The sequence below is a fragment of the Collinsella sp. AF31-11 genome, from assembly GCF_003475605.1.
GTDB lineage: Bacteria > Actinomycetota > Coriobacteriia > Coriobacteriales > Coriobacteriaceae > Collinsella.
In genome coordinates, this window is sequence record NZ_QRQS01000007.1 from 10,250 (window position 1) to 66,880 (window position 56,631).

Genomic DNA, 56,631 nt, shown 5'->3' on the forward strand with positions numbered 1-56,631 from the left:
AGTTCGCCGACTTCGTCGCCCAGGTCGACAAATCGAAATTTAAGTTAGGTATCTGCGGTGGGATGCTTTGACGTTGCGCTGGTCGACCATTGCGTACCTTAATGTGGTGTCTATTTTTTTATGGCCAAGGAGCACCTGGACTTGTTCGATGGGCATTCCTTTGTCGATTGCCTTTGTAGCAAGCGTTCTTCTGAACTTATGAGGGTGGACCCTTCCTAAATCAAGCTCGCGCCCCAGTTTTCTAAGCAGCGCCTCGACGCCGCCAATTTGTAGCCTCTCGTGTGGCGCCTTGCTCGACACGAAGAGTGCTTCCGAGTTGTCCGTTCGTGCTGACAGGTAATTCTCAATATGGACTTTAGTCTTTGCGTCAAAATAGACGATGCGGTCCTTATTTCCCTTGCCATGTACGATGCACTCACGATTGATGGTGTCGATGGAGCTCCTGTCCAACGAGACAAGTTCGCCCACGCGCATGCCCGTGGAGCGCAACAGGTCGATCAGGGCAAGGTTTCGGGGCGACCCGCAGTTATCACAAAGAATTTCAACGACTTCATCGCTATACGTTTCCTTTATGGGCTGCGGAGCCTTGACTCTTTTAATGCGTCTTACCGGGCTCTTGATGATATGGTCCTCGTCTTCGAGCCATGAGTAGAAGCTTGAGATGATTCTCCGGACATTGTCGACGGTGACGCGACTGACGCCGGCTTTTTGCTGATAGTCGGAAAGATAGGACCTAATCTCTTCGGTTCCCAGGTCGCAAGCTGGCGTGTCGAATGATTCAAGCATCTTATTGATGGTGGTTTCGTAGTAGGAGATGGTCCTATCCGAGCAGCCTTCGAGGCGTTTTGCAGACAGAAAAAGATCCAGGAATGATTCACTTTCACCGTCGCCGCCGTTTTCGGCTAATTGGCTTTCATCGAAAAGGCAGTGCGATAAAACCTTTTTAAGCTGGCGGTTCTGCTGCGTGGTCAGGTAGGGGAGCATGAGACGGGTAATTTCTCTAGCCGTTTTCGTGAGATCCATGGTGGCGTCCTTCCTTGCACGGTGGGTGGCGCTATTTCCCTTTGTTTACCCGTGCGTTATGGAAGGGATGCCGGGTGGCACTTCCGCTGGGCCGCGTCAAGGGAACCCGTGAAACCCCGCGCAGACCTCCGCATCACTCCGGTGCGGCTTTGCCTGCAGAGTGAGATGTTCAGAAGCGTTTTATTAACGGGGGATGTCTTTCGGATTCTTTTGATGGGGATGTGGAAACACTGATGAAGTTTACGTATAGCGAGGTTGAGGGGTTCGCCTGTGCCCATCGCCTCTCGTGTGCGGATGGATGGTGCCGGTGGTTGTTTGAGACTGCAGTCGCGCCGACGGGATTGGTTGGGATCGGTACAAGGCGAGCACGCCCCATGCCGTTATGGTAGATGCATCTTTGTCGATAGAGCGCTCGATTAATCTACGCGGGAGCGCTGAGAAGATCTTCCAGCATCGGGTCTACCCCGGCGGCGACCATGCCCTCGATCAGGTGCTGGGCGTGGAACCGACCAACTGTCCATGCGATATATGAAAGCATCTGACAAGCGCGCTCCTTGATATCAAATGCAGCTTTGCTTAGAACGATTGCCTCTGCGATGTCGGCAAATGCGTCGTGATCTCCCCATGTCTTACAGGCTTGTATCATGCCCTGGTCGATAGCATCCATAACAAAGGCACCGGATCCGTCCGCAACGCACACGCCGTCGGCGAAGAGCTTCCAGCTGGACGGCTCGCGCGAATCGTCTCCGAGCAACATGATTTGCAACACATGTGGATTGCCGGCGGCGCAGAGCTCTTCCTCGAGCTTCTGCACGGTAAAGCGCATCTGGTGGGAGAGGCTGCTCTTGGCTATGGCCGAGGCGTAGCTGTCTGGCTTGTCCAGAAGATGCATTCGTTTTGGTTTGACGACCAGATTGTGGAAGTTGCGCTCGCTGCGCACGGAGAAATTGTCCATACGGACTCCTTTCATCGATGTTGGCAGGGCCACCGTGCCTCTTGGCCGGTTGGCGTCGGGATCGTGGAGCCAACTCTCTACCCCGACTCTGGATAAAACGCGCCCGTTCCTTGCGGGCACGATGGAGTCTATCAGCGTACGCGGACAGAAATTAAGCGCCGCCTGCTGTTAAGCTTAAATTCGAAAAAGTGTCGAAAATTCCCATATAAAATTACGGAAAAGTGTCGTAATACACACTTTAAAGTCTCGAAAAAGTGTCGAAATGAGCACCTAATAACTACGGAAAAGTGTATCCTAGTGCTAAAACAGCACGTAATAAGGGGTGCGCTTATGCTGCAGAGAAAAGCGAAAGCACGGTTTGAATCTTGGCTTGCCTCGTCGCCTAACAAGGCTCTTTTGGTCAAGGGTGCCCGACAGGTAGGAAAGTCATATTTGGTCAATGTCTTTGCAAACGAATCGTTCGAAAATATCGTGACGTTCGACCTTATCGCCGACGCGTCCGTGCGCGATTCGTTTTTGGCGGCGAAAAGTGCGGACGACCTGCTTATGCGCATGTCTATCGCTGCGACGCAGCCGATGGTTGCGAACAAGACCGTCGTGGTTATCGACGAGGTGCAGCGATGCCCCAACGTGGTGACGTTTATCAAATACCTGGTCCAGCGCGGCGACTTTCGATACATCCTTACCGGATCGCTCCTTGGCGTTGAGCTCGAGGGCATCGATTCCCTGCCGGTGGGGTATGTCGAGCAGGTCCAGATGTACCCGCTCGACTTTGAGGAGTTTTGCTGGGCAAATGGCGTTGGCGCCAGCGTGTTTGACATGCTCAGGGGCTGTCTAAAGGATGAGGGTGAGCTCCCTGGCTACCTGTATGACCGCTTGCTCGATCTGTTCCATCAGTATGCGGTGGTGGGAGGCATGCCCGACGCGGTCAATTCCTTCTTGGCGACGCGCAATGTCGACGAGGTTCGAAACATCCATCGTGATCTTCACGCCCTGTATCGCGATGACATCGCAAAGTACGCTCCGCCCGAGCTACGCTTGGTTATTCGCGATATCTATGATTTGATTCCCAGCGAGGCCGGCTCCAAAAATAAGCGATTCAAACTGTCATCGATTAACGGTGTCAAACGTTTTTCGCAGGTGACAGATCATTTTCTCTGGTTATCGGAGGCAGGTGTCGCGCTTCCTGTGTATAACGTAACGGCGCCCGTTGCACCCCTTTTATTGGGGGAGCAACGAAATCTGTTCAAGCTGTTTTACCTGGACACCGGAATGCTCATGTCGTCGTATTCCAAAAGGGTCGCCCAAGGCGTTTTTGATGGGGAGGCGGAGGGCCCCTTTGGCATGAACATGGGGGCGGCGTTTGAGGGCTTCGTTGCCCAAGAGCTCAAAGCTCATGGATTTAGATTGCGCTACTTTACGTCCAAAAAGGTCGGTGAGCTCGATTTTGTGGAAGAGACGTTCGATGGGGAAGTGTTTGCCATCGAGGTCAAATCGGGCAAGAGCTTTAAGTCCCACGCGGCGCTCGATAACGCATTGACAACGAAGGGCTACGGAATCGATCGCGCCCTGGTACTTGCGGAATGTAATCTTCACCGCGATGGTGACGTGCTGTATCTGCCCATCTTTATGGCAGGGCTTTTGGAGCCGTAACGTGCCGCCGGCTCTTCCGGCCCTCACTTAACCCTCGCTACTCGTCGTCTCCGTCGTTGGGGTCGCCCTTGAGGGTGTTGATGTCCAGATACTCGTTATCGTCCTCTTTTTGCTGGGTCTCCGACTCCGCTTGGGTGGGGCCGCGGAACAGCTGGAATCCCTCAAACGCAATGACGCCGAGCAGGGCAATGATAATGGCGATAAAGGCAACCTTGACTGCCTGCGGAAATTCCGAGAAACGCAGTGCCTTTTCCTCGGCGTAATAATCGGCGAAGAGCTCTTCGCCCGTGCTTTTGGTATACGCCGGTGCGGACGCGGCCTCCGGGTCATATTCCGGTGCAGGCGCGGCAGCGTACGGATCGTTGAGATAATCGCTCGATGCGGTGCCATAATCCTCGGTCTCGATGCGACCGGTGCCATCATAGCCATCGGAATAATCGGAATATGCCGCACCGCCCTCATAGTCCGCGGCGCTCGTGTTGGCGGCAAAAAGCGGGTTAACTGGAACGTCGAGCGCCGGCATGCCGGTAGAGGTCTCATCCAGATCGGCTGCAGCCCAGGAATCGTAGGCCACCTGATGGGCAGCGGGCTCATCGAGCCTTGTGACCTGAGGCTTGCGTGCCGCAGGAACAGGCAACTGCTGGGCGCTGAACATGACGGTGCTGTCGGCCGATTTGCCCTGCGTCGCTGCAGCGAGAAATGCCGCCGTTTCGGACGGGTCGCTTGCGGGGCGGGGAGCGGGCGTGGGCGCCGAAGTGGGAGCGGGCGTAGGCGCGGGCGTCGAAACAGGCGACTGCGCAGGAGTCGGCGCAGATGCGGGCTTAGGCGCAAGTGCGGGATTGGGACTTGACGGGCGAGCCCCGCCGCCCATGAGTTCGTCGGCGGTCCACGGGCGATCATCCATCACGTCGTCAAGGCTCAGCGAAAACAGGTTGTCTTCACCCTCATCGAACATGCGGTGCACATGTCCACCAATTGCCGGAATCAATCCGCGATCGGTGCATGATGCCTTGCTCAACGCCATTCTGTTCCACCCTTTCGAAATACCAATGACATCGATTATATGGAACTTCCCAAGCGGCTCGGTCTTGGATTCATGCTTTCCAGAACTCGCGCCCAAAAAGGGGAGGGGTGCAGGCGCGCTGACTATTTGTCGCCGGCCGCCGCCTTGGCCTCGTTGAGGTAGCTATAGAAGCTGTATTTGGAGATGCCAAAGAACTCGCAGGCGCGCTCGCTCGACTTTGAAATGAGGAAGGCGCCGCGACGGTCGAGGTAGCCAATGGCACGAATACGCTCGTCTTTGGTCATGAGCGCCGCGGGCTTGCCCACAAACTGCTCGCACTCGTGCAGCAGGTCCTCGAGCAGGTTGCCGATGTTCTTGGTAATGGGCTCGGGCTCGGTGTAGCCCGTGCCGCCGGTGCCGGTAAAGGCGTCGAGCGAACGCTCAAAAGCCTTCATAAGCGTAATGTCAAAGTTGATGCCCAAAATGCCGACGGGCTTGCCCTCGTCGTTGCGGATAAAGATCGTCGACGATTTGAGCAGCTTGCCATCGGTGGTTTTGGTGAGGTATGGCTCGCGGTCGTGCACGTCGGTGGTGCCCTCGTGCATGGACTCAAACACGATATGGCTGGGGCCGTCACCCAGTTTGCGCCCGCTGACGTGGCCGTTTTCGATTACTACGATGGAGTGGTCCACGTCCTCGGTCTCCAGATCGTGGACGACGACTTCGCAGTTGGGGCCAAATTGGAGCGCCAGACCGTGTGCAAGGCGCTTGTAGAACTCAATCTGTGCGGGGGTCATGGGTGCCTTCCTAAAAATTAGTTTGGGCTTACTGTGCCATAAACCCCACTTGTACGCAAATAACGAAAGCGTCGCTGCGTTATAAGACCGCCGACATCTCAGACGCCTCTTGCGAGCACGGCGAGGTCAACGCCGCCCGTTGGTTCCAGGCCTAAAGCCGGGTTGAGGTAAACCATGTAAAGGGGGCACTTTGCCAACCGGCGGGGTGCCCCCTTTTTGCATCGTGGGCGTGCGGGATAAGCGCTTTTAAGGCCAACGGCGGCGTCGCGCCCGTGCGTCTTGCCCTAAACGGTGAACCCGCCTCGCCGGTGCTGTTCCCTGCGAGTCTCTTTCCCGACCTTATGGGGCTTAAGGGCAAGGATGGCGGATCGTCGCTGCTTAGCGGTCGAACCGCTTTTGCTCTGCTCAAACCGTACATGGTCACGCAGATTGACGGCTGCTTGCGCGGCCTTTTGGCCGACGGCGTGCAGGTGACTGAGGGCTTTAAATGCGCCGACGTCGACCCGCGCGGCGATGCCAGCTATATCAACTATATTTCGGACAAGGCGACGTCGGTCGGCGGCGGCAAAATCGAGCTCTTTGCGCTGGACGAGGCTCGCGAGCTGCTGGCCGGGGGTAAATCGCGTCTGGTCCGCTACACCATGGGCGGCGAGAACTCCGATACCGGCATGATCTGCGGCGGAGCCATCTGCCTGTGCTAACTGCACCTGGACGCGACCCAGACGCCGTTGTTCCAGTCGGTTGCCGACGTCTTGGCGTATCGACGTATCGGCGACTTCGTCATCGACTTTGAACCGTTTGTCATCCAAGCCCTCGAGGGTGACGTTGCCGAGTACCATGGCGAGGAATCGCGCCGCACCATTGCGGGCTGCCCCAGGCTTTCGCTGGTGGAGGAGGGGAGTAAGGTCACCTACACCAACGCGGCCTCCGAGATTCCCGCGGCGCACATCGAGACGCTCTGCCCCGAGGAGATCGCCATCTCCATCGCCGCCGAGATGATCCACCTACGCCGCACCAAGCTCGTCCCCCGCAAGCGCTACTCGCATCCCAGGGGTAGCTAATTTGGGACGGGGCTTTTTTAGCTACCTTGTCGCAGGGTAGCTAAAAAAGCCCCGTCCCAAATTAGCTACCCCTGGCACATGCGGGTCATATTTGTGCGGGGGAGTTGTGGAGTTGTGCAGGCAGACGAGGTTTTTCTGGTAATACGCTCCCGATGCGCGTATAGTACCGATTGTTTTGTCGGCTCCTGCTGCGTCGAGTCCAAACCGCGAAATGCCATGAGCGGCGCGGATGCAGCCAGGAGGCACGAGGACAACCCATCGTGGCCACGCCCCGTGCTTAAAACCCCAAGAAGGAGTGAACAATGGCAGAAGAGAAGTATGTGCCGCGTCTGAAGACCAAGTACAACAATGAGGTCAAGCAGCAGCTTCAGGACAAGTTCCAGTACGAGAACGTCATGATGATCCCCAAGTTTGAGAAGATCGTCGTGAACATGGGTGTCGGCGAGGCCGCTACCGATTCCAAGGCCATCGACGGTGCCGTGCGCGACCTGCGCGCCATCACCGGCCAGCAGCCGATGATTACCCGTGCCCGCAAGTCCATCGCTACCTTCCGCCTGCGCGCTGGTATGCCGATCGGCTGCAAGGTTACCCTGCGTGGCGACCGTATGTGGGAGTTCTTCGATCGTCTGACCTCCGTCGCGATCCCCCGTATCCGCGACTTCCGCGGTATCTCCGCCAAGAGCTTTGACGGCCGTGGTAACTTCTCCATGGGCGTCACCGAGCAGCTCATCTTCCCCGAGATTGACTTCGACTCCGTCGATCACCAGCGTGGTATGGACATCACTTTCGTGACCACCGCCAACACCGATGAGGAGGCCAAGGCCCTTCTGGACGCCTTCGGTTTCCCGTTCAAGAAATAGGTTCACCTGCCCTATAAGCGCCGTTCCCACAAGGGGGCGGCGCTTGGGGCGAACAATACTCTATGTGAGGAGGATATAAGTGGCTAAGACATCGATGATCGTCAAGTGCAATCGCAAGCAGAAGTTCTCTACTCGTGAGTACACGCGCTGCCAGCGCTGCGGCCGTCCGCACTCTGTGTACCGCAAGTTCGGCCTGTGCCGTGTCTGCTTCCGCGAGCTTGCACTCAAGGGCGAGCTTCCCGGCGTTAAGAAGGCCAGCTGGTAAGTCACTACCAGCGTTTCAAGCATCAGTTTGGAACAGGGAAAACGCGCTAAAAAGGCTTTGCCGTTAAGGGCGGCGAAGAACCAAGAGCACGTGTTCATCAAGAACGAAGGAGAATCTGTATGAACCTTACAGACCCGATCGCAGATATGCTTACGCGCATCCGTAACGCTAACTCTGTGAACAAGGCCACGGTCTCCATGCCGAGCAGCAAGAAGCTCGTCGAGATCGCTCGTGTTCTGCACGAGGAGGGCTACATCGAGGGCTACGATGTCGAGGACACCGTTCCCCAGAAGACTCTGCACATCACGCTTAAGTATGGTCCCAAGAAGGCTAAGGTCATCAACGGCATCCGCCGCATTTCCAAGCCGGGCCTGCGTAAGTACACCGGCGTTGCCGACATGCCCCGCGTCCGCGGTGGCCTTGGTACCGCCATTATTTCCACCAGCCATGGCGTCATGACCGACCGCGATGCTCGCAAGCACAACGTCGGCGGCGAGATCATCGCTTACGTCTGGTAATTCGCTCGGTAGGTAGAAGGAAAGGAGATCACCGTGTCTCGTATCGGTAATAAGCCTGTCCAGATTCCCGCCGGAGTCGAAGTGGCAGTCAACGGCAACAACGTTGTCGTCAAGGGCCCCAAGGGCCAGCTCGAGCTCGATGTCTTTGAGAAGCTCGCTATCAACGTCGAGGACAACGTCCTCACCGTTTCCCGTCCCGACGACGAGCGTGAGACCCGTGCCCGCCACGGCCTCACCCGCGCCCTCATCCACAACATGGTTGTTGGCGTTTCCGAGGGCTTCGAGAAGAAGCTCGAGCTCGCCGGCGTCGGTTACCGCGTGCAGCAGAAGGGCAAGAACCTCGAGTTCTCCCTGGGCTTCTCGCACCCCGTGATCGTCGAGGCTCCCGAGGGCATCACCTTCGAGGTTCCCGACAACACCCACGTGAACGTCAAGGGTATCAACAAGCAGCAGGTCGGTCAGATCGCCGCTGAGATCCGCGGCCATCGTCCTCCCGAGCCTTACAAGGGCAAGGGTATCCACTACGTTGGCGAGCACATCCGCCGCAAGCTGGGTAAGGCCGCCAAGTAGTCGTAACCGACTCACTCGCATAAGACCAGCACCCCGTCAGGTGCTGGCAAGATCAACCTTTTTAGGAGTTTACGTATGAACAAGCATAAGGCGAAGCTGGAAGGCCTCAAGCGTCGTCAGCGTCGTGTTCGCGGCAAGGTCTCGGGTACCTCCGAGCGTCCGCGTCTTCGCGTGACCCGTACTAACGCCAACATCTATGCCCAGATCATCGACGACAGCAAGGGCTCCAGCCTGACGCTCGTCTCTGCCTCGACCCTCGAGGCCGAGTTCAAGGGCACCCACACCTCGAACAAGGAGGCTGCGGAGAAGGTCGGTCAGCTCGTTGGCAAGCGCGCCATCGAGGCCGGCATCACCAAGGTCGCCTTCGATCGCGGTGGCCGTATCTACCATGGCCGCGTCAAGGCCCTCGCCGACGGTGCTCGTGCCGCCGGTCTCGAGTTCTAGGAGGTATGTAGCACATGGCTCGTAATCAGAAGCAGCAGCGCGAGGCCTCCGAGTTCGAGGAGCGCGTCGTTTACATCAACCGCGTGTCGAAGACCGTCAAGGGCGGTCGTCGCATGAGCCTCGTCGCTCTCGTCGTCGTTGGCGACGGCAAGGGCAACGTCGGCGTTGGCATGGGCAAATCCGCTGAGGTGCCCCTGGCCATCTCCAAGGCGTCTCTCGATGCCAAGAAGAACATGTTCCACGTGCCGGTGACCGAGCAGGGCACCATCCCGCACGAGGTTCTCGGCCACTTTGGTGCCGGCCGCATCATCATCAAGCCCGCTGTCGAGGGTACCGGCGTTATCGCCGGCGGCGCTGTGCGTCCCCTCTTCGAGCTTGCTGGCATCAAGAACGTCCTGTCCAAGTCCCTCGGTACCGACAACGGCCTCAACATCATCAAGGCTGCCGTCGAGGGCCTCAAGGAGCTCTCCAGCCCTGAGGACGTCGCGGCTCGCCGTGGCCTGACGGTCTCCGAGATGTTCGTCGGTAAGGAGAACTAAGCATGGCTGACACCATCAAGATCAAGCAGGTCCGCAGCACCAACGGTTGCAAGCAGGACCAGGTCCGTACTGTCCGTGCCCTCGGTCTCCACAGGATCCGCGAGGTTCGCGAGATTGCTGACAACGAGTCCGTCCGCGGCATGATCTTCAAGGTCAAGCACCTTGTCGAGATTGTAGAGGAGTAGCAAATGCAGCTTCACGATCTTACTCCCGCGCCCGGTTCCACCAAGAACCGCAAGCGCGTCGGCCGTGGCAATTCTTCGGGTCACGGCACCACTTCTGGCCGCGGTCAGAAGGGCCAGGGTTCCCGCTCTGGCGGCACCAAGGGTGCCGGCTTCGAGGGTGGCCAGACTCCGCTGGCTATGCGCCTGCCCAAGCTTCCGGGCTTCCGCAACCCCCGTCGTATCGAGTACACCGCTGTTAACGTTGAGCGTCTCGAGCGTAAGTTCGAGGACGGCGCTGTGATCGACGGTGCCGCTCTTAAGGCCGCTCGCATCACTAAGAGCGAGTTCGAGCCCGTCAAGGTGCTCGGCAATGGTGAGCTCACCAAGAAGTTCACGGTCAAGGTCGACAAGGTCAGCGCTTCTGCGCAGGCCAAGATCGAGGCCGCTGGCGGAAAGGTCGAGCTGCCGTGCTAAATGGTCTTAAGAATGCTTTCCGCATCAAAGAATTGCGTGAAAAGATTCTTTTTACCATAGCTATGCTCGTCGTGTACCGCATTGGTGCGCACGTTCCTGTGCCCGGCATTCCCTTCCAGGGGATGCTGGGCCTTTTCTCGACCGATAACAATTCGGTCGCCGCAGGTGCTATGGCCCTCCTGAATCTTTTCTCTGGCGGCGCGTTGAGCTATGTGTCGGTGTTCTCCCTGGGCATCATGCCTTACATCACCAGCTCGATCATCCTCCAGATGCTCCAGGCCGTTGTGCCTTCCCTGCATGAGCTTGCCCGCGAGGGCGAGGTCGGTCAGACCAAGATTACGCAGTATTCGCGTTACCTCACCCTGGCTCTGGCAATCCTCAACTCCGTGGGTTACCTCTTCCTCTTTAAGAGCTTCGGCATCAGCTTTACTGGCGCCGGCGCCCCCGAGATCATCTTCGACCTCATGATCGTCGGCACGCTCACCGCGGGCGCCATGCTGATCATGTGGATTGGTGAGCTCATCACCCAGCGCGGTATCGGCAATGGCATGTCGCTGATCATCTTTGCGAACATCATGGCCGGTCTGCCGCAGGCGATCTTCTCCAGCACCGAGGGCAATGCCGGTGGCATCATCACCATGGTGATCATCTGCGCCATCATCTTGCTGGTTATCCCGCTGATTGTTTTCCTTGAGCGCGGCCAGCGCCGCATTCCGGTCTCCTACGCTAAGCGCGTTGTGGGTCGTCGCATGATGGGTGGCCAGACCACCTACCTGCCCATCAAGGTCAACACCGCGGGCGTCGTGCCGATCATCTTCGCTTCGGCGCTGCTGTACTTCCCGGCTCAGATTGCCGTGTTCTTCCCCGGCATCGGCTGGATTCAGGCAGTTGCCTCTGCGCTTTCGACCGGTTGGCTCAACTGGGTGCTTAATGTTGTCCTCATCGTGTTCTTCGCATACTTCTACACCTCCATGGTGTTCAACCCCGATGACACGGCAGACAACCTTAAGAAGCAGGGCGGCTTTATTCCGGGCGTGCGTCCTGGTAGAGCTACCGCGGCCTACATCAAGAACGCGCTCAACAAGATCACGCTTCCCAGCGCTGTCTTTTTGGCGCTCATCGCCATCGTGCCTTCGATCATCTTCTCTTTCACGGGTAACCAGCTGATCCAGGCATTTGGCGGCACGTCCATCCTCATCATGGTCGGCGTCGTGCTCGACACGGTCGATAAGCTCGAAGGCCAGATCAAGATGTATGATTACGATGGATTCTTTAAATAGGCTAGAGGAGGATTGCTCATGAACCTCGTATTGCTCGGAGCTCCGGGTGCCGGTAAGGGCACCGTCGCACAGGAGCTCGTCGCCGAGTTTGGCGTCGCTCACATTTCCACGGGCGACCTGCTGCGTGCTGCCGTCAAGGGCGGCACCGAGCTTGGTATTCAGGCTAAGAAGTACATGGACGCTGGCGAGCTCGTTCCCGACCAGCTCGTGATCGATCTTGTCAAGGAGCGTCTTGCCGCCGATGATGCCCAGCAGGGTTTCATCCTCGACGGCTTCCCGCGCAACACCGCCCAGGCCGTGACGCTCGATTCCGAGCTCTCCGCGATGGGTCGCGAGATCGACTGCGCCCTTCTGGTCGACGTGGCCCCCGAGGTCATTATCGATCGTCTGTCTTCGCGTCGCACCTGCCGCGCCTGCGGTTACACCGGCACCGCTGCCGATGCTACCTGCCCCAAGTGCGCCGGCGAGATGTATCAGCGCGACGACGACAAGCCCGAGACCATCAAGAACCGTCTCGACGTCTACGAGAAGTCCACGAGCCCGCTCGTCGACTACTATCGTGGCCAGGGTCTGCTCAAGTCGGTCAACGGTGACCAGGCTCGCGAGACCGTGTACGGGGATGTCAAAGAGGCCCTCGGTCTATGATCAAGATTAAGTCTGCAACGCAAATCGAGCAGATGAAGAAGGCAGGAGCGCTATCTAAGATGGCGCTCCGCCACGTTGGAGCCATGGTGCGCCCCGGCGTTTCGACTTTTGAGCTCGATCAGCTCGCGGAGCAGATTATCCGCATGCATGGCGGCACCCCTGCCTTTAAGGGATACGGCGGGTTCCCGGGGACTATTTGCGCATCGATCAACGATGCTGTGGTCCACGGTATTCCCAACCCCGACATGATCCTGCGCGATGGCGATATCATCTCCATCGATACGGGAGCCGTTGTCGACGGTTGGGTTGGCGATAACGCTTGGACGTTTTTCGTCGGCACCCCTACGCCTGAGGCCAAGGCCCTGTGCGAGGTTACGCGCGATTGCCTTAAGGCTGCCATCGAGCAGGCTGTTCCCGGTAACCATATCGGCGACGTCGGTTATGCCGTTCAGTCCCTCGCTGAGTCTCACGGTTACGGCGTGCTTCGCGACTATGTGGGCCATGGCATTGGCCGTGTGATGCACGAGGACCCCAACGTTCCTAACTATGGAAAGAAGGGGAGGGGCGTGCGCCTCCAGACCGGCATGGTCATTGCCATTGAGCCGATGGTTACGATGGGTTCCAACCATGTGAGCTCGGGCTCCGACGGTTGGATTGTTACGACCAACGATCACCTGCCCGCCGCGCACTACGAGAACACCGTCGCCATTACCAATGACGGTCCGGTGATTCTCACCACGGACGCGCAAGGTGCTTGGTGCTCCCTGCAGGGCGGAGAAATGTAAAAGTCGCCGCCCCCTGATGCCCAACCTCGCCTTTCAATTTCGAAGGCATGACCCCAAGGTCTATTCCTTCTCACTTCAAGGCGATCTTGGGCATCAGGGAACGGCTTTGTTTTACATTTCAAATGTAACAAGTTCCACGTAGTTGTGGAGCCATTACGAAGATATTACGATGCGTGCATACGTATTGTAGAATACTCAATCGCTGTCGTTTTCTAGAGAAAGATGATTGCTTGTGAAGAAGGAAGACGCAATTGAGCTCGAGGGCACGGTAAAGGAACCGCTGCCCAACGCCATGTTTAAGGTCGAGCTCGAGAACGGTCATTCGGTTCTGTGCAACATTTCTGGCAAGATCCGAATGAATTACATCCGTATTCTCCCCGGTGACAGGGTTGTCGTGGAGCTTTCCCCGTACGACCTGACCCGCGGCCGCATCACCTATCGCTACAAATAGCGGCACGCATACACGCACTCCATTTCCGACTGCAGGCTTAGCTCAACCTACGGTCGGATTGTGTGTGAAGACCAGCCATAGTTTTAAACGCCTGCGGCTGGGCGAGTAGATAGTAGGGAAGTAGTTTGAGCGCTACCGAAAGGAAGAACGATGAAGGTACGTCCTTCGGTCAAGAAGATGTGCGATAAGTGCAAAATCATTAGGCGCCATGGCAAGGTCCTCGTCATTTGCGAGAACCCCCGTCATAAGCAGCGTCAGGGTTAAGAGAGGAGACTACGTTGGCCCGTATTAATGGTGTCGACCTCCCGCGTGAGAAGCGCGTTGAGATCGGTTTGACCTACATTTACGGCATCGGCCGCACCACTGCGACGAAGATTTGCGTCGAGTGCAACGTTAACGTGGATACGCGCGTTAAGGACCTCACCGAAGATGAGGTTAACGCCATCCGTGATTATATCGACAAGAACCAGATCATGGTTGAGGGCGACCTCCGCCGTGAGCGCAACCAGAACGTCAAGCGCCTTATGGACATCGGCTGCAACCGCGGCCTTCGTCACCGCAAGGGCCTCCCGGTCCGCGGCCAGCGCACCCACACTAACGCTCGTACCCGCAAGGGCCCGAAGCGTCAGATCGGTGCTAAGAAGAAGAAATAAGGAGCGCTAGATAGATGGCTACTGCTAAGAAGAACGTTCGCGCTGCCCGTCTGAAGCGCGCGGACCGTAAGAACATTTCCGTGGGCCAGGCTCACATTCGTTCTACGTTCAACAACACGATCGTTTCGATCACCGATCCCCAGGGCAACGTCATTTCCTGGAAGTCGGCTGGCCAGGTGGGCTTCAAGGGCTCCCGTAAGTCCACGCCGTTCGCTGCCCAGATGGCTGCCGAGGCTGCTGCCAAGCAGGCCATGGAGCACGGTATGAAGAAGGTTTCCGTCTTCGTCAAGGGCCCCGGCTCCGGTCGTGAGACCGCCATCCGCTCCCTCCAGGCTGCTGGCCTCGAGGTCTCGAGCATCCAGGACAAGACCCCCATTCCGCACAACGGCTGCCGCCCCAAGAAGCGTCGCCGCGTGTAACTGAAAGGATCGTATCAATATGGCAATCGACAGGACTCCTGTTCTTAAGCGCTGCCGTCAGCTCGGGATCGATCCCGCTGAGCTCGGTTACAGCAGCAAGAAGGAATCTATCCGTCAGCCCAAGCGCCGTCGCAAGGAATCTGAGTACGGCATGCAGCTGCGCGAGAAGCAGAAGGTCAAGTTCATCTATGGCGTTCTGGAGAAGCAGTTCCACGGCTACTTCAACAAGGCCCGTAAGATGAACGGCGTCACCGGTGAGAACCTCATGATTATCCTTGAGTCTCGCCTCGACAACGTCGTCTTCCGTCTTGGCTTCGCCCGCACCCGCAAAGAGGCTCGTCAGTCCGTCCGTCACGGTCACTTCACCGTGAACGGCAAGCGCGTGGACATCCCGTCCTACCGCGTCAAGGCCGGCGACGTCGTCGCTGTCGGCGAGAAGTTCCGTGACCTCCTCCCCATCAAGGAGGCCCTGATTTCCTCCGAGCGCTTTGAGGTCCCTGGCTGGCTCGAGGTCGATATCGAGAAGCTGTCTGGTAACGTGCTCGCTCTGCCGACGCGTGAGCAGATCAGCGGTGATATCAACGAGCAGCTCATCGTCGAGCTCTACTCTAAGTAGTCCATCCGGGCTGCTGAGGCTGGAGGTAATACATGTCAGAATTCATTAGGCCTCAGGTTCAGGTCGAAGAGATCAACGAGACGTCTGCTCGTGTCTCCGTCGAGCCGCTCGAGCGTGGCTACGGCGATACGCTGGGTAACTCCCTTCGTCGCGTTCTTCTGTCCTCGCTCGAGGGTGCCGCCGTCGAGGCTATTCAGATCGATGGTGCGCAGCACGAGTTCATGACCATCCCTAACATGGTCGAGGATGTCACCGACATCGTCCTGAATGTCAAGGGTCTTGTCTTCAGGGCTCTCGGCACGACCGACGAGGCGACCGCCACCATCTCGGTTGACGGCCCCTGCGAGGTCACCGGTGCGGACTTCTTTATTCCGTCCGAGTTTGAGCTGGTCAACCCCGAGCAGCACATTGCTACGCTCACCGAGGGTGGCCATCTCACCATGAGCATGCGCATCGGCTATGGCCGCGGCTATGTCTCTGGCGAGGCTAACCAGCGCGACAACGATCCCATCGGTGTGATCCACGTCGACTCGCTGTACTCGCCGGTTTCCCGTTGCGCCAAGCTCGTTGAGGCTTGCCGTGTCGGTCAGCACACCGACTACGACCGCCTTGTCCTCGAGATCGAGACCAACGGTTCCATCGCCCCGCGCGACGCCGTGGTCCAGGCTGCCAATATCATCAACCAGCATATGGCCGCCTTTATGAACCTTGCCGAGACCCCCGAGGTCGAGGAGGAGGCTTCGATCTTCGCTCCCGAGGTCACCAACGACAACGCCGAGCTGGACAAGCAGATCGAGGATCTGGACCTTTCCGTCCGTTCCTACAACTGCCTTAAGCGCGCCAGCATTCACTCGGTCCGTCAGCTCGTTGAGTTCTCGGAGAACGATCTGCTCAACATCCGTAACTTCGGTGTTAAGTCGATCGAGGAAGTGAAGGACAAGCTTGAGTCCATGGGCCTGAGCCTGAAGGCTTAATGCTTCGCATATTTGAGGAGAAACTAGACCATGCGTCACAACGTTAAGAAGGGCCTGAAGCTCGGCACCGATGCGAGCCACACCAAGGCCATGAAGAAGAGCCTTGCTAAGGCCCTCTTCGAGAACGACCGCATCAAGACCACCGAGACCCGCGCTAAGGCGCTGCGTTCGGTCGTCGACCCGATCATCACTTGGGCCAAGAAGGGCGACCTGCACTCTCGTCGTCTGGCTATCGCCAAGCTCGGCGATAAGCAGCTCGTTGCCGAGATCTTCGACAAGGCTGCTCAGGGCATGTGGCAGGACCGCAACGGCGGTTACACCCGCATCATGAAGCTCGGTAACCGCAAGGGCGACAACGCTCCCATCGTTATCATGGAGCTCGTCACCGAGCCTTGCACGCCTAAGGCTAAGAAGGCTGCTCCGGCCCCCAAGAAGGCCGCTGCTCCCAAGAAGGTCGAGGCTGTCGAGGAGACCGCTGCCGAGGAGGCTCCTGCCGAGGAGACCGCTGAGTAGACATTCCGTCTGCATAGGCTATATTCGAGGGGTACGTTCGCGTACCCCTCTTTTTTTGTCGCGATACCGTTGCTTGTTTGTTGGGAGCGCCCATGACTGCGCCGTCTGATTTCAATTCGATTCTCGAGCTTGACGCCACCCTTGTATTCCGCGTCGCCTATGACGGCTCGTCGTATAGCGGGTTTGCCGAGCAGCCGGGACAGACGACGGTTGCGGGTGAGCTGCGTCGAGCCATCGAGACGCTGCTTCGCCGCCCGATCGATCTGACATGCGCGGGGCGTACCGATGCCGGCGTGCATGCCGTGGCTCAGTACATCAGCGTGCCCGTAACGGACGCTGAGCTCGCGTGTACGCGCCGTAGGTGGCTGCGGGCTATGGATGCCCTGCTGCCCAAAGATATCGCTATAAACGAGGTCTACAAGGCCCGTAAAGGCTTTTCTGCACGTTTTGACGCGCGTTCCCGTGCGTATACGTACCGTATTGCCGATCGAGATGCGCGCCCCGTGCTGTCCCGCGGTGCCGTGTGGTGGCATCGCTATCCCTTGGATGTTGAGGCTATGTCTGCTGCCTGCCCCGCGCTGCTGGGCGAGCAGGACTTTAAAAGCTTTTGCAAGGTTGCCTCGGCCGTTGGCAAGCCCACGCATCGCTGCGTGATGCGTGCCGAGTTTGGCCATGAGGTTGCGTTTGGCGAGGACATCCTGACGTTCACCATCGAGGGCAATGCGTTTCTGCATTCGATGGTCCGTACGATCGTGGGCACGCTTGTCGAGATTGGTATGCATCGCCGTGAACCTGGGTGGATGCGTGAGGTCATCGATGCTTGCGACCGTACCGCTGCGGGCCCCACGGCTCCTGCCTGCGGCCTTACGTTTATGGGCGTGGATTACGATCCCGCCGAGCTTGTCGTGCTCGACTAGGGGAGGGCTCGACGCATCGTGCGTCGACACCTGTAATCTGTGGGCTGCGCGTGTGCAACATCTGTTCTTGACGTGCAATACAACCGGTGTCTCATTGCTTTTATTGCCGGGGTGTACCATGAACGACAGTTTGATTCACTGCTGTCGAGAGGACGGATAACTTGGTTCGACGTGGCTCGCATCCGCGACTTTCGGTGATCCTTGTGGTAGAAGGTTCGCCCAGCTATGCGATGCGTGCGCTCGAGAGTATCCAGAGCCAAGATCTCTACGATTTGCAGATTGTCGTTGTCTGCCGCGATGCTGCGCCCGGTGTGCGCCATTCGCTTCAAGTTGCTGCCGACAGGGACATCCATATTGATTTGATTGACGTCGAGGACGCTAAGCGCGGCGCTTGTCTTCGTGCCGGTTTTGATGCCTCGCGCGGCTCTCAAATCATCGCCATGAACGCCGATGAGTGGTTTGCTCCGCACGCCCTTTCCAAGATGGTCGATATCGCGTGCGATACTGCGGCAGACATAGTCTTCCCCACGGTGTCGCTCGACCGCTATGATGCACATCGAGAGCGCCATTCGCGCGTCTTGGATGCTACTCATATTTCCATTGATAGCGAATCTTCGATGGTGGCCGGGCTGCCTCAGTTGATTTTAGGCGGCTTGGTTGCTCAAGTCTCTGGCGTGATGTACACCCGTCCGCTGTTTGAGGCATGCCTTTTGTGCGATAAGACGTTTCGCACAGTTGGGTTTATGGCGTGTGCGCTCTCGCAGGCACAGCGCGTCTCCGGATGCGGCGACGCTTGTTTCCACGCGGCGGCGCCTAATCTTACAGATGCCTTTGATCCCACCATGTATGCCAAGGTATCCGATGACACCCGAGCGCTCGACGAGCTTGCGGACTCACTCTCGGAAGCAGATAGCGGTGGTTGGCTCATGCTGGCAAGCCAGAAATTCTACTTTGCCGGACTGGTCTCCTGCATCGAGAATTTGTGTCTGAGCCCGCATGGGGTGTCATCAATTGAACGCTCCGCCCGTATGCGTGATATGCTCGAGGCACCCCGAACTCGTCAGATGGTTGCGGCGCTTAAGGATGACCACCGCGGACTCGGTTTGTTGTTTGGGCCAATTGCAAGCGCGAAGCCTACGCGTTGCGTGATGTATACGCATTTGGCTGCTTTTCTTAACCGAACTGGTGCCAAAACTGCCTAGGGGCGCTCATTTCGAAACAAACTTGCATGGAATTGTTTCGAAATGCGTTCTTATACACAAAAGCTTTCAAATAGCGTTAAACTATTCAATCATTGATTGATTGTCTCCGCCATCTTTTGGAGTGAGGGTTTGTATGGCTAAAAAACGCAATGGGCGCCAGGATGCCATTAGAGATATTGTGCGCAATAAGGACGTCCGCACGCAGCGCGTGCTGGTCGATGAGCTCCGCGCTATGGGCTTTGATTGCACGCAGGCGACTGTCTCTCGCGATATTGCCGATATGGGGCTGCGTAAGCTCCCTGAGGGCATCTATGTTCTGGCAGAGGACCTGCACCTGCAGCGTATGGTTTCCGAGCTCGTAACGGGCGTTCTGCGCACCGATAATCTGGTTATGATCAAGGCTCAGCCTGGCACGGCTTCCGGCATCGCCGCCGCCGTTGATGCGGCAGAGTTGCCCGATGTGCTTGGCTCGCTTGCCGGCAACGATACGATTTTGGTTATTGCCCAGACGGCCGAGGACGGCGAGCGTCTCGAGGCGCTGATCAATAAGCTGAGCAATTCTCGCAAGTAGGCGTGCGGGTCGTGCGCTTGGCCCTGCGTGCGCTGACATAGTGGCTTGTAAGGGGTATCGACGTTGGTCGGTACCCCCTTTTTTGTTTGCAGGCATAAAGACCGCCCACCAGGTCGCTTTAAACTAAAAGGCCCCCGAGCGGTTTAATAAGCTGCTCGGGGGCCTTGTTGCTTATGGCCGGATGATTTCTAGCCGACCGTATCGTCAGGCGTGGGCGAGGGGTCGGGAGTGGGCGTGGGCGAGGGGTCGGGAGTGGGCGTAGGCGTAGGCGTGCCGCCATCGCCGCCGGTCGAACCACCAGTGGAGCCGCCCGTCGAGCCACCGGTCGTACCGGTGCCGCCGGTGGTGTCGCCGCCTGTGGTCTCGGTGGTCGTGGTCGTTGTGGTCGTCGTGGTGGTGGTTTCCTCTTCGTCCTTGTCTTCGTCCTCGTCGCTTTCCGTCTTCTTGGTGTTGTTGGTGCCGTAGAACTTCCAGACGTTATTGTTCTTGTACGTGGGGGCCGTTCCGGTCGGGAACTCCTCGCGCTCGGTTCCAGCCAAAACAGTGTTCATGAACTTCTTAAAGACGGGCAGGTTGGTGCTGTCGCCCAGCAGGTCCGTACCGTACTTTTGGATGGGAATCTCGCCTGCGGAATAACCGGTCCACAGGGCGCATGCCAGTTGCGGCGTGTAGCCGCAGAACCACAGGTTGGTGGTGTTGTCAGTGGTACCTGTCTTGCCGGCATAGGGCTGGTTGACGCTCAGCGCGCCGGCGGCACCCGTGCCACTGCCCTGCATGACGCCGGATAGAACGTCGGTAACCGCGGCAGCCTCGCCTTCGGTGAGCACCTGCGTGGGATTGTCGGTGTGCTGGTACAGAACCGAGCCGGTACGCGAGTCGATCTCGGTGATGGCGATCGGCTGGCGATAATGGCCGCCGTTGGCAAAAGTGGCGTAGGCCGATGCCATCTCGAGCGGCGAGATGGACCCGGTGCCGAGCGTCATGACGGGAACGTCCTCGATATTGTCCTTGGCGGGGTCGATGCCGAGCTTTTTGACGAGCGACATGATCTTGTTGTTGCCGATGGCTTCTGCCACCTGAATGTAGCCGGTGTTGGATGAGTATGCCGTTGCCTGCTTAAGCGTGATGTTGCCATGGCTCTGGTTGGCATAGTTTTGCACCTTGGTCGTAGTGCCCTTGGCTGTAAGAGGCGAGTTGCAGTTGAGGGTGACGTTGGGGTTCATACCGTTTTGGATGGCAGTTGCCAGCGTAAAGGCCTTAAACGTGGAGCCCACGGGGCGCTTTGCCGTAGCGTGGTTCACGTGATTCTCGTCGGCGTTGTAGTCGTAGCCGCCCACCATGCACTTGATGTAGCCGGTCTTGGGGTCTACGACGACCATGCCCATGTCCAGGCCGTCGAGCGAAAGCGTGTCGAGCTGCGAGCGCACAGCCTCCTCGGCCACCTGTTGCATGGTGGGGTCGATGGTGGTCTTGACGGTCAGGCCGCCCTTAAAGAGCACGTCGGTCGAGAACTCCTGCTCCAGCAGCTGCTTAACATAGGCGACAAAGTAGGGCTGCGAGTATATGTCGACGCCGCTGCCCGAAATCTCGGTCACGTTGAGGGTGATGGGCTCGGCCTGTGCGGCATCGTGCTCCTCCTGCGTGATGTGGCCCAGGCGCAACATGTTGTCAAGGACCTTGTTGCGACGGGACAGCGCCAGGTCGGGGTTGACCGTGGGGTCGTACTGCGAGGGCGAGTTGGGAAGGCCGATGAGCAGCGCGGCCTCGCTGAGGGTGAGGTCGGCGGCGCTCTTGGACAGATAGGTCTCGGCTGCGGCCTCGATGCCGTAGGCGCCGTGGCCGTAATAGATGGTGTTGAGGTACATCATGAGGATCTCGTCTTTGGAGTACATGTCCTCCATCTTGACGGCGATGTAGGCCTCGCGCACCTTACGCTCGATGGTCGAGTCGAACTGCTCCTCCTGCAGGATGGTGTTGCGCACCAGCTGCTGGGTGATAGTCGAGGCGCCTTCGTGCCCGCCGCCGAGGGTTGCCACCGCAGCACGCGCGATACCCCACAGGTCGATACCGCCGTGCTCGTAGAAGCGCTCGTCCTCGACGTCAACGGTGCCCTGCAGCACGTAGGGGGAGACCTCGTCCTTGGTGATGGACTTGCGGTTTTGCGTGTAGAAGCTCGCGATCTTGTTGCCGTTGCAGTCGACGATCTCGGTGGGCTCGCTCACCAGATACGCGTTGGCGTCGGTGTAGTCGGGCAGATCGGACAGCCAGCGGTTGACGTTGCCGACCATGCCGATGCCAAATGCCACGCCCGCGATAAGCAGAAAGCCCAAAAACGAGAGCAGGATTATGGGCAGGGCATGCGTCTTTGAACGGCTGCGTCCCTGTCGTTGGCGAGGACCCATATATTGACCTCCAGGTATGTCGTGCCGGACGGTGGATGTGCCGTCGGGGCAGGATGGACATAAGTTATTACACGATAAACCAAACGGGGCGCGCGAGGCCTCGTGTATGCTGGAAGACGGCATTTTTCAGAGTGAATGCATACCTTGGTAAGGAGTTTGCCGATGGCGATTCGGACGATGGGGCCGAGCGGACAATACGAGACTGGATTGGATGGTGCCGGTGCGGCGCTGCCCGAGCTGCTGGCGCCGGCGGGCGGACTCGACCAGATGCTTGCGGCCATCGCCGCGGGCGCCGATGCCATCTATGCGGGGTTGGGCGACTTTAACGCCCGTGTGAGCGCCCATGGCTTTACGGATGACGAGCTTGCGCGCGGTTGTGCCGTGGCGCATGCCCATGGCGTGCGTGTGTACGTGACGCTCAACGTGTTCGTGTTTGACGATGAGTTGTCCGACGCGGTGGCGTTGGGAGCTCATGCACTGGAGCTGGGCGCCGATGCCCTGATTGTTGCCGATGCCGGATTGGCGTGCGCGCTGCGTGCGGCGATTCCCGGCGTCGAGATTCACCTGTCCACGCAGGCGGGCGTTCATAGCGAAGGCGCCGTGCGGCTTGCCGCCGATGAGCTGGGGGTCGAGCGCGTGACGACGGCACGCGAGCTGACGGTCGACGAGATTGCCTCCTTGTGCGGTACGGGCGTGCCTATCGAGGTGTTCTGCCACGGGGCCATCTGCATTGGCTACTCGGGTGCTTGTGAGTTCTCAGCCCTGAGACGCGGGCGCTCGGCGATGCGCGGGGACTGCACACAGCCGTGCCGCCTGGCGTACGACCTAGTGGACGAGGCGGGGGAGAGCGTCGTCGCCGTTGAGGGGGACCGTCTGCTGTGTCCGCGTGATTACCTGGGCATTGCGCACCTGCCCGAGCTTGTTGCCGCCGGCGTGGCGTCGCTCAAGATCGAGGGTCGCATGAAGAATCCCGACTATGTCTTTAACGTGGTGAGGGCGTGGCGTCACGCGCTCGATATGCTGCGCGACGGCACGTGGGATGCCAATGCGGTGCCGGCGCTTGAACGCGAGCTGGGAAGGTCGTTTAACCGTGGGTTTACCGATGCGTACCTGCGAGGGCGTTCGGGCGCCGAGCTTATGAGCTTTGAGCGTGCAATCAACCAGGGCGTGCGCGTGGGGCGCTTGGTCGCTGTGGGCCACGAAGAGGTGGCCGTTGAGCTCGACGCCGCCGTGGCGGCGGGTGACACGCTCGAGATTCGGTTCTATCCGGGTGTCGACGCGCGTCCCGATGTGCCCAAGCGCTGGCCGCAGGTGCCCTGCCCGGTGAGTGCCGCGGCGGGGGAACGCGTTGTCGTGCATTGCAAGCGTAAGGTGGACACGGGCTGCGAGGTGTACCTGATTCGCAGCGCCGGCGTGTTGGATCAGACGGCGGCGATGTTGGAGCGCATGCGGGCCGAGGCAGATGCGATTGCGCCCGTTGCGCGTGCCGTTGAGGTACTGCCCTTTGAGGACGTTGCGGTGGATGGCGGTGCGTCGACGGAGTTGGTGGAGTGCGCGGTTCCCGCTCGCATGGTTTTTGCTTGGCAGCTGATGGATGCCGACCCGCGCGGAGAACTCGATTTGTCCGACGCCGTTGTGGTGCTCGACGAAGTGTGCCGCACGGGTGACGCTGACCGGACCCGCTCACTGATGCAGCGTGCCGGGCGCGTCGTCTGCCGCAACCTGGGGCAGGTGGTGATCGCTCGAGAGCTGGGCGTGACGTTTGACGTGGCGGCGCCGGTGTTCTGTGCGAACCGGACTACGCTTGCCTGGCTACGTGGGCTCGGCGCGGGTCGGGTGTACTTGCCGGCCGAGTTGCTCGGCAATGATGCGGAACGTATTGCCGAACTGACGGCCGAACCTGGTGTTCTGGGCCCCGTCGATGCCGACCACACCGAGCTCATGGTGTGCGAGCACTGCCTGCTGACCGCCGAGGGGGCTTGCGCCACCGATGCGGCGCAAGCCGGGGCATGTTGTCACGATTGCATGCGTCGTCGGCAGGCGCGCTATCTGGTTGAGCGGGATGGCACGCGTTTGCCAGTTGCCATCGATGCACGCGGCAGGACGAGGATTTTCCTGACATAGGTGCCGCGTCGCGCCGTTTTGGTTATCATAAGTGAGTTTATGAACTTCCAGCACCGCCGTATCCGGTGAGGGTGCTATAGCAAAAGGAGGATACCCAATGCTGTCTGTTGACGAGCAAATGCGTATCATCACCTCGGGCGCTGCGAAGATCGTCCCCGAGGCCGACCTTCGCAAGAAGCTTGAGAAGGGCGAGCCCCTCAACATCAAGCTCGGCGTCGACCCCACCAGCCCCGATCTGCACCTGGGCCATGCCGTGCCGCTGCGCAAGATGCGCCAGTTCCAGGACCTGGGCCACAACGTCACCCTTATCATCGGCAACGGCACCGCGCTGATCGGCGACCCCTCGGGCAAGAACTCCACGCGTCCGCAGCTTTCGCAGGAGCAGATCGAGGCCAACGCCGAGACCTATGTGAGCCAGGCCATGAAGATCCTGGACCCCGAGAAGACCACCATCGTGCACAACGGCGATTGGATCCTTTCGATGGATCTGGCCGGCCTGCTGCAGGTGTGCTCCAAGTTTACCGTCGCCCGCATCCTTGAGCGCGACGACTTTACCAAGCGCTACCAGTCCCAGACGCCGATCGCCCTGCACGAGTTCCTGTACCCCGTGATGCAGGCCTTCGACTCCGTTCAGATTAAGGCCGACGTGGAGATGGGCGGCACCGACCAGCTCTTTAACCTGCTCGCCGGCCGCGAGCTTATGGAGAAGATGGGCATGGAGCCGCAGATCGCGCTTACCATGCCGCTGCTCGAGGGCACCGACGGCGTGCGCAAGATGTCCAAGTCCTATGGCAACTACATCGGCCTGACCGATGCTCCCAAGGATATGTTCGGCAAGACCATGTCCATCCCCGACGAGATGATTGGCAAGTACTATCGTCTGGCCAGTTCGCTCACCCCGGCCGAGGTCGACAAGATCGATGCTGCTCTGGCCGATGGCTCTGCCGACCCCTACGAGCTCAAGCGCGCTCTGGGCCGCGACCTGTGCGACACCTACCACGGCGCCGGTGCCGGCGACGAGGCTCAGACCGAGTTCGACCGCGTGTTCAAGGAGGGGCAGCTTGCCGACTTCCCCGAGAAGCACGTTGAGCTGACCGTCAACGACGAGGGCCAGATCTACCTCGCTGGCCTGCTCAAGGACCTGGGTCTTTCGGCCAGCGCCGGCCAGGCCCGCCGCGATATCGACGGCGGCGGCGTCAAGATCAACGGCGAGGCCGTGGCTCCCAAGAGCTACAACATCGACCCCAGCGCCCTCAAGCTGGGCGACATCCTCTCCGTAGGCAAGCGCAAAGGATTTAAGTTGGTCTAACGAGTAAGTTAACCTCACAGAATGAGAGTGGATAATCTTCCGTTTTTGGCCTGTTTGTGGGCTCAAAGTGGGAGATTATCCGCTCTCGTCATTTGCAGGGGGTGTATTGCTGTCCCATCGTTTGGGCATACAATGGCTATTGGTTTGCTGCGGTGAAGGTCTGTCCGCCCTGCAGCTTTTTTCTACGGTTAAAGGAGTATGTATGTCCGTTGAGGTCATGAGGTCTGTGATCGACGCTGCCGAGGGTCGCGTGCCCGTCGACACGCTGTTTACCAATGCGCAGATTGTCGACGTATATGGCCAGCGCGTGGCACCCGGTAGCGTTGCCGTCAAGGATGGCGTAATCGTCGGCGTGCTCTACGACGGTCGCGACGATGCCGCCGGCACCTACGAGGCGACCGAGGTTATCGACTGCCAGGGCCGCTATCTTGCTCCCGGCTTTATTGACGGGCACCTGCATATCGAGTCTTCGAACATCCGTCCCGCCGAGTATGCTCGCATGGCCGCGACGCGCGGTACTACCACCGCCATTGCCGACAGCCACGAGATTGCCAATGTTGCCGGTCTCGACGGCTTGCGCTTTATGATCGAGGATGGTCGCCGCGCACCCATCTCCATCAAGTACATGATGCCTTCGTGCGTGCCCGCGCTGCCCGATGAGCAGGCCGGTGCCGTTATTTCGGCCGCCGATATGCAGGCGTTTTTTGCCGAGCATCCGGGTGATGTCTTTGGCCTGGGCGAGATGATGAACCTGCCGGGCGTCTTTATGGCCGATCCCGAGACCTGTGCTCGTATCGACGCTGCCAACCAGACGCCGTCCAAGCAGGTCGACGGTCACGCCCCGCTCGTTGCCGGCAAGGATCTCAACGCCTATGCCGCGGCAGGCATCATTGCCGACCACGAGTCGACGATTCCCGAGGAGGCGCTCGACAAGCTGTCCCGCGGCATGTATGTGATGCTGCGTGAAGGCACGTGCAGCCACGACCTGGCCAATTTGTCCCCGATGCTGCTGGAGAACCCTGCCCGCGCCCGCCGCTGCTGCTTTGCGACCGACGACCGCGCTCCCTCCGATGCTCTTTCGACCGGCATGATCGACAATGCCTGCCGCGTGGCCATCGAGGCCGGCATCGACCCGGTGGTCGCTATCTCCATGGCGTCCCTTTCCACGGCTGAGGCATTTGGCCTGGACCACGGCTGTCGTGACCCGCATGAGCTCCGCGGCGCGATCGCCCCGGGCAAGCGCGCCGACCTGCTGGTGCTCAACGACCTGACGTTTGTCGCGGCTCCGCATCGCGTGTATGCCGCCGGTGCGCTCGTGGCACAGGACGGCGCCTTTGTGGGCGAGATTGCACCCGAGATGGCCGAGGTTGCGGCCCTTGCCGATGAGCTGCGCGCCTCCGTTAAGCTGCCGAAGCTTTCGCTTGACGTGTTCGATTATGCCTTTAAGCCGGGCGAGGCGGTTATTGATGTGATCCCGGGCATGGCTATCACGGGCATGGTTCGTCCCGAGACTGACGAGGGCCTGCGCCGCATTATGCTGATCGAACGTCACGGCCGCGGCGTGTCGCTGCAAGCCGAGGGCGCCGACGGTGATGGTCCTGCGGGCCTGGGTCTTGTTGGCAAGCACATCGGTCGCGGCTGGGTGCGCGGCTTTACCATCACGGGCGGCGCTATCGCCTCGACGATCGGCCACGACTCGCATAACGTGTGCGTGGTGGGCGACAATGCGGCCGATATGATGGCTGCCGTCGAGGCTGTTGGCCAGGGCGGCCACGTGCTGGTGCGCAACGGTGAGGTCGTGGCGCGTATTCCGCTGGCGCTCGGTGGTCTGATGAGCGAGGGCACGGCCGAGGATGTCGCCGCGCAGCACGACGACTTTATGGTCAAGGCGCGCGCCATGGGTATTGAGCCGCCGCTTGATCCCATCATGGGCATCATCTTCCTGCCCCTGCCGGTGATCCCGACGCTCCGCATCCGCCCCGAGGGCATGTTCGACGTTACAACCTTCACCTACGCCGACTAGTCATTGGGGACGTTCTTAAACGCCTAGCCGCCTGCGACACTCTTTGACTTGTCGCCTGACGCCGCGACCGTGAGACCTCTGGCGCGCGTGAGCTATTTGCTAGGTCCTTGTAACGTTTATGACTGCGGGGTCTTATTTGAGCTCCCTTTGGGTACGTTGGAATCGGATACACGTCCGATTCCATCAAGCCCGAAGGGAGCTTTTCTATGTTTAAACTGATTGCATCCGATATGGACGGCACATTGCTTGACGAAAGTGGCCAGGTGCCGCCTGAGACCTACGAATTGATCCTGGCGCTACGCGAGCATGGTGTACATTTTGCCGCATCGTCAGGCCGCCGCTACGATCGCCTGTGCGAGTTCTTTGCGCCCGTTCGCGACAAGATGGACTTTGTCGCGGCTAACGGTGCCCAGGTCTACGCCGACGGCAAAATGGTAGACCGCGAGGTGTATTCGCACCTGGCGATTCGAAAGCTCGCCCAGGCCGTCGCGACGTTTCCCAATCTGCATCTTGCGCTCTTTGACCGAACCAAGTCCTTTTTGCTCGATGACGAGAGCAAGTTCGTGCGCGAGGTCGATAAGGACCTTCCCAATGCCGAGCGCATTTGGGAGCTGCCCGATCCCGGCGTAAATATCATCAAAGCGAGTATCTTTTGCGACGACGGTGTCGTTATGGACAGTGCGTACGTGCTACAGCGCGAACTCGGTCAGCTCTTTACCTTTGCGCCTTCAGGCAACGCGTGGATCGATGCCATGCAGCCCGGTGTGTCGAAGGCTTCGGGCATCGCACAGCTCGCGGAGCATTACGGCATTGGGCGCGATGAGGTTATGGCGTTTGGCGACTCTATGAACGACTACGAGATCATTCGCTTTGTCGGCACGGGTTGCGCGATGGAAAACGCGCGCCCCGCGCTCAAAGCGGTTGCCGATCGCGTCGTAGGCTGCAACCGCGACCACGCCGTCCAGCAAGAACTCCGCCGTGTTCTGGAGAGCCTCTCCTAATCCGGCAGATGGGGACGTTCCCGTTCTGCCGGCGGCCGGGGACAGTCCTTGCGGTGCCCCGCTAAGAGTGTCCCCAACGACTACTGTGACTGGGGCAGCCACTCATTGGGGACAGACTTAAATGAGTGCCGCCAGCGACTAGCCATTTAAGAACGTCCCCAATGACTGCCGGGTTGCTGCTGCTAGGCGAGGGCGGCCATGATGGTGCGGGCGACGCCGTCGTGGTCGTTGTCGTATTCGGTGATGGCGTCGGCGGCCTCGCGGTCTTCGGGTTCGCCGTTGATCATGGCCATGCCGTGGCCCGCTGCCTGCAGCATGGGGATGTCGTTGATGTTGTCGCCGAACGCCCAGGCGTCGGCGAGACGCTCGCCCAGGTGCTCGCATAGCCACGTGAGGGCTGTTCCCTTGGTGGCGCCCTCGCCCATGACCTCGATATTCATGGCGTACGAACGCGTGACCTCAATGCCTCCGAGCGTGTCGAGCTCAGCCGCGATGGCGTCGCGATCGGCCGGGTCGTGCCAGTACATGGCGATGCGTTCGAGCACCTCGACCTCGTCGATCTTGCTGTCGACATCCAAGTCGATCGGTGTTCGTGTGCGCTTGAGCGAAGCCGCGATGTGGGGGTCGCCGCCGCAGAATTCGTCCAGGCGCGTGTAGAGCGAGCGGGGGAGGAAGCACTGCCCGTCCGCGAAGATATCGAAGGTCACATCGTGGCCGGCGGCGATGCGGCGGATACGATGGGCAATGCCGCAATCGAGCGGTCGGCTCAAAATGCGCGTAGCACGTGAGGTGTCGGTGGGCGTACCGTCGTCGAGCTGCCAGACGCTGGCACCATTGGCGCAGACCGCGTAGTGCACGGCGGGATGGGCGAGGATGGGCTCAAAGATGCCCGACAGCGGGCGTCCCGTGCAGGGCACAAACTCAATACCGCGGCGCGCAAGCTCGTCGAGCATCGCCCAGGTGGCGTCGCTCATCTGCTTATCACTCGTCAGCAGCGTTCCATCCATATCGGAAAACACAATCATTTGATGAAGCCCTTTCTACTGGCATAAAAAGCGTGGCCGAGGGCGATGATGCCCTGGCCACGCTCGGGTTCTATAACGGTCCGCGTCCTAGCGATCGGCGAGCGGCTTGTACTCCAGCGGCTCGATAACCGGGCGATACGCGGGGCGAATAATACGGTGCGCGCAGAAGAGCTCTTCCATGCGGTGTGCCGACCAGCCGGCCATGCGGGCGACGGCGAATAGCGGCGTAAAAAGCGTCTCGGGCACGCCGAGCATCTTGTAGATAAAGCCTGTGTACAGGTCGATGTTGGCACAGATGGGCTTGGTCATGCCGTGGTCGCGCATGACCTGGGGTGCCAGGCGCTCAATGCGCTCGATGAGCGCGAACTCCTCGCCCAAGTCCTTCTTGGCGGCAAGCGAGCGCGCGTAACGGCGGCAGACCTCGGCGCGCGGGTCGCTGAGCGTATAGACGGCGTGGCCCATGCCGTAGACGAGGCCCGTGCCGTCGAAGGCCTGCTTGTCCAAGATCTTGCCCAGATAGGAAGCGACCTCGTCGTCGTCTTCCCAGTTGGAAACGTGCGCGCGAATGTCCTCGTGCATCGACACGACCTTGGCGTTGGCGCCGCCGTGGCGTGGGCCCTTGAGCGAGCCGATGGCCGCGGCGTAGGCCGAATACGGGTCGGTGGCCGACGACGACAGTACGCGGCAGGCGAACGTGGAATTGTTGCCGCCGCCGTGCTCGGCATGGAGCATAAGCATCACGTCGAGCAGCATCGCCTCGTCGCGGGTGAACGCCATACCGCCGCGGAGCACCTGTAGGATGGTCTCGGCGGTGGAGAGGCCGGGCGTGGGGTGCGGCACGTGAACCTCGGAGCCGCGAAGCTTGGCAATCGAGGCCATGTGTGCGAAGGCGGCGATGCGCGGGAGACGTGCAAGCATGGAAATAGCCACGTCGATCTCATGCTCGGGCGTAATCACGTCGGGCTCGGCATCGAAGGCGTAGAGCAGCAGCACGGCGCGCTGGAGCACGTTCATGATGCTCGACGACACCGTGGTCATGGGGAACTCTTTGACGTATTCGTCGCTCAGATGCCTAAAGGCGCCCAAGCGCTCGCAAAAACCGTCGAGCTCCTCTTTGTTGGGCAGCGAGCCCGTGATAAGCAGATAGGCGACTTCTTCGTAGCCATAGCGATTCTCGGCCTGGGCATTGTTGACCAGATCCTCGATGCTGTAGCCGCGAAGCGTGAGCTTGCCCTGATCGGGCACGACCTTTCCGTCGACCTTGTTGTAGCCGTGCACATCCGAGATACGAGTGAGGCCCGCGACCACGCCCGAGCCGTCGGCATTGCGCAGGCCGCGCTTGACATTGTGCTCGACAAACAGGCCCTCGTCATAAGGGTCGGTCGGCAGGCCGTGGTAGAGGTTTTCGCTCTCAGGCGAAATCTGGCGGCTTGCTTCGTAATCCAGAACCAGGCGGCTCAAGTGGTCATCGAAGCGGTAATAGATTTTCTTGGCGTCGTAGGCCATGCGCGCTCCTCTCCGGGCCGCATCGGGGTGACTTGCATGGGCATGCGCGCGTCAGGCTATCCCCAGCGGCTTGTTCGCTACAGGCGGTACATAAAGTTAAAGACGTCCTCGCGCTGGATAGACACATTGACGCCCGAAAGCTCGCCGGCCTCGGCCAGGGCCTTCTGCAGCTCGGCAAAGTCGAGCTTGGACTCGGCGGTGTCGGCCAGCATGGTCATGGTGAAGATGTCCTCGATAATGGACTGCGTAATGTCGCGGATGTCGACGTTGGCCTCGCCCAGAACGCGGGTGACGCCGGCGACGATGCCGGGGCGGTTCTTGCCAAGGACGGTGATGACGATGCGGGAGGACGAGATCTCGGCCATGGGAAACCCTTTCGCGTGGTTGCGGCGCGCGCGGGGCGCTCCGCTACGGTACAGTGTTCATCATTGTACCTGTCTGGCGCCAAAAGGGGTGCGCTTACAGCGGCGTTACACGTCTGCAACATGAGCGTGAGGGGGCAGGCCGCATGGGGAAGAGCCGTCTGGCGCGCGTCCAGCTCGTGTTGGGTTGATTTCCGAACTCAGCCGAACACATCGAGCGGATAGGCCGTTCCCGCAGTCAGCCGAACGCCTCCGACCGCTGATTCCAAACTGAAAACGGGGGGCATCCCCCACTATTCGGTGGGGGATACCGCTCCGCGGCGCATGCCGCGGGCGGCGCCCCTATCGGACCACCGTGACCTCAGTTGGGATGGGCCCAGCACCGCGGCGTACTCGGTGGGGTAGAGCCGACTGATCGTCTTCACGTCGCGTATGACGATATTTCGGTCGTCCGGCTCGGTGACGCCGTAGCCGAACGCCTGGAGCGTCTCGATGGACTCCTGGATTCTCTGCTGGAACATGGGTCCCGGATCGACCCTCGGCCCGAGGTACCCGCGCCAGAGGCACGGCGAGACACGCAGCATGTTATGGATTTTGGAGATTGGCTCGATGTCGGCGTAGACGTTGAGCGTCGCCATGGCGTCCTTGTGCCCGAGGATCGATTGGAGCGCCTTGATATCGCCGCCCTGGCGGATCCACTGCGTGGCGAACGTGTGGCGCAGGCCGTGGAACGTGATCAGCTCGTCGTTGGTGCCCATGAGGCCGTTGGTCTCCGAGAACGTCTTGAACGCCCTGCGGATATAGCTCGCCGTCGCGAAGGCCGCGCCCGGCTCCGACAGGATGTAGCAGTTCCCGATCTCGACCGCCCCGGTAAGGTTGCGCGAGCGCAGCTTCCCGCGGTCGATCTCGTGGATCTCCTTCAGGAAGGGGAGCAGGCCGACCGGGTCGATGGGGATGCCCCTGGCGTCATGGGTCTTGGTGTCCTTGATGAACGAACCCATCCCCTTCGCGTACGCCACCGAGTGCCTGATCGAGATCAGGCCCGTCTCGAAATCCACATCGCACCACCGAAGGCCGCAGACCTCGCCGATTCGCATCCCCGTGTGCAGGGCGAGTACGACCGCCCCCTAATCCTCGGCGGACCAATCGAGTCCGAACTCCTTTCGGGCATCCTCTTCGCTCATGACTTCGAGAAGGTCTCCGGGTTGGCAACGAAGGGCGAGGCATAGCTGCTCGAGTGTGTTGAAGCGAATGCCGCGAATATGCCCTTTTTTTATACGGGACAGGTTCACGGGCGTGGTTCCAATCCTTTCGGCAAGTTCGTTCGAGGAAATCTTTCGCTCGGCCATGATCTTGTCGAGGCGAACAATTACGGGCATGGCGTTTCCTTACGCAATCTCGTCGGAGTCGAGGTACAGCTCTCGGGCGTACAAGAAGAGCTGGGAAAGCATGAGCAAGACGATGCCGAGAACCAGAGAGGTCCAGTCGAATGATGAAGCGATCTCTTGGGCGCCGACGGCCCCCTCGCCGCCAAACATCGAAACGGAGGTTTCGAGTGAGCCGGCGTAGAAGCTGGTGGCAGCTTGAACAACGAAGAGAATGCCGAGCACCTTCAAGCATGTCGCAGACCCTTTCTTGAAGGGGTCTCCGCTCTTGATCGTCCACACGAGAACGGCGCTGAGGATGGTCGTGGCGATACCGATGACGGCAGGGGCCAATGTCGAGATCGCAAGGGCTGGATACGCGGGGGAGTCTGCAATTACAGGGTTGTCGAGCACTTCGATTGCTGGCTTTAAGGAGAACGCCACTTGTGCGATGGCGGTGACGCAAAGGGCCGCAGAGGCTATCGCACATGCGATGCGGAAGGAATGAAGCCGGGGAGTGCGATTGTCGTAACTCATAATAACCTCCGAAGAATTTAAAAACCTCAGGTTACTTTTTAACAGTTTATGTTAAATTGATTTTGCCGGCAAGTAATCACAGCATGCTGCAACCGAAACCCCTCTAGATTGGAGAGGATTATGTTCAGTACTGTTAAGTCGTGTAAGCTCTTGGTTTTCCTCGGCCTCGCTCTTTGTCTGTTGCTGCCGGGAGCCCCCGCTTTTGCGGATACCCCGATGCCTCCTTCCCAGGAGAGCAGCCAGTGTGCCCTCGTTGAGCCCCTCGGGTATACGGACGACGTCGTCGATACCTACTGGAGCTACAGCTGTCCTCGCGGCGTGAGCGGGCACAGCATCTCGATGTTCAACATCTCTTACAAGACGATCTCCTACCGAAATGGCTATCGCCGATCCGCGCATCATAGGGAATCCCGCCTCGCTGCAATGTGTTCCTGTGGTGTTCTTGGCACAACTGATAAATGGCAATTTGTCTATAGCACCTACTAGATGCGAGGAGGGGCCAAGCATTTTGTTCGGCCCCTCTGTTCCGACTGGATGAGGTTAAGGTTGGCGATGAATATGCTCAAAATCTCGAAGGCAATCTTTAGGTCGCTCCTCTCCTCCAGGTCGCTCTGTGTTGCCGTTGTTGCGTTGATGGTTCTTTGTGCTCTGCCCGTCTTCAGGAGCGCGGCTGGCATCGACGGACGGGTTGAATACCTCGAGTCGGGAATAACCCGTGTTGAGCAGGAATTGTCAGCATCCTATGCGGATGCGCTTGTGAATGCGGGGGAGGAGGGCGTCTATACCTCTTCATCAAGCATGCCCGCGCTTCTGTACCCTCTTGCCGCGGGGCGTCTTGTCTTGGCGCCGCTCTCTCCTCTGCTTCCGTTTCTGCAGGTATCGGATGGAGCGTACTCCTTTTATGACGGATCGAAGGAGTACTTGCTATGGGCCGCAACGGCCGTTGCCGTCTCGTTCCTTGCCGCGCGTCTTAACAAACGTGAAAAACTCATCATCCAGGCACCGATGGGTGAGCTGGGCAGGCTTGTTGCATCGAGCGTATGGGCGAGTGTTTTTGCGATGCTTGCCGTCTTCGCCGTCAATCTTCCAGGGATAATCGCCGCACTTGTGAAGAATGGCCCGGGCTCGCTGTTCTATCCGATAGGCTACGTTCAATATGCGACTCCGGTTATCAAACCGGCTTGGCTGGTGTTCGCACAGACGGCCATCTTGCAATTCTTGGTGGCGGCGTTCATCTCGCTCGTCGTTCACCTTGCCGTGAAGATTGCCAATAACCCTACGCTTGGAATCGTGTTCGTATGTGCCCTGATGGGGGCGACGATGGTTCCCGGGTATTACGGAAGATCCATCGCTTTACGTGAGTTCGCCCTGTTGAATCCCCTTACGTATGCGAACACTGAGTTGACCGTCGGCGCCTATAGCCCGTACCCGACAACGCAGATAGTGAATCTGCCTGGACTTTGCTTCGAGCGTGGCGCGATTACCCTCGTATGCGCAATCGGGATCGAGGTGCTGGCAATTAGCCTGCTTTGCGTTGCTGGAAAGAGCGGCTGCGCGCGCCCGATGTCCCCGATTTGTCTTGAGAGAGGTTCCTTCACCGCATCGAGAACGACAGCCCGTTCGAGCGCTTGTACCTCCGCCGTTGCATACGTAAGAACGATGGGGAAGCTGCTCCTGCATTCTCCTGCCCTCGCCGTATGCGCGATTGCAATGTCGACGGCGATGCTGGCCCCGGCTCTGGTCGAGGTGTTTCCTGACGCTGGTGACGTTTCCGCTGTTCGGTATAGGGATGGGGAGCTCCGTTCAATAGATCGGTATCTAGAGCAGGACGTTGCGAATATGGACGTCGAGGGCAAAGCGGCCCTGGAAGGCATGCGAGATGCTCTTTCGGGTTTCGTGTACGCGCCCACGCCTGCGGAGGGGTTTCGAAGCCTTGCGACGTACGAGCGCGCTCGAGGCGAGCTGGGCGCGGCAGATGCGACCCTCCTGCAATCGATCGGAATCGAGCCGGAGACTCCTTCTCGTGCGGAGGCGCGCGCCCTTCTGCTCGAGTCGATCGCGAGCTTGCCGGACCCCAAGGTTTACGAGTTAAGTACGAAGATGCCCCCATTAATCCTCCTTTCCTATCTCCAGGCAGCGCTTCCTTCCTTGTTTTGGCTGTTGCCCGTGGTTGTCACATCGCTTGCGTGCACCTACCTGCGGTGCCGTTCCCTTCTGGTTTTCCAAGTCCCCGCAACAGCGCATGTGCGTTTTCTGACGGCTGTTGCGCTGTCTCTCCTGCTTGGCTTGGCGCTGCTTTTGGTGTCGATGGTTCCCGCTGCGGTTGTGTCCTTGATTAAGAACGGTGCGGGTGGATCGGAGTATCCCGTCGCTCTCATTCGGGCGGGAGCTTCGACAACGTCCATGGTGGGGGAGGCGGTGTTGTGCAGCATTCCGTTGCTGGTCATGGCATACGGCGTGATTTCCGTCGTCGCTGCGTTGACAGCAGCGATTAGCCGCAACCCCGTTGTCACCGGAGTGGTTTGCGCGGTTCTCTTGGTGTTGGGTTCGTTGAGCGCTCATGTTGAAAGCGCGGGCATGGGCGTCGCGCTGCTGGCTCCATTCGCCTCGTTTGATCCCGCTTCCCAGGTGGGGACGATTGGGTTCCTTGGGCGAGGGACGAACGCGATGCCTTTTGGAGAGGTCGTCGGCGCATCGGTCGCTCTGCTGGTGGTCTTGGGCGCCGTATCTCCGTTGATGGTGCGCCTGAGTGTTCCAAAGATCGAAAGGGGATGATCTCGATGATTGGCCTTCAAACGCTGACGATCTCTTATGGAAAGAAGGTACTCGTAGATTCGGTGGACGCTGAGTTTGCCCCGGGTACGGTCTACGGTCTCGTCGCTCCGAACGGGCATGGAAAGACGACGTTGCTGCGGGCGATGGCAGGTTTGCCGGGTCCTCGCGTGGACGGGAGCATCGTTCTGGATGAGGCGCAGGGCACGGGTACAAGAGAGGTCCGTTCTATGATCTTCTACGCACCTGGTGAGGGGACGCTGCTGTATCCCGGATTGCGTGCGGAAGATCACCTCAAGATGGTTTGCGATATGTGGCCACATGCTCGCGATATCGAAGTGATAGTGGAACAAACGCAGATAGGCGAGTTCGCGAAGATGAGGATCCGTACTCTGAGCCAGGGCATGAAGCAGCAGCTTACCCTGGCGATTGCGTATGCGACGGGTGCGCGGTACCTTCTATTAGATGAGCCCATGAACGCGCTCGACCCCAGCAGGGTGGACTTGCATTCAGAGATCCTCAGGAAGCTGGCCGATTCTGGTACGTGCATCATCATGTCATCCCACATCTTGGATTCGGTCGATAGGCAGTGCGATGAGATTCTGTTTTTGAAGGATGGGAGGCTCATTAGAAGCATCCCGCAAGATGATACTGCGCCGAAGTCTCGTGGATCCCATTTCGCAAAGCCTGCCGGACGCGCCGAGGGTGCGCTAAGCACGTATCGGCGACTCTACGAAAAGGGCGGGTAGAAATGCAAGTTAAAAATCTATGTGGTCAATATGATACCGTTGAACCCGCGTATCAATACCGCTCAGCCATTTGCCTCGCCCCCGTCGCACGTATCTTCATTCGGTCTGTCATTAATTAAACTAACGATGCTTTGAGAAATGTAGGTGCTTCTAAATGTACTGTCGACTTCTTCTCAAACTAATCCTAAGAGACAGGGCCGTATGGATCTCTACGCTCGTTCTTGCCGCAGCCTTCTCCGTCCCCATCGCGTTCAATTCACCCATCTTCGGCCCCTTCTTTATGAAGCAGGGCATGCAGAGCTTTGTCGACGCATTCAATACGCGCGCAACCCAAGCCAACGGCAATATGAACGAGCGAGGAATCATCACGTTATCAGGGGCAATTTTGAGAAAGGAGATGTTTTCTATCCAAGACGTCCGTTAGGAGGACACAATGAAGAAAATCGTCGAAACCGGGATCACCAGGCGAGCCGCTATCGCCGCAGCGGCGGTTGGAGGAATCTCCCTACTGATGCCAAAAGGGGTGTTAGCGGCGGAATTTCAAACACTTGATCAGAATCGAATCGACTACTTCGTTCGCCCCGACCTCACTGAAAACCAGTTTGACGCGATGCTCCGCGAACGCGCGGAGGAAGAAGCTGCGCAAATCATCGAGCAAGCCCTCGCCGGGTACGATGGCGACGCACGAGCCGGGGGACGTCCGACCTACGACACGGTATACGGCAGCGTGGTAAACAAGAGCACTGGATGGCATGACGTCGCCGGACAGCCGGCGGGCGGCGTGCAGATATCGGGAGGTGGCTCTATCTTCGTATCACCTTCCGGCGGCGGATCGGTCGGTGTGTCGGTATCCCTTCCCGGAGGAGTTGGCAGCGTGAGCGTTTCCATCCCGAAGGCAAATCGCTCCCTCAGCGTGACGGGGTACGCGGTCAACATTTCCGGATCGGGCTTCTACAAGGCGACGGCGAACGTGACCCACAAGATTCAACCCTACGTCGTCTATGAGACGACGAACGGGGTACGCAGGGTCTACGCAAAGATGGCCACCAACACGTTCTACAGCATGGCTCTCGGCAAGCGCAAAGTAGGCTGACATGAAGACCGGCTCCGCCAAAATACCCATTGCGCTGGCGTTATTGGTCGCGATAGCCGCAATCGCAGTCTCTGCCGTATCCATAAAAGATGCGAACACCTTGAAACATGGCATTTCCGAAGGGTTCCGCCTAGACGGAGTGTACCGAGACCACGAGACCGGCTTAACCCAGCTCTCCTTCCTTGGGGAAGACGAAAACAGGTGGCAAATCGTCGACAGCAATGGAAATGTGACCGACGGTTCATTTGAGACAACCGGCGATCCGAACATCTTCATGTTGGCCGACCAATCAGGAGATGATTACGGATTTGTCCACCTGGCTTACGCCTCCGCAGACGGAAACCAAGGAAGCCTTTATTTGAACACCGGAACGTCGGTGCTCGAATTTGACAAGGTAACCAGCGGCCCGGCTTTCGTCGTGCCGTAAATGCAAATCGAGTGTCATGAGAGAAGAGGGGACTGGCCTTGCCAGCCCCCTCTTCCTTTTACTGCCCAAGCGGGAATGCTCACCACTGCAGTTCGCGAACGTCAGACGCTTCCTCCGCCCGCGGCACTCGGCCAGGTACATGCTGATGATGACTTGATACGGCACCACTGTACGGGCGGACTCCGCCTTGAAGTAGTCGATGTTCTAGCCGTCGATGTTCATAGTGACGCGGCGGCGCACCTTCCCGATGTAGGGGTTCGGAACGCTGTCGGAGAAGTCGACCTCGGCGGGCATCTCCATAATCTCGTCCTTGCCATTCGTTTCGATAGCTCCAATACTGCCGTCCCTCTGTCCTCGTCGATTTTCTCGCCGAGATTATCCTGATGGTCGAGCCGCCATGCCTCTCGCAATGGCAAACCGTCAGCACCCACGATTCCAGAACGTTGAAATTTGCAACGTTCTACCAGTGCGTGGGTCGTTTTGAAGGTAATTCATGGGACCATTTGTCGGTAATCCGTGGGTCATTTTTCCTCGCGTTGTGCCGAAAAGACCGTGAACCTTTTGTGGGACACGCGGCGCCGTGGTACCATAGCCGAGTTTGTTGTCTTGGTCGGAAACCAAGACGCCTTATGCGCTGATCGGTAACCAGCGCCTGACCAATAAGGAGTCCTACCATGAAGCAGGGTATCCATCCCCAGTATGTCGAGTGCACGGTGACGTGCTCCTGCGGCAACACCTTCAAGACGCACGCTACCGTGTCCGAGATGAAGGTCGAGCTTTGCAACGAGTGCCACCCGTTCTACACCGGCCAGCAGAAGTTCGTCGACACCGGTGGACGCGTCCAGCGCTTCGCCGACAAGTTCGGTGGCGCCGCTGCCGCTCAGCTCAAGAAGGCCGAGGAGGCCAAGGCTGCCAAGGCCGCCAAGGCTGCTGAGGCCGAGGCCGCTCGCAAGGCCGCCGCTGAGGCTAAGGCTGCCGAGAAGGCTAAGCGTGCCGCTAAGTTTGCCGAGGAGGCTGCCAAGCAGGCCGCCGAGGCTCCCGCAGAGGCTCCCGTCGAGGAGGCCGCTGCCGAGGCCGAGACCACCGAGGCTGCTGAGTAAGTAGCTCGCCGCGGAAACACTCGCATTCATGGCATAAGGGCCGCGCATCCGTTTGGGTGCGCGGCCCTTTTCTTTTTATTGGTGCAAGCTAGCCCGTCCCCATTGCGCCAGGTTGGTGCGAAGGGGACGGGCTAGCTTGCACCAAATGGCAGAGAGAGGCAGCGGTTTCCCAGATAAAAGCCGCCAAAATAAACCAGTCCCTTTTTGGCAGGCTGTCGTAGTTATTACGTGGTCGAGCGTGTCGACCGCATAGGCGGCGCCTTGTTTGGCTAAAGTACAAATATCTGTGTTTAACTCGTCCAAGGTTTTATGCCACGGGCGATGGCCAAAAAGGAAAACCACATGGGATTCATGTCAAAGCTGCTGTCCTTTGGATCCGATAAGGACCTCAAGCGCTACTACAAGATCGTCGACCAGATCAACGGTCTTGAGCCCCAGTTTGAGAAGATGACCGAGGAGGAACTCCGCGGCCAGACCGATAAGTTCCGCGAGCGTTACGCCAACGGCGAGTCGCTCGACGACATGCTCCCCGAGGCCTTTGCCACCGTGCGTGAGGCTTCCAAGCGCACCATGGGTATGCGCCACTTTGACGTGCAGCTTATTGGCGCCATGGCACTGCACGAGGGCCACATCGCCGAGATGAAGACCGGCGAAGGTAAGACCCTCGTCTCCACGTTGGCTGGCTATCTCAACGCTATTGCCGGCAAGGGCGTGCACGTCGTTACTGTCAATGATTACCTTGCCAAGCGCGACTCCGAGTGGATGGGCCGCATCTATAAGTACCTGGGCATGACCGTCGGTCTGCTCCAGAACAACATGCCGCTCGAGCTCAAGCGCCCGGCCTATCAGGCCGACATCACCTACGGCACCAACTCCGAGTTCGGCTTTGATTACCTGCGTGACAACATGGTTACCCGTCCCGAGCAGCGCGTGCAACGCGGCCACAACTACGCCATCGTCGACGAGGTTGACTCCATCCTGATCGATGAGGCCCGCACCCCGCTGATCATCTCGGGCGCTGGTACCAAGTCCGCCAGTACCTACAAGGACTTCGCGCGTGCCGTGCGTGGCCTTGAGCGCGGCGAGGACGTGTCGCACGACATGCTCACCGCCACCGAGGACGTCGAGCCCACGGGCGACTATGTCATGGACGAGGCCAAGCACACCATTGCCGCCACCGAGCGTGGCCTTAAGAAAATCGAGCGCCGCCTAGGCATCGAGGACATCTACGCCGATCTCTCGGGCCAGCTGGTCAACCACCTGCAGCAGGCGCTGAAGGCCCAGTACATGTTCCACCGCGATAAGCAGTACGTGGTCACCAACGGCGAGGTCAAGATCGTCGACGAGTTCACCGGCCGCATTATGGAAGGCCGCCGTTACTCCGAGGGCCTGCACCAGGCCATCGAGGCCAAAGAGGGCGTGCTCGTGCGCGAGGAGAACCAGACGCTGGCGACCATCACCCTGCAGAACTACTTCCGCCTGTATGACAAGCTCTCCGGTATGACCGGTACGGCACTCACCGAGGACGCCGAGTTCCGCGAGATCTACAAGCTGCCCGTTGAGGTCATTCCTTCCAACAGACCCGTGCAGCGCGTGGACCACGAGGACCTGGTCTACCGCACCATTCAGGCTAAGTACAACGCCGTTGCCGACGACGTTGAGCAGCGCCACGCTAAGGGCCAGCCGGTCCTGGTGGGTACCGTCTCCATCGAGAGCTCCGAGAAGCTGTCAGCCGCCCTTACCAAGCGCGGCATCGCGCACGAGGTCCTCAACGCTAAGCACCACGAGCGCGAGGCCCATATCGTTGCGCAGGCCGGACGCTACGGCGCCGTGACCATCGCTACTAACATGGCCGGTCGTGGTACCGACATCCTGCTGGGCGGCAACCCCGACGAGCTGGTGCGCGAGCGCCTTGAGTACGAGGGCCTGACCATGGAGGACGTGACACCCGAGCAGCTCGAGCAGTTTAACGCCGAGGCCAAGGAGACCTGCAAGGCCGAGCGCGAGCGCGTGCTTGCCGCCGGCGGTCTGACCGTCATCGGCACCGAGCGCCATGAGTCCCGTCGTATCGACAACCAGCTGCGCGGCCGCTCCGGCCGTCAGGGCGATCCGGGCGAGACCCAGTTCTACCTGTCGCTCGAGGACGACCTCATGCGCCTGTTCGGTGGCGACAAGATGGACCGCGTCTCCAAGATGATGGTCACGGCCGACATGGGCGACGACATGCCCATCCAGCACAAGATCATCTCCAAGGCCGTCGAGAGCGCCCAGCACAAGGTCGAGAGCATCAACTTCTCCATGCGCAAGAGCGTCCTCGAGTACGATGACGTCATGAACAAGCAGCGCCAGGTCATCTACGCCGAGCGCAACAAGATTCTGGACGGCAAGGATCTGACCGACCACATCACCGAGGTCATGCACGACACCGTGTACCGCTGCGTGCAGGAGTTCTGCACCAAGGACAGCCACGATGGCGAGCGCGATCTCGAGGGCCTGCGCAAGTGGGTCGTGGAGCTCACCGGGCATATCGATACGCCCAAGTTCCCCGACGAGGACTTTGAGGCCCTGGCTGCCGATGTCCTGGCCTACGTCGAGAAGTGCTACAACATGAAGGCCGAGCGCCTGGGTGAGGACCTCATGCGCGAGCTCAACACCCAGGTCATGCTGCGCGTCATCGATACCCGCTGGATGAACTACCTGCAGGAGATGGACTACCTCAAGACCGGTATCGGACTGCGCGGCTTTGGTCAGCGCGACCCGCTGGTCGAGTACAAGACCGAGGCTTATGGTGCCTTCCAGATGCTCGTCGACACCATGTACGAGGATTACCTGCGCACCGTCCTGCGCATCGAGATCAAGGCCGCCCCGCACGCCGTGGAGCACAAGGAGGACCCTGCGCTCGAGGGTGCACACTTCTCCGGCCCCGCCGATGTCGATGGCGACAACGGCAACTCGGTGCTGCGCAAGCAGGCACAGGTGCAAGCCCGTACGGTCGTCCAGGGAGGCCCGGCTGCCGTCAACAACGGTGGCAAGGTGACCACCTACCGCAAGTCCGAGAGCGATGACCCTTATGTCAACGTGGGCCGCAACGACCTGTGCCCCTGCGGCAGCGGCAAGAAGTTCAAGTACTGCCACGGCAGGAATCGTTAATGGCCGAGGCTTTAGAGGTAACGCCCGCCGAGCTGGACGCGTTTGCGGACCGGCTCGGCGAGGTCGAGTCGTATCTTCATTTGGACGAGAAGCGCACGCGCGTGACCGAGCTCGAGACCAAAAGCGTGGCCCCCGGCTTTTGGGATGACGCCGACGCCGCTCGCGCCACCATGGAGGAGATCGCTCGCGCCAAGGAAGATATCGCTGCCGTGGATACCGCGCGCGGCGAGCTATCTGACGCCCGCGCGGCGCTGGAGCTTGCCGAGGAGATGGGCGACGACCCCGATGCCGCCGCATTGCGCGAGGAGGCTGCCGCTACGGCAGAACGCCTGGCCCGCGCTATCGACGAGCTCGAGCTTTCGAGCTGGTTTACCGGTGAGTTCGATCACGGCGACGCGATTGTGACCATCAAACCCGGACAGGGCGGCCTGGAGGCGCAGGACTGGACCTTCATGCTCTTCAAGATGTACATGAAGTACTGCCAGCGTCGCGGCTGGAAGGTCACCATTAACGACTGCCCCGCAGCCGAGGTCATCGGCATCGACCGTGCGACCTTTACTGTCGAGGGCAAGGACGCGTTTGGCATGCTGCGCGCCGAGGCCGGCGTCCACCGTCTGGTGCGCATTAGCCCCACCGACGACAAGAAGCGCCGCCAGACCACGTTTGCCGGCGTCGAGGTCATCCCCGTGCTGCCTGACGATATCGACATCGAGATCAGTCCCGACGATATCCGCGTGGACGTGTATCACGCGAGCGGCCCGGGCGGACAGGGCGTCAACACCACCGACTCCGCCGTACGCGTGACGCATTTTCCCAGCGGCATCGTTGTCACTTGCCAAAACGAGCGCAGCCAGATTCAAAACAAGGCCGCGTGCATGCAGATTCTCAAGGCCCGTCTGTACGAGATCGAGCTCGAGAAGCGCGCCGAGGCGCTCGACGAGATTCGTGGACCCAAGACCACGATCGGTTTTGGTAACCAGATTCGCAGCTACGTGCTCTACCCGTATCAGATGGTCAAGGACCTGCGCTCGGGTGTGGAGACCAGCAACGTCGAGGCCGTTCTCGACGATGGCGATCTGGATCCGTTTGTGATCGGCTACCATCGCTGGGCAACCGGCAACGCCGATGCGGAGGCCCCGTCTGTCTAAACCCATAGGGTTGGCTTTGGGCAGATGTGGCCAATACGGACCCTGAGCGGGGGTGGTATTTGGTCGGCGAATCGGTAAAATCGAATACAAGAAGAAGCTCAAAGCGCATCCGTTTGGGTGCGCTTTTTTGAGGGAGGCAGCATGGCATATCGTCTGGACATCAAGCGCATTCTTTCGATGAACTTCTTTCGCGATCTGCCCCAGATTATGTTGGGGTGCGCTCTGGCCGCTATTGCGACCGACCTGTTTTTGATTCCCAACGGCCTTGCTGCCGGTGGCGTTACGGGCCTTGCCACCATTATCCAGGCGGTCGGCGCCTCGCATGGCATATCGCTTCCCGTCGGTATCCAGACCATCGTGATGAATGCCTTGCTGCTGCTGGTCGTTATGCGCGAGGGCGGCATGTTCTATGTGGTGCAGACCGCGACGGGCTTTGTGCTGCTGGGCTTTTTCACCGACCTGTTCGCTCCGTTTGTGGCGCCGTTGGCACATGCCGATCTGATGCTGCCCGCTATGTGGGGCGGCATTATCACGGGCATCGGCTACGGCATGGTGCTGCGCGCCGGTGCCAACACCGGCGGCTCCGACACGATCGGCCAGATCATCTCGCGCAATACGTCGCTACCGGTGGGCTCCACCGTCATGGCGATCGATGTTGCCGTGTGCGCGCTGTCGGCCCCGGTCTTTTCGGTCGAAAACGCGCTGTATGCAGGTCTTTCGATGGTGATCAGCGGCTACGTGATCGATGCTGTGGTCGATGGCGGCAACAAGCGTCGTATGGTGCTCATCATCTCGGACAACTTCCCCGATATCGCGGCCGACATCATGTATGGCCTGGGCCGCGGCTGCACCAAGTTAAAGGCGACCGGTATGTATTCGGGCGCCGAGAAGCCGGTGATTATGGTCATCGTGAGCCGTCGAGAGCTCAACACCCTGAAGACGATCGTGCGCGAGCGCGATCCTCACGCCATTGTGACGGTTGCCGATGTTACGGAAACCTTTGGCGAGGGATTCAAGGACATTAACGCGTAGGGCAGGCTGCGCCCCATCCAAAAGACGTTCACATTGATAAACCGTTTCATCAGTGGGTCTGCCTGCTAAATTGCTCAAATAATGATAAAAAGTCTGGTAAAGCCATCAGTTTCCAGCATAATGAATGACGTACGTGCATTGCGGCTGTGTTGGGATTACCTTCTGTGCCGTGCGCATTTTGTCTAATGAGGATGAAAGGAAGGCACAATGAGCGACGAAGAGCTCAAAAAGGTTGCCAACGAGGTTAGGAAGGGCATCGTCACCGGCGTGCACGCTGCCAAGTCCGGCCATCCGGGCGGTTCGCTCGGCGCTGCCGACATCATGACCTATCTGTACTTTGAGGAAATGAACGTCGACCCGGCTGATCCCCACAAGGCCGACCGCGATCGCTTTGTGCTCTCCAAGGGCCACTGTGCTCCGGGTCTGTACGCCGTGCTCGCCGAGCGTGGGTTCTTCCCCAAGGAGGATCTCGAGACGCTGCGCCATATCGGTAGCCACCTGCAGGGCCACCCCAACATGAACGACACCCCGGGCGTCGATATGTCCACCGGCTCGCTGGGCCAGGGCATCTCCGCCGCCGTGGGCATGGCGGTTGCCGCCAAGCACTGGGGCGATGACTATCGCACCTACGCCCTGCTGGGTGATGGCGAGAGCGAGGAAGGCCAGGTCTGGGAGGCCGCCATGTTTGCCGGCAACCAGCAGCTCGATAACCTTTGCGTGATCGTTGACCACAACGGCCTGCAAATCGATGGTCCCGTCGAGGAGGTCAACGACCCCATGCCGCTGGCAGACAAGTTCCGCGCCTTTAAGTTCCACGTGGTGGAGCTTGCCGACGGCAACGATTTCGATCAGATCCGCGCCGCCTTTGCCGAGGCCCGCGCCACCAAGGGCCAGCCGACCGCCATTATCGCCGAGACCATGAAGGGCAAGGGCGTTTCCTTTATGGAGAACCAGGTGGGTTGGCACGGCAAGGCCCCCAACGATGAACAGTTTGAGCAGGCCATGGCAGAGCTCACGGCCGCCGGAGAGGAGCTCTAGGATGGCAGACGTCAAGAAAATCGCCACGCGCGTAAGCTACGGCGAGGCCCTCGTCGAGCTCGCCAACGAGCACGACGACTTTGTGGTCCTCGACGCCGACCTGGCCGCCGCCACGCAGACCGGCAAGTTTAAGGCCGCCTGCCCCGATCGTTTCTTCGATGTGGGTATCGCCGAGAGCAACCTGATGGGTGTTGCCGCCGGTATCGCGACCACCGGCCGCGTTGCCTTTGCGAGCACCTTTGCCATGTTCGCCGCCGGCCGCGCCTTTGAGCAGGTCCGCAACTCCATCGGCTATCCGCATCTCAACGTTAAGATTGGCGCCACGCATGCCGGTATCTCGGTGGGCGAGGACGGCGCCACGCACCAGTGCTGCGAGGATATCGCCCTCATGCGCGTTATCCCTGGCATGACCGTTATCGTTCCCGCCGACGACGTCGAGGCCCGCGCCGTGACGCGCGCCGCCTACGAGTGCGACGGCCCTGTGTACATGCGCTTTGCCCGTCTGGCCTCGCCGGTTATCAACGACCCCGAGAACTATAAGTTCGAGTTGGGCAAGGGCATCGTTATGCGCGAGGGCGCCGACGTTACCATCATTGCCTGTGGTCTGATGGTCGGCGAGGCCCTCGAGGCCGCCGAGCAGCTTGCTGCCGAGGGTATCGACGCCGAGGTCATCAACATGCACACCATCAAGCCCATCGACGCCGACCTGATCGTCAAGAGCGCCACCAAGACCGGCCACGTCGTGACCGTCGAGGAGCACTCCGTGATCGGTGGTCTGGGCAGCGCCGTTGCCGATGTCCTGTGCGAGCAGTGCCCGACGCCGCTCAAGAAGATTGGCGTTAACGACACCTTTGGCGAGTCCGGCCCGGGTGCAGAGCTCCTGCACAAGTACGGCCTGGACGCCGCCAACATCGTGGCGACCACCAAGGAGTTCTTGGCATAAGGCAAGGCGAGGCAAAGTATCGCTTCAGCAACCGTATGCAATCCATAGCAGGGGCGTCCTCAAAGAGGACGCCCCTGTTTTTTGTCGGCAACAAACAAATTAGGCCCGCACCAAGCAAGGGCTTTCTCCGGGAAACGGGCCCAGACCAGCAAAGTGCAATTCAGACCCTTCCAACTTTGTATATGCAGCACCGTAAGATAAACGCGGCGGCCCCTTAGTAGCCGCAGGCCGCGCGTAGGGTTACCTCCCAAATCTTTCCGCAGGACGGAGGAGCCCCGCCGCACGTAGTGCGCAGCGAGGGCTCCGACATGTCCGAGGACGATTTGGGAGGTAACCCTACGCGCGGCCGGTGAGACCAAACCCCGCCATGCTTCTTATGTGCAGCAAAGCTAATGCTGCTAAAATACAAAGCGCTCATGTAGTTTAAACGCACGACGATAAGGAGCACCAGTGGGTAACCACTTCCGTACCTCCGGTGCGGGCGATGATGCCCCCAAGACGCAGACAGGCGTCCAGGGCAGTCGTTTCGCCACTCCGGATTCAGAGGGCCAGCCTGTTGCTCAGGCCCCCGCTCAGCCGGCAGATCAGGCACAGCCGGCATCCGATCCCTTTGCCTACAATCCCACCAGCGATGTCGCGCTTTCCGGCACGGCGGGTTTTGAGCCCGTTCAGGCCGTGACCGCTCGCGTGGAGCAGCCTCAGGCTGGCGCCGCCACGCCGCAGCCTACCATGGCCGGCATTCCCGACCCCATGGCCCCTGCGACGCCGGTTCCTCAGCCTGCGCAGTCCGGCCTCTTTGCCGCTATTCCCGACCCCACGCAGCCTGCTGCCCCGGTGGTCAAGAGCGATCAGGCAGCCGAGGTCGCAAGCCTCGATAACGCGCTCAACAATCCCGATTTTACGTCGGTGTTTGCGCCCATCGATCCGCAGGCCAGCCGCAAGAAGATGGCCAAGCAGGCCGGTGTCGAGCCCGTCATCCTTATGGAGCATGTCACCAAGATCTATCCGGCACAGCCCAACAAGCCCGCGCTCGACGATATCAACATCGAGATCTATCCGGGCGAGTTCGTCTTCCTGGTCGGTCACTCCGGCTCGGGTAAGACCACGCTGCTATCGACGCTCAACCGCGACGTCAAGCCGACGAGTGGCCGCATCCTGGTTGCCGGTCAGGACCTCATGAAGATCAAGAACCGCAAGGTTCCGTTCCTGCGCCGCCAGATTGGCGCCGTGTTCCAGGACTTTAAGCTTCTGCCGCAAAAGACCGCCTACGAAAACGTGGCGTTTGCCCTGCAGTGCATCGGCAAGCCCAAGGGCGTCATTCGCAGTCAGGTGCCCGAGGTGCTGCGCCTGGTCGGTCTGGCCGATCAGATGGACTCGCTGCCCGACCAGCTTTCCGGTGGCGAGCAGCAGCGCGTTGCCGTCGCCCGCGCTATGGTCAACCGTCCGCCGCTGCTGATCTGCGACGAGCCGACGGGCAACCTCGACCCGGCGATCTCGCTGGGCATCATGAAGCTGCTCGAGCGTATTAACCGCACCGGCACCACCGTGATCGTCGCCACGCACGACCGCGAGATGGTCGATAGCATGCACCGTCGCGTGATCGCCCTCGAGGGCGGCCACGTTATCCGCGACCAGGAGAGGGGAGGTTACGGCAACTATGGCACCAACTAACGTGGGCTACTCCTTCAAAGAGGCAATCAGCCACTTCTTCCGTAACTGGACTACCTCGCTCGGCGCCGTCATCACGATTTTCCTTTCGCTGTTTATCATCGGTCTGTTCATTATGGGCTCCGCGATGCTGAACTCCGTGATCGGCACCGTCGAGGATCAGGTTGTTATCAACGCATTCATCAGCGATGATGCCGACCAGGCGGACGTCCAGGCCTTTGAGGCCGAGCTCAAGACGTGGAGTAACGTCAAGTCCGTGACCTATAAGGATAAGGACGACGCGCTGGCCGAGTATACGAGCAAGATGTCGGGCAACGCCGATGCCACCATGAGTGCGCTCGACGGCCAGAACCCGCTTCCGGCCTCGTTCGCGATTGAGATGGACGATCCGTCTCAGGTCGAAAGCACGGCCAAGAAGCTCAAGAAGGATGCCGATTTCCAGAAGATCGCGGATGACGGCGACGTCAACGCGAGCGTGCTGTACGGCCAGGAGGAAGTGAGCCGCCTGTTCCAGGTGACCAACTACATCCGCATCGCCGCCGTGGTGCTCGTTGGCCTTCTGACCTTTATCGCATTCATCTTCATCAACAACACGATTCGCCTGTCCATCACGGCGCGTCGTCGTGAGATTGCGATTATGCGTCTGGTCGGCGCCAGCAACGGCTTCATTCGTGGCCCGTTTATCACCGAGGGCGTGCTGCAGGCCATTTTGGGCTCGCTGCTTTCCATCGGCGTTCTGGAGCTGCTGCGCAATCTGATGATTCCGCGTCTGCAGGAGAGCATCGGCTGGATGTCGTTTGCCCTGCCGATGCAGTACTACCTGGTGACCTATGCTGCGCTGATTCTGGTCGGCGTGATTATCGGTCTCTTTGGTTCTGCCATCGCCATGCGCCGCTACCTGCGCGTGTAGGCATGCCTGGAATTCACCCCTTCCAACGGGTCGTCTCTTATGGGGCGGCCCGTTTTTTGATCCCTAGGGAACGGCAGGATTGCGGATCATCGTGGCGCTGGTCTATCTATGTGATCCGTTTTCCTCCGCCCCCTAAGGACCATTTGGGTAGACTCTTGGGGTGTAAACGACCATCGATAGTTAGGAGGCGCCATGGGGCGCAATAATAAGCATAAGCGTGGAGCTCGCAATAAGCGCGGGCCGGTGCGCAGCGAACGCCGTCCGAGCCTGACCGGACGCGTGCAGCTCCATGAGCATAGCGCCTACGTTGTAACCGAAAACGGCGACTACAAGGTCATGGGCCGCGGTAAGCGCGAGATCATGGATGGAGATACCGTTGCCGTGAGCATTAAGAACAGCCCACACGGTGAACGGCGCGCCGTGATCGAAGGCGTGGTTGAGCGCGCAGCCGTAAGCGTGGTGGGCACGTACCAGACCGCCGGTCCGCTTGGTGTGATCGAGCCGCTCGATTCGCGTCTGAAGGCCGACTTCTTCATTCTGCCCGAGGATACCTCGGCGGATTGTCTGGGCGTCCACCCGGGTGATGCCGTTGTCGCGCGCATTTTGACCTACCCGACGCGCCTGGAATCGGGCACCGTGACGATCGAGCGCCGCATTGGCGGAGATGACGCGCCCGATTTGGGCGTTCAATATGTGATGGCGCGTTACGGCTATACCGATAGCTATCCCGAGGCCGCGCTGGACGACGCCGAGGAACTTTCGCTCGATGTGACCGCGGCGCTTAAAGATCCGCTTCGCCGCGACCTGCGCGACCGCTTTGTCATCACGGTCGACCCGGTCGACGCGCGTGACTTTGACGATGCCATTTCGCTGGAGCGCACACCCGGGGGCGGCTACAAACTGGGCGTGCATATCGCTGACGTTTCTCACTATGTGGCTTGGGACGGGCATATCGATCTTGAGGCTCGCCATCGTACGACATCGGTGTATCTGGCCGATCGCGTGCTTCCCATGCTGCCCGAACGCCTGTCCTGTGACCTGTGCTCGCTTCGCCCTGACGAGGACCGTCTGGCGTTTACCGTTGACATTGAGCTCGATGCGCAGGGCCGCGTTCGCCATTACGATCCGTACCCCAGCGTGATTCGCTCGCGTGTGCGTATGGATTATGACGGCGCCGAGGCGCTGCTGGTGCGTGCCGGCGCGGTTGAGTATTCGGTGCTGGAGGGTGCGGCCGAGGATGTTGCGGCTGTTGAGACCTCGCGCGAGGAAGCGCTTGAGCGCGGTCTTGCGTGCGAGGAGGCCGCCCGCGGCTACAACGTCGACCTCGGCGATTTCCTTGTCGCCGCCAACGAACTCGCCGAACTTCGCCGTCGCATTCGTCGCGCCCGCGGCTCAGTCGATTTTGACACGGCCGAGATCCGCGCTCTATTGGATGAGGACGGAGTACCCGTGCAGATTGTCGCGCGTGAGCGTTCGTGTGCTACGTCGCTTATCGAGGAAGCCATGCTGCTCGCCAACGAGTGCGTTGCAGAGTGGCTGGCAGACCGTGATATCGAGGCCTGCTATCGCGTGCATGAGGATCCGAGCCCCGATAGCCTGCACGGTGCCGCCGTTGCGCTGGCGCAGCTAGGCATCATCGACGATCGCCGTGCTGCCGGTATTGCCCTGGGGAGTCCCGATGAGCTACAGGCTGCAGTTGATGCTGCCGCCGGTACGGCCAACGCACCGCTCGTCAACACGCTGCTTCTGCGCAGCATGCAGCGTGCGCTGTACAAACCGCGTAACGAGGGCCACTTTGCGCTCGCCGCGCCGTGCTACTGTCACTTTACGAGTCCCATCCGTCGCTACCCCGATCTGGTGGTGCACCGCGTGCTCAAACTGCAGTTGGCATACGAACAGCTGGGTGGAAAAGACGCCTTAGTGCGTACGCCCAGGCTAATCGGAAAAGGCCGGGAGTCGCTTCCGCGCATTCTGCCGCAAATTTGCCGTGCGTGCAGCGATGCCGAGCGCGCGGCCGACGCCGCCAGCCATGCGACGCAAAAAATCAAAATTGCCCAGTACTACGAGGATCGCCTGGGCGAGCGCTATGCCGGAACGGTCTCGTGGGTCAGCAGCATGGGGCTCTTTGTGCGCTTGGACCTGACGCAGGTCGAAGGCTTGGTTTCCATCAAGAGCCTGGGCAACGAGTGGTTCGAGTTCGACGAGGACGCGCTCACGCTCACAGGTGCCGACACGGGCACCCGTTACGAGCTGGGGCAGCGTGTGATCATCGAGGTCTCGCGCGTCAATACCACGCGCGGGCACTTGGACTTTAAGCTTATCCATTAGCTAAATCCCGACTCGTGGCGGGAGAGCGGAGGGCGGTCTTTCGGGGCCGCCCTCCGCATTTGAATCGTGGCCACCTTGCCCTCTGCTCGGCCGCCCGCTTACCTGCTATTTGAGAGGTAAAACCTACCAAAATAAACCTGTCCCTTTTTGGCAGGTTTACAAGAAAGCGGGGATGAGATGGCGACGGTGTACGGTTATGCGCGGGTGAGTTCGCGCGATCAGAATCTTAATCGGCAGCTGGATGCGCTGGGCGCCTATGGCGTGGGCTCGGCGAATATTTATGCCGACCATGCGAGCGGCAAGGACTTCGATCGCCCGCGGTATCGCGAGCTGCTGCACATCCTGGGAGACGGGGACGTGCTGGTGGTGCTTTCTATCGACCGGCTTGGCCGTAATTACTCCGAGATTCTTGAGGAATGGCGACGCATTACCAAGGAGCTCGGGGTTGCCATTGTGGTGTTGGACATGCCATTGCTTGACACGCGCGCCAGGGCCAGCGGCGCGCCGGATGTGACCAATACCCTGATTGCCGATATTGTGCTACAACTGCTGAGCTACGTGGCGCAGGTGGAGCGCGAGAATATTCATCGGCGCCAGGCGGATGGGATTGCAGCGGCGCGGGCGCGAGGGGTCCGTTTCGGTCGACCTCGCAAGCCGTGCCCTCCTCAGTTTGAGCTGGTGCGCGATAGCTATGAGGCGGGCGATATTACCCGCAGCCAGGCGGCAAAGTGCCTGGGCGTGTGCGTGGGGACGTTCGATCGCTGGATGCGCGAGGCGGGGTAGGGGTTTGCGTCGCTTTGTCGCTTCCTGTTGCGATTCAAATTTTGATACGGTGACGATGCCATTTGGGGCTACACTCGCTGATATTCAAAAAAGGAGGTAGGCCCTTGGCGCGCGTAAAACAAATAATCGGATGGACCGCGATCATTCTGTTCGCTGCAACGCTGGCGGGCATCTGGGTGCTGACGGAGCAAAATGCGGTGGAGACGTCGTTGCTGAGCGAGTCCACCGCGCGCGTGGTGGAGGGTCAGGCTACGGGCGTTCAGGCTGCCGATGTCGCGGGTGAAGCTCAGACCGAGAACGGGATGACCGGGGGCACCGATTCGGCTGCTTCGAATGTCCGGTCTGGCCGACTTGCTTCCATTCGCATGTGGGTGGGCACGAACGTCCGTCGCGTTGCCCATACCGTAGAGTTTTTCTTCGTCGGATTGTTCGCCTCGGTGGTCGTGGTTTGCTTTTCCAGGCGTCCTTGGAGCGTATGCTCCCGTTGCGTGCCCGTGTTGCTCTTTTGCGCCGTCTGCTCCGTTGGCGATCAGGTACATAAGATCTTTGTTCCCGGCAGGCATTTCGACGTTATCGATTTAGGATTCGATGCTGCGGGCTATGTCACCGCCATGCTGTTGGTATTGCTGGCAGCGGCGTTGGTGCGCTATGCGACTCGGCCGATCGGCGCCCATGCGAGGCGCTAGCCGGTAACAAACCCGTTTCTGATAATGCGACCTCGTTGAATCATTTTGTGTCGCGCGTATTTCCGAGCGGTCGGATTTGAGGGGCGAGCGGTAGAACGCTCGCCCTTTGTGCGCCACGATTCGGCACAATGTACCGTAAAAGCTGTTTGTATCCGGTACGAATCGTTCGTTGGTCTTTAATTCTTCTCAACGGAGGTGTTTGAGATGGCAAACGGATTGCTTTTGCGGCTTCGCGAGCGTGAGCTCAGCGCGAGCCCGGCGGAACGCAATGTCATCGCATATGTAAGCGCTCATCCGCACGAGGTGGTCGGGCTGTCCGTCCGCGGTCTTGCCGATGCCACGTTCTCCTCGCCCTCGAGCATTTTGCGCTTTTGCAAGCGCTTGGGTTTTGCGGGCTACAAGGAGTTCCAGCGCGAACTGATTGCCGAGCTGGCGCTCTTGGGTGACAAGAAAGACGTTGCCCTCGAGGACATCTCCATAGATGACAGCGTCGAACGCATCGTGGGGAAGGTGATGAAAAGCAATGTGCGCACGATCGAGGCGACGGCGCGAACGCTCGATTACACCGTCTTGGAGCGATGTGCGGCCCATCTTAAGCGGGCGCGCGCAGTCAATCTGTTCGGTATCGGTGCCTCTCGTTTGGTCGCGCACGATCTGGCGCAAAAGCTCATGCGTGTCGACAAGGAGTGCCATCTGTACGACGACTGGCATGATCAGCTCTTGTGTGCCAAGAACATGCATGAGGGCGATATGGCAATCGCCTTTAGCTACTCGGGCTTGACGCAAGAGGTGCTGGACTGCACCGCCGAGGCCCAACGCCACAACTGTCCCGTTGTGGCCGTGACCAAAGTAGATGGATCATCCAAGCTTGCCACCATGGCCGATGCCGTGCTCGGCGTCGCTGCGAGTGAGCCCTTGGTCCGCAGCGGTGCCATGGCTTCGCGTATGGCCCAGCTTATGGTTGTCGATGCCCTGTACGCTGCTTACGTTGCCAGCGACTACGAACGGGCGACGCATGTCATTAAGCAAAACTACATCGAGAAACAGGAAAGATGAGGTGAATGAAATGCTCGATTTAACAAAATTCACGACCGAACAGCGTAATCAAAGGTCAATGGACCTCGATACGATGACATCGCTGCAAATCGTCACGACGATGAACGATGAGGATCTTCGTGCCGTCCAGTCGGTCACAAAAGTGCTGCCCCAGGTTGCCACAGCAATCGACTGGGCTGCTGAGGCACTCGAGCGCGGTGGGCGCGTCTTTTACATGGGCGCAGGCACCAGCGGTCGTCTGGGCGTACTCGACGCTTCGGAGTGTCCGCCCACGTTTGGCGTGTCACCCGATCTGATTGTCGGGCTCATTGCCGGAGGCGAGACGGCGTTTATCAAGGCTGTCGAAGGTGCCGAAGACAGCGAGGAGCTTGGCGCGAACGACCTGCGAGAGCGTGGACTCTCGGACAAGGATTTTGTCGTTGGCCTGGCAGCAAGCGGCCGTACTCCTTATGTGGTGGGCGGCCTTGTGTACGCCAAGGCAATTGGGTGCAAGACCATTGCAATTGCCTGCAACCAAGGGTCGAAGATCGGGGAGAGCGCAGATCTTGCCATTGAGCCCGTGCCTGGTCCCGAGGTGCTGACCGGCTCAACGAGGCTCAAGGCGGGAACGGTTCAAAAGCTCATCCTCAACATGATTTCGACCGGTGCCATGGTCAAGATCGGCAAGGTATACCAAAACCTGATGGTCGACGTGCAGCAGACGAACGAGAAGTTGGTGGTGCGCGGCCAGAACATCGTGATGGAGGCGACCGGCTGCACGCGCGAGCGCGCTGTTCAGGCGCTTGCAGATGCCGACGGCCACGTAAAAACCGCTATTGTCTCGGTACTGCTGGACTGCGATGCCGAGCAGGCTGCGGTAGCTCTTGAGCGGGCGCGCGGCCATGTTCGTGCTGCGGTGAGTGGCCATGAGAAGAACAATGCCGATGCCCAATAGGTGCGCGGCGTGAGCTGATATGACATCCAAACGAGATACCCAATACAAGGAGGAGTTATGACGAACAAAGAGCTGGCTCAAAAGCTGCTGGACCTTTTGGGCGGTAAAGACAACGTGCTCGCAAACGCGGCGTGCATGACGCGCCTGCGCGTGACCGTCAAAGACACGGGCAACGTCGACACGGAGGGCATTAAGGCACTCGACGGCGTGATGGGCCTGGTCGAGGACGACACGATGCAGATCGTGCTGGGTCCGGGCAAGGTGAATAAGGTGCTCGAGGAGTTCTCCAAGCTCACCGGCCTTGCGAAAGGCGTTGCTGACGAGAGCGTGGTTGACGCTGCGGCCACAAACAAGGCCGCGCAGAAGGCCAAGTACGAGTCCAAGCCGGTTCAGGCCTTCCTCAAGAAGATTTCCAATGTCTTCGTCGCCCTGCTTCCCGGCATCATTGCGGCTGGCCTCATCAACGGTATCTGCAACGTCATTAACGTCTCGACGGCAGGCGCGCTTGCAGGCGAGTGGTGGTACCAGGGCATTCGTTCCATGGGCTGGGCCCTGTTTGCCTATCTGCCCATCTTGGTGGGCTATAACGCGGCACGTGAGTTTGGTGGCTCCGCTGCGCTGGGCGGCATCGCCGGCATGATGTGTATCGCCAACAGTGCCATGCCCCTGCTTGCGCCTGGCGCGGCTGATCCTGCCACTGCCATTCTGCTGCCGCTTACCAATGCGCAGTACAACCCCGCAGCGGGCGGCATGATCGCGGCTCTCATCGCTGGTGCATTTTTTGCCTGGATGGAGCGTCAGATTCGCAAGGTTATGCCCAACGCACTCGACACGTTCCTGTCCCCGTTGCTGGTGCTCATCATCGGCGCCTTTGCTCTGATGCTCGTCATCCAGCCGGTTGGCGCATGGCTGACGACTGCCATCTTTAGCGTTTTGACCTTTATCTTCGAGAAGCTGGGCGTCCTGGGCGGCTATATCCTGTCGGCAGGCTTCTTGCCGCTGGTGTCCGTCGGCCTGCATCAGGCGCTCACGCCGATCCACGCTATGCTCAACGATCCCGACGGCGCTACCAAGGGTATCAATTACCTGCTGCCCATCCTTATGATGGCTGGCGGCGGCCAGGTCGGTGCCGGTCTGGCGCTGTACTTTAAGACCAAGAACGCCAAACTCAAGAAGTACGTCGCCGAGTCCATTCCCGTTGGAATCCTGGGTGTGGGCGAGCCTCTGATGTATGCTGTTACGCTGCCGCTCGTTCGCCCGTTTGTGACGGCCTGCCTGGGTGCCGGATTTGGTGGCGCGCTCGCGGCGCTGCTTCACATCGGCACGGTTTCTCAGGGCGTTTCCGGTCTGTTTGGCCTGCTGATCGTCGTTCCTGGCCAGCAGCTCGGCTACGTTGCCGCTATGCTGCTTGCCTATGCCGCCGGCTTTGTCCTGACGTGGTTCTTTGGCGTCGACGAGCAGAAGATCAACGAGTTCTTTGGCGAGTAGTTTGATATCGCGAGCCGTGTTGCTCAGAACTCGCGGCGCGCGGCAGATTTCTTGATGCTATGGTTGTGCCGGCGGGGCTAACTGCTCCGCCGGCCTTTTTAAAGGAGCGTTGAAGCGTGAAAACGGGTATTTCGATTTATCTTTCCAGCCCTCTGCAGGATATTGAGCGGACGATTGAGCGTGGTGCTGCGGCGGGTGCGCGCTATGCGTTTACCTCACTGCATATTCCCGAGGATGGGGGAGCGGCGTATGCCGATAAGGTCCGTCATGTGCTGTCGCTGCTTTCCGCCCGCGGCATTGCGCTCATTGCCGATGTGGGGC

General features: G+C 59.5%; 58 protein-coding genes and 1 riboswitch (1 of these 59 running past the window's edge). Of the genes, 47 read left to right on the forward strand and 11 right to left on the reverse strand.

Features of this window, described 5'->3' with window-relative positions:
* Positions 1-39: 39 nt before the first annotated feature.
* Both xerA and DWZ22_RS05605 read right to left on the reverse strand, forming a co-directional pair.
* Positions 40-1,023, reverse strand: a complete 984-nt coding sequence (xerA, locus tag DWZ22_RS05600; RefSeq protein ID WP_118405645.1) for a site-specific tyrosine recombinase/integron integrase — start codon at positions 1,021-1,023, stop codon at positions 40-42.
* 421 nt (positions 1,024-1,444) lie between these two features.
* A complete protein-coding gene (locus DWZ22_RS05605; RefSeq protein WP_118405646.1) occupies positions 1,445-1,978 on the reverse strand; it encodes a hypothetical protein in 534 nt (177 codons plus the stop codon).
* Between the two features lie 8 nt (positions 1,979-1,986).
* A riboswitch (SAM riboswitch) is annotated at positions 1,987-2,077 on the reverse strand.
* A 231-nt stretch (positions 2,078-2,308) separates the two neighbouring features.
* Between DWZ22_RS05605 and DWZ22_RS05610 the strand changes: the two genes are divergently transcribed.
* Positions 2,309-3,631 carry an ATP-binding protein gene (locus DWZ22_RS05610; RefSeq protein ID WP_118405647.1) on the forward strand — a complete coding sequence of 441 codons (1,323 nt, stop codon included), beginning with the start codon at positions 2,309-2,311 and terminating at the stop codon, positions 3,629-3,631.
* A 37-nt stretch (positions 3,632-3,668) separates the two neighbouring features.
* On the opposite strand, the gene DWZ22_RS10290 is transcribed toward DWZ22_RS05610, so the two are convergent.
* A complete protein-coding gene (locus DWZ22_RS10290) occupies positions 3,669-4,655 on the reverse strand; it encodes a hypothetical protein (RefSeq protein WP_118405648.1) in 987 nt (328 codons plus the stop codon).
* Between the two features lie 122 nt (positions 4,656-4,777).
* Complete coding sequence (locus DWZ22_RS05620; RefSeq protein ID WP_117734355.1) at positions 4,778-5,431, reverse strand: transcriptional regulator; 654 nt, start codon at positions 5,429-5,431, stop codon at positions 4,778-4,780.
* Between the two features lie 272 nt (positions 5,432-5,703).
* On the opposite strand from DWZ22_RS05620, the gene DWZ22_RS10295 reads away from it, so the two are divergent.
* The 23 genes from DWZ22_RS10295 (at position 5,704) to DWZ22_RS05735 (ending at position 19,352) form a co-directional block, all read left to right on the forward strand.
* A complete protein-coding gene (locus DWZ22_RS10295; RefSeq protein ID WP_199406579.1) occupies positions 5,704-6,132 on the forward strand; it encodes a hypothetical protein in 429 nt (142 codons plus the stop codon).
* A 27-nt stretch (positions 6,133-6,159) separates the two neighbouring features.
* Entirely contained in the window at positions 6,160-6,492 is a 333-nt protein-coding gene (locus DWZ22_RS05630) for a hypothetical protein (RefSeq protein ID WP_117734356.1), read from the forward strand.
* 302 nt (positions 6,493-6,794) lie between these two features.
* Complete coding sequence (gene rplE / locus DWZ22_RS05635; RefSeq protein WP_006235260.1) at positions 6,795-7,352, forward strand: 50S ribosomal protein L5; 558 nt, start codon at positions 6,795-6,797, stop codon at positions 7,350-7,352.
* Between the two features lie 79 nt (positions 7,353-7,431).
* Entirely contained in the window at positions 7,432-7,617 is a 186-nt protein-coding gene (locus DWZ22_RS05640; protein WP_022094280.1) for a type Z 30S ribosomal protein S14, read from the forward strand.
* Positions 7,618-7,736: 119 nt separating this feature from the next.
* Positions 7,737-8,135, forward strand: a complete 399-nt coding sequence (gene rpsH / locus DWZ22_RS05645; protein WP_006235262.1) for a 30S ribosomal protein S8 — start codon at positions 7,737-7,739, stop codon at positions 8,133-8,135.
* A gap of 33 nt (positions 8,136-8,168) precedes the next feature.
* Positions 8,169-8,705 (forward strand): 50S ribosomal protein L6, encoded by a 537-nt coding sequence (gene rplF / locus DWZ22_RS05650; RefSeq protein ID WP_006235263.1) that lies wholly within the window; start codon positions 8,169-8,171, stop codon positions 8,703-8,705.
* 75 nt (positions 8,706-8,780) lie between these two features.
* Positions 8,781-9,149 (forward strand): 50S ribosomal protein L18, encoded by a 369-nt coding sequence (rplR, locus tag DWZ22_RS05655; RefSeq protein WP_006235264.1) that lies wholly within the window; start codon positions 8,781-8,783, stop codon positions 9,147-9,149.
* 14 nt (positions 9,150-9,163) lie between these two features.
* Complete coding sequence (gene rpsE / locus DWZ22_RS05660) at positions 9,164-9,688, forward strand: 30S ribosomal protein S5 (protein WP_055252236.1); 525 nt, start codon at positions 9,164-9,166, stop codon at positions 9,686-9,688.
* Between the two features lie 2 nt (positions 9,689-9,690).
* Complete coding sequence (rpmD, locus tag DWZ22_RS05665) at positions 9,691-9,873, forward strand: 50S ribosomal protein L30 (protein ID WP_006235266.1); 183 nt, start codon at positions 9,691-9,693, stop codon at positions 9,871-9,873.
* Between the two features lie 3 nt (positions 9,874-9,876).
* Positions 9,877-10,326, forward strand: coding sequence for a 50S ribosomal protein L15 (rplO, locus tag DWZ22_RS05670; protein WP_006235267.1), 450 nt, complete (start codon positions 9,877-9,879; stop codon positions 10,324-10,326).
* Entirely contained in the window at positions 10,320-11,606 is a 1,287-nt protein-coding gene (gene secY / locus DWZ22_RS05675) for a preprotein translocase subunit SecY (protein ID WP_117734357.1), read from the forward strand. The genes rplO and secY overlap by 7 nt, the downstream gene beginning before the upstream one ends.
* Before the next feature lie 18 nt (positions 11,607-11,624).
* Positions 11,625-12,251, forward strand: coding sequence for an adenylate kinase (locus DWZ22_RS05680; RefSeq protein WP_055252238.1), 627 nt, complete (start codon positions 11,625-11,627; stop codon positions 12,249-12,251).
* Positions 12,248-13,036: a type I methionyl aminopeptidase gene (map, locus tag DWZ22_RS05685; RefSeq protein ID WP_117743545.1), complete on the forward strand. Its 789-nt coding sequence runs from the start codon at positions 12,248-12,250 to the stop codon at positions 13,034-13,036. The genes DWZ22_RS05680 and map overlap by 4 nt, the downstream gene beginning before the upstream one ends.
* 232 nt (positions 13,037-13,268) lie before the next feature.
* Positions 13,269-13,487 (forward strand): translation initiation factor IF-1, encoded by a 219-nt coding sequence (gene infA, locus DWZ22_RS05690; RefSeq protein ID WP_035137443.1) that lies wholly within the window; start codon positions 13,269-13,271, stop codon positions 13,485-13,487.
* 150 nt (positions 13,488-13,637) lie between these two features.
* Positions 13,638-13,751 carry a 50S ribosomal protein L36 gene (gene rpmJ / locus DWZ22_RS05695; protein ID WP_006363204.1) on the forward strand — a complete coding sequence of 38 codons (114 nt, stop codon included), beginning with the start codon at positions 13,638-13,640 and terminating at the stop codon, positions 13,749-13,751.
* Between the two features lie 14 nt (positions 13,752-13,765).
* On the forward strand, positions 13,766-14,140 hold the full coding sequence (gene rpsM / locus DWZ22_RS05700) for a 30S ribosomal protein S13 (protein WP_022094275.1): 375 nt from the start codon (positions 13,766-13,768) through the stop codon (positions 14,138-14,140).
* A gap of 14 nt (positions 14,141-14,154) precedes the next feature.
* The gene (gene rpsK / locus DWZ22_RS05705) at positions 14,155-14,559 is read left to right on the forward strand and encodes a 30S ribosomal protein S11 (RefSeq protein WP_006235274.1); all 405 of its coding nucleotides are present in this window, start codon (positions 14,155-14,157) and stop codon (positions 14,557-14,559) included.
* A gap of 19 nt (positions 14,560-14,578) precedes the next feature.
* Positions 14,579-15,175: a 30S ribosomal protein S4 gene (gene rpsD / locus DWZ22_RS05710; RefSeq protein ID WP_006235275.1), complete on the forward strand. Its 597-nt coding sequence runs from the start codon at positions 14,579-14,581 to the stop codon at positions 15,173-15,175.
* A gap of 32 nt (positions 15,176-15,207) precedes the next feature.
* A complete protein-coding gene (locus DWZ22_RS05715) occupies positions 15,208-16,149 on the forward strand; it encodes a DNA-directed RNA polymerase subunit alpha (RefSeq protein WP_117734359.1) in 942 nt (313 codons plus the stop codon).
* 30 nt (positions 16,150-16,179) lie between these two features.
* A complete protein-coding gene (rplQ, locus tag DWZ22_RS05720) occupies positions 16,180-16,662 on the forward strand; it encodes a 50S ribosomal protein L17 (RefSeq protein ID WP_089573564.1) in 483 nt (160 codons plus the stop codon).
* Between the two features lie 92 nt (positions 16,663-16,754).
* Complete coding sequence (truA, locus tag DWZ22_RS05725; RefSeq protein ID WP_118405649.1) at positions 16,755-17,579, forward strand: tRNA pseudouridine(38-40) synthase TruA; 825 nt, start codon at positions 16,755-16,757, stop codon at positions 17,577-17,579.
* 161 nt (positions 17,580-17,740) lie between these two features.
* Positions 17,741-18,781 carry a glycosyltransferase gene (locus DWZ22_RS05730; RefSeq protein WP_147352270.1) on the forward strand — a complete coding sequence of 347 codons (1,041 nt, stop codon included), beginning with the start codon at positions 17,741-17,743 and terminating at the stop codon, positions 18,779-18,781.
* Between the two features lie 133 nt (positions 18,782-18,914).
* Entirely contained in the window at positions 18,915-19,352 is a 438-nt protein-coding gene (locus tag DWZ22_RS05735; RefSeq protein ID WP_006235280.1) for an arginine repressor, read from the forward strand.
* A gap of 188 nt (positions 19,353-19,540) precedes the next feature.
* Here DWZ22_RS05735 and DWZ22_RS05740 read toward each other — a convergent pair whose 3' ends face one another.
* Complete coding sequence (locus DWZ22_RS05740; RefSeq protein ID WP_118405651.1) at positions 19,541-21,754, reverse strand: transglycosylase domain-containing protein; 2,214 nt, start codon at positions 21,752-21,754, stop codon at positions 19,541-19,543.
* 162 nt (positions 21,755-21,916) lie between these two features.
* Here DWZ22_RS05740 and DWZ22_RS05745 point away from each other — a divergent pair, with 162 nt between their 5' ends.
* The 4 genes from DWZ22_RS05745 to DWZ22_RS05760 all read left to right on the forward strand — a co-directional run bounded on the left by DWZ22_RS05745 (position 21,917) and on the right by DWZ22_RS05760 (position 28,211).
* Positions 21,917-23,878, forward strand: a complete 1,962-nt coding sequence (locus DWZ22_RS05745; RefSeq protein ID WP_158573304.1) for a U32 family peptidase — start codon at positions 21,917-21,919, stop codon at positions 23,876-23,878.
* Positions 23,879-23,975: 97 nt separating this feature from the next.
* Complete coding sequence (gene tyrS, locus DWZ22_RS05750) at positions 23,976-25,187, forward strand: tyrosine--tRNA ligase (RefSeq protein WP_118405653.1); 1,212 nt, start codon at positions 23,976-23,978, stop codon at positions 25,185-25,187.
* 202 nt (positions 25,188-25,389) lie between these two features.
* Positions 25,390-27,210 (forward strand): adenine deaminase, encoded by a 1,821-nt coding sequence (locus DWZ22_RS05755; RefSeq protein WP_117743539.1) that lies wholly within the window; start codon positions 25,390-25,392, stop codon positions 27,208-27,210.
* 206 nt (positions 27,211-27,416) lie between these two features.
* Positions 27,417-28,211 carry a Cof-type HAD-IIB family hydrolase gene (locus tag DWZ22_RS05760; protein WP_118405654.1) on the forward strand — a complete coding sequence of 265 codons (795 nt, stop codon included), beginning with the start codon at positions 27,417-27,419 and terminating at the stop codon, positions 28,209-28,211.
* Between the two features lie 182 nt (positions 28,212-28,393).
* On the opposite strand, the gene DWZ22_RS05765 is transcribed toward DWZ22_RS05760, so the two are convergent.
* From DWZ22_RS05765 to DWZ22_RS05790, 6 genes are all read right to left on the reverse strand, one after another.
* Positions 28,394-29,236, reverse strand: a complete 843-nt coding sequence (locus DWZ22_RS05765) for a Cof-type HAD-IIB family hydrolase (protein WP_118405655.1) — start codon at positions 29,234-29,236, stop codon at positions 28,394-28,396.
* Positions 29,237-29,323: 87 nt separating this feature from the next.
* A complete protein-coding gene (locus DWZ22_RS05770; RefSeq protein ID WP_118405656.1) occupies positions 29,324-30,742 on the reverse strand; it encodes a citrate synthase in 1,419 nt (472 codons plus the stop codon).
* A 77-nt stretch (positions 30,743-30,819) separates the two neighbouring features.
* Positions 30,820-31,107, reverse strand: a complete 288-nt coding sequence (locus DWZ22_RS05775) for an ACT domain-containing protein (RefSeq protein WP_006235289.1) — start codon at positions 31,105-31,107, stop codon at positions 30,820-30,822.
* 290 nt (positions 31,108-31,397) lie between these two features.
* Complete coding sequence (locus tag DWZ22_RS05780; RefSeq protein ID WP_255413328.1) at positions 31,398-32,213, reverse strand: site-specific integrase; 816 nt, start codon at positions 32,211-32,213, stop codon at positions 31,398-31,400.
* An 18-nt stretch (positions 32,214-32,231) separates the two neighbouring features.
* The gene (locus DWZ22_RS05785; protein ID WP_006235292.1) at positions 32,232-32,483 is read right to left on the reverse strand and encodes a helix-turn-helix transcriptional regulator; all 252 of its coding nucleotides are present in this window, start codon (positions 32,481-32,483) and stop codon (positions 32,232-32,234) included.
* Between the two features lie 9 nt (positions 32,484-32,492).
* Positions 32,493-33,005: a DUF2975 domain-containing protein gene (locus DWZ22_RS05790; RefSeq protein WP_118405657.1), complete on the reverse strand. Its 513-nt coding sequence runs from the start codon at positions 33,003-33,005 to the stop codon at positions 32,493-32,495.
* 552 nt (positions 33,006-33,557) lie between these two features.
* Here DWZ22_RS05790 and DWZ22_RS05800 point away from each other — a divergent pair.
* From DWZ22_RS05800 to DWZ22_RS05900, 19 genes are all read left to right on the forward strand, one after another.
* On the forward strand, positions 33,558-35,780 hold the full coding sequence (locus tag DWZ22_RS05800) for a hypothetical protein (RefSeq protein WP_117743532.1): 2,223 nt from the start codon (positions 33,558-33,560) through the stop codon (positions 35,778-35,780).
* Between the two features lie 5 nt (positions 35,781-35,785).
* The gene (locus tag DWZ22_RS05805) at positions 35,786-36,526 is read left to right on the forward strand and encodes an ATP-binding cassette domain-containing protein (protein ID WP_158553158.1); all 741 of its coding nucleotides are present in this window, start codon (positions 35,786-35,788) and stop codon (positions 36,524-36,526) included.
* Between the two features lie 433 nt (positions 36,527-36,959).
* Entirely contained in the window at positions 36,960-37,619 is a 660-nt protein-coding gene (locus DWZ22_RS05815) for a hypothetical protein (protein WP_117734374.1), read from the forward strand.
* A gap of 1 nt (position 37,620) precedes the next feature.
* On the forward strand, positions 37,621-38,046 hold the full coding sequence (locus DWZ22_RS05820; RefSeq protein WP_117734375.1) for a hypothetical protein: 426 nt from the start codon (positions 37,621-37,623) through the stop codon (positions 38,044-38,046).
* A 674-nt stretch (positions 38,047-38,720) separates the two neighbouring features.
* Positions 38,721-39,146 carry a 50S ribosomal protein L31 gene (rpmE, locus tag DWZ22_RS05830; RefSeq protein WP_006235303.1) on the forward strand — a complete coding sequence of 142 codons (426 nt, stop codon included), beginning with the start codon at positions 38,721-38,723 and terminating at the stop codon, positions 39,144-39,146.
* 342 nt (positions 39,147-39,488) lie between these two features.
* Entirely contained in the window at positions 39,489-42,296 is a 2,808-nt protein-coding gene (gene secA / locus DWZ22_RS05835; protein WP_117743529.1) for a preprotein translocase subunit SecA, read from the forward strand.
* Positions 42,296-43,444 (forward strand): peptide chain release factor 2, encoded by a 1,149-nt coding sequence (prfB, locus tag DWZ22_RS05840; protein WP_117743528.1) that lies wholly within the window; start codon positions 42,296-42,298, stop codon positions 43,442-43,444. The genes secA and prfB overlap by 1 nt, the downstream gene beginning before the upstream one ends.
* A 141-nt stretch (positions 43,445-43,585) precedes the next feature.
* Positions 43,586-44,476 (forward strand): YitT family protein, encoded by an 891-nt coding sequence (locus DWZ22_RS05845; protein ID WP_117743527.1) that lies wholly within the window; start codon positions 43,586-43,588, stop codon positions 44,474-44,476.
* A gap of 207 nt (positions 44,477-44,683) precedes the next feature.
* Positions 44,684-45,514 (forward strand): transketolase, encoded by an 831-nt coding sequence (locus tag DWZ22_RS05850; protein WP_117734379.1) that lies wholly within the window; start codon positions 44,684-44,686, stop codon positions 45,512-45,514.
* Position 45,515: 1 nt separating this feature from the next.
* Positions 45,516-46,457 carry a transketolase family protein gene (locus DWZ22_RS05855; protein ID WP_117763190.1) on the forward strand — a complete coding sequence of 314 codons (942 nt, stop codon included), beginning with the start codon at positions 45,516-45,518 and terminating at the stop codon, positions 46,455-46,457.
* 450 nt (positions 46,458-46,907) lie between these two features.
* Positions 46,908-48,128: a cell division ATP-binding protein FtsE gene (gene ftsE, locus DWZ22_RS05860; protein WP_117734381.1), complete on the forward strand. Its 1,221-nt coding sequence runs from the start codon at positions 46,908-46,910 to the stop codon at positions 48,126-48,128.
* Entirely contained in the window at positions 48,115-49,035 is a 921-nt protein-coding gene (gene ftsX, locus DWZ22_RS05865) for a permease-like cell division protein FtsX (protein WP_055310349.1), read from the forward strand. Before ftsE ends, ftsX begins: the two co-directional genes overlap by 14 nt.
* A 192-nt stretch (positions 49,036-49,227) precedes the next feature.
* On the forward strand, positions 49,228-51,363 hold the full coding sequence (locus DWZ22_RS05870; protein WP_118405658.1) for a ribonuclease R family protein: 2,136 nt from the start codon (positions 49,228-49,230) through the stop codon (positions 51,361-51,363).
* A gap of 177 nt (positions 51,364-51,540) precedes the next feature.
* A complete protein-coding gene (locus DWZ22_RS05875; RefSeq protein ID WP_118405659.1) occupies positions 51,541-52,146 on the forward strand; it encodes a recombinase family protein in 606 nt (201 codons plus the stop codon).
* 104 nt (positions 52,147-52,250) lie between these two features.
* A complete protein-coding gene (locus DWZ22_RS05880) occupies positions 52,251-52,832 on the forward strand; it encodes a VanZ family protein (RefSeq protein ID WP_158551657.1) in 582 nt (193 codons plus the stop codon).
* A 204-nt stretch (positions 52,833-53,036) separates the two neighbouring features.
* Positions 53,037-53,888, forward strand: a complete 852-nt coding sequence (locus tag DWZ22_RS05885) for a MurR/RpiR family transcriptional regulator (RefSeq protein ID WP_118405660.1) — start codon at positions 53,037-53,039, stop codon at positions 53,886-53,888.
* Between the two features lie 10 nt (positions 53,889-53,898).
* Entirely contained in the window at positions 53,899-54,822 is a 924-nt protein-coding gene (gene murQ / locus DWZ22_RS05890) for an N-acetylmuramic acid 6-phosphate etherase (protein WP_118098843.1), read from the forward strand.
* Positions 54,823-54,879: 57 nt separating this feature from the next.
* The gene (locus tag DWZ22_RS05895) at positions 54,880-56,310 is read left to right on the forward strand and encodes a PTS transporter subunit EIIC (protein WP_035137407.1); all 1,431 of its coding nucleotides are present in this window, start codon (positions 54,880-54,882) and stop codon (positions 56,308-56,310) included.
* Positions 56,311-56,426: 116 nt separating this feature from the next.
* A protein-coding gene (locus DWZ22_RS05900) for a MupG family TIM beta-alpha barrel fold protein (RefSeq protein ID WP_118405661.1) crosses the window boundary here: on the forward strand, positions 56,427-56,631 show its start. 848 nt of this gene lie beyond the right edge of the window; only the first 205 of its 1,053 coding nucleotides appear in the window; the start codon lies at positions 56,427-56,429; its stop codon lies off the right edge, out of view.

What these genes read in the sequence shown, in the direction of transcription:
- truA (WP_118405649.1), top strand. Translation starts at nt 16,755, where the DNA reads ATGACTGCGCCGTCTGATTTCAATTCGATTCTCGAGCTTGACGCCACC.
- DWZ22_RS05745 (WP_158573304.1), top strand. Translation starts at nt 21,917, where the DNA reads ATGGCGATTCGGACGATGGGGCCGAGCGGACAATACGAGACTGGATTG.
- DWZ22_RS05790 (WP_118405657.1), bottom strand. Translation starts at nt 33,005, where the DNA reads ATGAGTTACGACAATCGCACTCCCCGGCTTCATTCCTTCCGCATCGCA.
- DWZ22_RS05775 (WP_006235289.1), bottom strand. Translation starts at nt 31,107, where the DNA reads ATGGCCGAGATCTCGTCCTCCCGCATCGTCATCACCGTCCTTGGCAAG.
- DWZ22_RS05740 (WP_118405651.1), bottom strand. Translation starts at nt 21,754, where the DNA reads ATGGGTCCTCGCCAACGACAGGGACGCAGCCGTTCAAAGACGCATGCC.
- rpmJ (WP_006363204.1), top strand. Translation starts at nt 13,638, where the DNA reads ATGAAGGTACGTCCTTCGGTCAAGAAGATGTGCGATAAGTGCAAAATC.
- xerA (WP_118405645.1), bottom strand. Translation starts at nt 1,023, where the DNA reads ATGGATCTCACGAAAACGGCTAGAGAAATTACCCGTCTCATGCTCCCC.
- rpsD (WP_006235275.1), top strand. Translation starts at nt 14,579, where the DNA reads ATGGCAATCGACAGGACTCCTGTTCTTAAGCGCTGCCGTCAGCTCGGG.
- secA (WP_117743529.1), top strand. Translation starts at nt 39,489, where the DNA reads ATGGGATTCATGTCAAAGCTGCTGTCCTTTGGATCCGATAAGGACCTC.
- DWZ22_RS05800 (WP_117743532.1), top strand. Translation starts at nt 33,558, where the DNA reads ATGAATATGCTCAAAATCTCGAAGGCAATCTTTAGGTCGCTCCTCTCC.
- DWZ22_RS05715 (WP_117734359.1), top strand. Translation starts at nt 15,208, where the DNA reads ATGTCAGAATTCATTAGGCCTCAGGTTCAGGTCGAAGAGATCAACGAG.
- DWZ22_RS05680 (WP_055252238.1), top strand. Translation starts at nt 11,625, where the DNA reads ATGAACCTCGTATTGCTCGGAGCTCCGGGTGCCGGTAAGGGCACCGTC.
- murQ (WP_118098843.1), top strand. Translation starts at nt 53,899, where the DNA reads ATGCTCGATTTAACAAAATTCACGACCGAACAGCGTAATCAAAGGTCA.
- DWZ22_RS05815 (WP_117734374.1), top strand. Translation starts at nt 36,960, where the DNA reads ATGAAGAAAATCGTCGAAACCGGGATCACCAGGCGAGCCGCTATCGCC.
- DWZ22_RS05760 (WP_118405654.1), top strand. Translation starts at nt 27,417, where the DNA reads ATGTTTAAACTGATTGCATCCGATATGGACGGCACATTGCTTGACGAA.
- rplR (WP_006235264.1), top strand. Translation starts at nt 8,781, where the DNA reads ATGAACAAGCATAAGGCGAAGCTGGAAGGCCTCAAGCGTCGTCAGCGT.
- DWZ22_RS05875 (WP_118405659.1), top strand. Translation starts at nt 51,541, where the DNA reads ATGGCGACGGTGTACGGTTATGCGCGGGTGAGTTCGCGCGATCAGAAT.
- DWZ22_RS05605 (WP_118405646.1), bottom strand. Translation starts at nt 1,978, where the DNA reads ATGGACAATTTCTCCGTGCGCAGCGAGCGCAACTTCCACAATCTGGTC.
- rplQ (WP_089573564.1), top strand. Translation starts at nt 16,180, where the DNA reads ATGCGTCACAACGTTAAGAAGGGCCTGAAGCTCGGCACCGATGCGAGC.
- rpsE (WP_055252236.1), top strand. Translation starts at nt 9,164, where the DNA reads ATGGCTCGTAATCAGAAGCAGCAGCGCGAGGCCTCCGAGTTCGAGGAG.
- DWZ22_RS05870 (WP_118405658.1), top strand. Translation starts at nt 49,228, where the DNA reads ATGGGGCGCAATAATAAGCATAAGCGTGGAGCTCGCAATAAGCGCGGG.
- DWZ22_RS05855 (WP_117763190.1), top strand. Translation starts at nt 45,516, where the DNA reads ATGGCAGACGTCAAGAAAATCGCCACGCGCGTAAGCTACGGCGAGGCC.
- rpsK (WP_006235274.1), top strand. Translation starts at nt 14,155, where the DNA reads ATGGCTACTGCTAAGAAGAACGTTCGCGCTGCCCGTCTGAAGCGCGCG.
- ftsX (WP_055310349.1), top strand. Translation starts at nt 48,115, where the DNA reads ATGGCACCAACTAACGTGGGCTACTCCTTCAAAGAGGCAATCAGCCAC.
- DWZ22_RS05895 (WP_035137407.1), top strand. Translation starts at nt 54,880, where the DNA reads ATGACGAACAAAGAGCTGGCTCAAAAGCTGCTGGACCTTTTGGGCGGT.
- DWZ22_RS05770 (WP_118405656.1), bottom strand. Translation starts at nt 30,742, where the DNA reads ATGGCCTACGACGCCAAGAAAATCTATTACCGCTTCGATGACCACTTG.
- DWZ22_RS05785 (WP_006235292.1), bottom strand. Translation starts at nt 32,483, where the DNA reads ATGCCCGTAATTGTTCGCCTCGACAAGATCATGGCCGAGCGAAAGATT.
- rplO (WP_006235267.1), top strand. Translation starts at nt 9,877, where the DNA reads ATGCAGCTTCACGATCTTACTCCCGCGCCCGGTTCCACCAAGAACCGC.
- DWZ22_RS05885 (WP_118405660.1), top strand. Translation starts at nt 53,037, where the DNA reads ATGGCAAACGGATTGCTTTTGCGGCTTCGCGAGCGTGAGCTCAGCGCG.
- DWZ22_RS05820 (WP_117734375.1), top strand. Translation starts at nt 37,621, where the DNA reads ATGAAGACCGGCTCCGCCAAAATACCCATTGCGCTGGCGTTATTGGTC.
- DWZ22_RS05850 (WP_117734379.1), top strand. Translation starts at nt 44,684, where the DNA reads ATGAGCGACGAAGAGCTCAAAAAGGTTGCCAACGAGGTTAGGAAGGGC.
- DWZ22_RS05755 (WP_117743539.1), top strand. Translation starts at nt 25,390, where the DNA reads ATGTCCGTTGAGGTCATGAGGTCTGTGATCGACGCTGCCGAGGGTCGC.
- tyrS (WP_118405653.1), top strand. Translation starts at nt 23,976, where the DNA reads ATGCTGTCTGTTGACGAGCAAATGCGTATCATCACCTCGGGCGCTGCG.
- rplE (WP_006235260.1), top strand. Translation starts at nt 6,795, where the DNA reads ATGGCAGAAGAGAAGTATGTGCCGCGTCTGAAGACCAAGTACAACAAT.
- rpmD (WP_006235266.1), top strand. Translation starts at nt 9,691, where the DNA reads ATGGCTGACACCATCAAGATCAAGCAGGTCCGCAGCACCAACGGTTGC.
- DWZ22_RS05805 (WP_158553158.1), top strand. Translation starts at nt 35,786, where the DNA reads ATGATTGGCCTTCAAACGCTGACGATCTCTTATGGAAAGAAGGTACTC.
- map (WP_117743545.1), top strand. Translation starts at nt 12,248, where the DNA reads ATGATCAAGATTAAGTCTGCAACGCAAATCGAGCAGATGAAGAAGGCA.
- DWZ22_RS10290 (WP_118405648.1), bottom strand. Translation starts at nt 4,655, where the DNA reads ATGGCGTTGAGCAAGGCATCATGCACCGATCGCGGATTGATTCCGGCA.
- prfB (WP_117743528.1), top strand. Translation starts at nt 42,296, where the DNA reads ATGGCCGAGGCTTTAGAGGTAACGCCCGCCGAGCTGGACGCGTTTGCG.
- DWZ22_RS05765 (WP_118405655.1), bottom strand. Translation starts at nt 29,236, where the DNA reads ATGATTGTGTTTTCCGATATGGATGGAACGCTGCTGACGAGTGATAAG.
- rpsH (WP_006235262.1), top strand. Translation starts at nt 7,737, where the DNA reads ATGAACCTTACAGACCCGATCGCAGATATGCTTACGCGCATCCGTAAC.
- DWZ22_RS05620 (WP_117734355.1), bottom strand. Translation starts at nt 5,431, where the DNA reads ATGACCCCCGCACAGATTGAGTTCTACAAGCGCCTTGCACACGGTCTG.
- DWZ22_RS05610 (WP_118405647.1), top strand. Translation starts at nt 2,309, where the DNA reads ATGCTGCAGAGAAAAGCGAAAGCACGGTTTGAATCTTGGCTTGCCTCG.
- rpmE (WP_006235303.1), top strand. Translation starts at nt 38,721, where the DNA reads ATGAAGCAGGGTATCCATCCCCAGTATGTCGAGTGCACGGTGACGTGC.
- DWZ22_RS05845 (WP_117743527.1), top strand. Translation starts at nt 43,586, where the DNA reads ATGGCATATCGTCTGGACATCAAGCGCATTCTTTCGATGAACTTCTTT.
- DWZ22_RS05735 (WP_006235280.1), top strand. Translation starts at nt 18,915, where the DNA reads ATGGCTAAAAAACGCAATGGGCGCCAGGATGCCATTAGAGATATTGTG.